The organism is Kitasatospora sp. NPDC101108 (assembly GCF_055584725.1).
On sequence record NZ_JBVJLM010000004.1, the window covers coordinates 504,783 to 552,082 of the forward strand.

The following is a 47,300-nucleotide window of genomic DNA, read 5'->3' on the forward strand; positions in this document are numbered from 1 at the left end:
GGCCTCGGCGACGATTGGGGCGAACCGGCCGATCACGTCTTTGGCCGCTCGCGCGGAGGTCTGAGCACCAAGGTCCACCTGGCGAGTGATGCGTGTGCCCGCCCGCTGGCCCTTGTCAAGCGGCCCTTGTCGTCGGTGAGCGCGGCATGCCGTGGCTTTTGTGCTTACCGGACTGTGCGCCGTGAGGCGCTTGTTGTTCGAGTGGAGGTGGGTCCAGCGGGCCGTCACCTTCCGGCCTGGCGCCCGGACAGCAACGGGGTGGCCGCCGCGGGGTGGCCCTGCCCCTGGCATCACACCCGCGGACGCGGCGGTACCCTGGCTCCCCTTCAGGGGCGGGTGCCGCCCGGCGCCCTCAGTGGCCTCCTTGGCCGCTGGTGTGCCCGGGGACGACCTGCACTGTCCGCACGGGCCGGAGCCACCGTGCGCGGACTCACCAGTGGTCCCGCTTCCTCGTCATGCCCCGCGCCGACGGGGCAGCCGACGTTCATCCTTGAGGGCCTGCTCGGCGGGCATCGCGGCACCATGCCAGGGTCGGCGGGGTCGGACGAAGCGTCCCTGCCGGTGACGGGTGTCTGGTGCGTCACAGGAGACGTGCAAGGGCCGCCTCGGAGGGGCTGCCGGCCGTCGCCTGGTACACGATGACCACCTGGTGCTCGGCGCCGCCGACGGTGAGGGCCTGCCTTCGCAGAGCGAGGCTGCCGACGACCGGGTGCGTGAAGCGCTTGAGTTCGTCCCGGGCGGGCCGTGTCTCGTGCCGCGTCCACAGACGACGGAACTCCTCGTCCGTCTCCAGTTCGCCGACCAGGCGGACCGTCCTGGGGTCGCGCGGGTCGGCTTCGGCGCGCAGGGCCGCTGCGGTCTGCGCCGCCACCTGCGCCCAGTCGGGGAAGAGCCGCCGGGACGCCGGGTCGAGGAACACCGCTCGGACCAGGTTGCTGCCGGGCTCGTACATCGGGGCGAGCGCGCGGGTCTTCTTGTTCGCCGCCAGCACGTCGAAGTACCGGTTCCGCACGTACGCGGGGAGGTCTGTCCACGCGTCGAGGAGCCGGTGCACGTCCGGGGAGACCTCGGTCCGTGACGGCGGCTCAGGGGCCGGACCGGCGAGGGCGTACAGGTGGGCGGAGGCGTCGGCGTCCAGTTGCAGCGCCCGCGCGAGGGAGCGCAGCACCTGGGGAGAGGGATGCCGGTCGACGCCCTGTTCGAGTCGGACCAGGTACGGCTCGCTGATTCTGGCGAGCCGGGCCAGTTCCTCCCGGCGCAGTCCCGCCACCCGGCGGCGTCCGCCGGCGGGCACCGCCACGTCCGCCGGAGCGACCCGTGCGCGCCGGGCCTTGAGGAAGTCTCCCAGAAGATTGTCGGCCACCATGCCGTGAGGGTAACCCTGCGGGGGTGCTGGCTGCCGAGGTGCGATCGGCGCATGCTCGACGTCATGAAGACCTGGTTCATCACCGGCGCGTCCCGCGGCTTCGGCCGCATCTGGGCCGAAGCCGCTCTCGACCGCGGCGACCGAGTCGCCGCCACCGCACGTGACCCCGAAACGCTGCGGCCCCTCCTGGACGCCCACGGGGACGCCGTCCTCCCCCTTGGACTCGACGTGACCGACCGCACCGCCGTCACTGCTGCGGTGCGGCGGGCCGCCGAGACCTTCGGCCGCCTGGACGTGGTCGTCAACAACGCGGGCTACGGCCTGTTCGGCATGGTCGAGGAGACCACCGAGGAACAGGCCCGCGCCCAGCTCGACACCAACCTGTTCGGCCCGTTGTGGGTGACGCAGGCGGCCCTGCCGTACCTGCGGGGCCAGGGCAGCGGTCACATCCTGCAGGTCTCCAGCCTCGGTGGCCTTGCCGCGTTCCCCACGCTCGGGCTGTACAACGCCTCGAAGTGGGCTCTGGAGGGGATGAGCGAGGCCCTGGCCCAGGAGGTCGCCCCCTTCGGGATCCACGTGACCCTGGTCGAACCCGGCCCCTACGACACCGACTGGTCCGGGGCCTCCGCCGTGCACACCGAGCCGCTCCCCGCCTACGAACCCGTCCGCGCCGCGCGCCGGGCCGGGGCCTCCGCCCGTACGCCCCAGGACGCTCGGGACACGGCCGCCGTCGTCCTCGAACTCGTCGACACCGACGCACCTCCCCTGCGGCTCTTCCTCGGCACCTACCCCTATCCGGTAATCGAGGCGGCCTATCGGAAGCGGCTCGACACGTGGAACGACTGGCGGCACCTCGCGTCCCGTGCGTGACCGGTCCGGGCGCTTAGGCACAGGTTGTCTTTACCCCACTGCTGCGGGTCGGTGTCCGGCTGCCGGCTGCCGGCTGCGCCCTGGCGCCCCTGGCGTCCCGCCTGGGGTGTGACCTGTGGTGGGTTGGCTTGGTTGTTTTGGTGTGTTTTAGGTGTTTTGGGTGGTGTTGGTTGGTCCGGTGTTGGCGGGGTCGGGTGTCGGGTTCCACCTCTTTCGCCGTGTGCTGCGGCGCCCGACCTCGCTTGTGTGCGTGGTCACGAGCCCGGTTGTTCATGTCGAGCGCGCCTGCCGGGTTTTGATGTCGCGGTAGCAGTACGCCGCGACAGCCAGGACGATCATCACGAGGACGGGCCACCATGTTGAGAGCCCCGAAAGAAGATCACTCCAGTAGTGGGTCAAAAACGCTGCGAGCTGCACGGCGATGGCCGCCACCGCCGCGTATCCCGTCCCGCGCGTCAGGTTTGTAGAGTGCGGTTTGAGTAGTGCCGTGGCCACTATGGTGATCGCCAGGTCGACCGTAACCCCGATCGGGGAGCTCAGCGAGAAGAGGATGAGCAGCCATAGGCATGCAAGCCGTGTCGCGCGGACACCGCGTGGCGGGGCTTGCGGCGGCACGGTGTCCCGCTGTGGGGGGAGGCTACTTGCTCTGCGGGGAGGTGCCACAGGCGGGCTCGCGGTCGCCGCTGTCCTGGAGGGGGCTGGGGTAGACCCTCCCGCTGGCGGCGCGGGGCCTTGGACGGGCTCGGCCGTGCGGTCGAGGTGTCGCAGCGCCTGAGAGAGGGCAACGGCGCTCGGATACCGCTGATCGGGGTGCTTCTCCAGCAGCCTGAGCACGAGCTCGTCCCACGCGGAGGGCACGCCGGCAGATACCAAACTGGGCGCAGGAGGTTCTTGGGCGAGATGCGCCGAGAGGTAGCCCATGGTGTCAGGGGCCTGGAAAGGAAGCCGGCCGGTGATCAGCTCGAAGAGAAGGCAGCCGAGGGCGTACAGGTCGCTGCGCGGTTGCGGGAAGCCGCGTGCTTGTTCGGGCGCCATGTAGGGGGGTGTACCCACGATGAAGCCGTCCTGGGTGAGGCGGTCCTCTGTCGCGTAGGGGTCGACTGCCCGCGCGATGCCGAAGTCGAGGACCTTCACGGTGCCAGACGATGTGATGAGGATGTTGGACGGCTTGATGTCCCGATGGATGATGCCGGCTGCGTGCGCCTCGGCGAGCGCGTCGCATACCTGCGCTCCCCACCGAGCCGCCTCCGCCAAAGTGACGGCACGCCGGCGCAGCAACATATCCAGGCCCTCACCGCGGACCAACTCCATCACCAGGAACGGGACCCGTTCGTCTTCCGGGCCCATCTCGCCGAGGTCGTGGATGGTCACAATGTTGGGGTGCTGCAGCTGGGCGGTAATCCGTGCCTCCCGCAGGAACCTGGCCCGTGCCTCGCCACCACGACTCCCGGCACCGGCGAGCAGGGAGACCACCTTGACCGCGACGTTCCGGCCCAGCGTCTCGTCCTGCGCCTCCCACACCTGCCCCATACCGCCCTCACCGAGCTGCCGCACCAACCGGTAACGACCCCCGAAAAGCTGATCCCGCACCGCTACACCTCCGCCCGCAGCGGCAGGAACTGCGCACTGGCGCGCCGCTTGAAGCTGTCCCATTCGGTCATTCCGCTCCCCTGGTGTTGCATCCGATCCTCTGGACCAGAGTGCACGGCGGCACGGCCCGCTGGTGGCCGTTTCCCCACTCCTGCCGACAACCGAGCTGACCAAACCGAAACCGAAGGCCGCCACCCACTGGATCCGCTGGGAGCAGTCCGGGCGGTAGCGCGGCGGGGGCACGTCCAGACTGGTACAGGCCGGTCCGCGTCCGAACCCCCGAGCGGGCAGCGGACCGGTGCCCTCATCCACTCGCCGCTTTCCGCCGACGGCTCTGCTCTCCGGCCGTTGGAGCGCTGGCGGGTGGCATGTCCCGCGGCCGAAATTCCGCAGGTCAAGGCCCTGGCCATGGGTGGATCGGCGGGTTTAGCATTCGCGGCACGGCGGCCTCACCACAGCGCCCACCGGGCCGTCGAGCAGAGCAGCCGCGCCTTCTGTCGGCGCTGCTGGCCTCCCGTTGGCCGGGCCCGCGTGGAACGCACCCCCTCGTTCCCGGGCTCGGCCGTCTGCGCTTTCCGTCACGCTCCTTGAACGTATTCGACCGTCGACCCGGTACGCACTCCCGTCATTCGATCGAGGGATCTCATCCATGATTCACGGATTTTTTCCATGAACCACTGATAGGTTGTGCCGCATGGTGTTGAGTACGTTGGAGACGCTGCGGTTGACGGTGGCTGCGATCAGGCAGCGGACGGGGGAGAGTCAGCGTGAACTGGCCGCCGCTGTGGGGCTGACGCAGGACAAGGTGTCCCGCCGTCAGTCCGGGGCGCAGCCGTGGTCGCTGGATGAGGTGGACGCTCTGGCTCGGCACTGGGGGATGGGGCCGCTGGATCTGCTCGCCGGGCCCACGCACGCTGCCCAGTGTCTGGCCTGGCCTCCCGGTACCTCCGCCCAGCCGCAGCCGGGGTGACGGGTGAGTCCCGCTGATCCGAGCCGGCCGAATGAGGCCGCCCGCCTCACCCAGGAGCTGATCGACCAGGGATTCACCAAGCGTCAGGTCGCCAGGGTGTTGGGCCGTGACGCCTCGCTGGTCAGCCAGTTCTTCACCAAGGGCAAGGGCGCGGCGTTCGTGAACGCGCTGCGCCAGGTCGTGCGGGCGGTGCGCGGCGGTGAACGCGACACCGAGGCGTTGTCCGGGATCGCGGCCGAGAACGTGGAACGCCGCCGGACCCGGACGGGGCAGAAGGCGCGGGGGCGGGGCAAGGACGTCGTCGGGGCGCCTGGCGAGTCGATGGCCGGCCGCGCGGGAAGCAGGCGATTCGCCCGGGCGCCTCCCACCTCGCGCCGGTGGTCCACGCGACCGGCCAAGCCGGCGGGCGTCTGGCGTTCACAGTGCGGATGCGGGCCGACCAGTACACGATGTCGGCCGGCTCGATGGAGGACTCCCCGGGCCTGCGGCGCGGGTTCGTCCCCCGCGAGGACGGTACGGAGGAGCGCACCTACGGCTCCGCCTCCACCGGCGGGTTCGACGCCGCCGAGTGGTCCCAGCGGGTCGCCGACCACCACGGCGACGTCACCGAGGCCATGAAGGCGTGGCTGGTGGAGACCGGTCGCGCCGTCGAAGACGCCGACATCCAGTACCTCGAAGTCCGCGGCTGGATTCCCCGGTAACACCCCGGGCCCCGGCACACCTGTGACTGAGCACTTCAGTTGGCGAGTGAGCGCATGAGCTGGCGGGAAGGGCGCTCAGTTTCCCCCTGGCACGAGCAGAGGAGATGGTGAGGGGGGTGGGATCGGGCGTTTACTCCGCTCCCTGAGGCGCACCAGAGGGACCCACTCAGTGATGGTCGTCGCGCTGGCCGCGGTCGGCACGGCTGTTTCTGGCGGGTTGAAGTAGAGCCGGTAAGGCGGCGGTTCCGGGAGCCATCGGTCGGGCGATGAGATTGGGAGCCACCCGGTGTGATGGTGTGTAACATGCCGCTTTCGGCGTAATGGGTGGTTTGGGCTGTTTGGCCGCTCACGCTTTGCTTGTTGATCACGGTCGTGTCAGGAGACCGGTGTGTACAGGTCGCGTGAGTGGATCTTTGAGCGTATTTGCCGGGACAAGCGCCTGGACCCGACAGTGTCGGGACGGGAGCTTGCCCAGCGGTATCGGGTGTCGCGGAACACGGTCGCGAAGGCGCTGGTGTCCCCTGTGCCGGCGAAGCGGAAGAAGCCGCCGCCGCGCAAGAGCGTGCTGGAGCCGGTGAAGGGCTTCATCGACGCGATGCTGCGCGAGGACCTGATGGCGCCGGGCAAGCAGCGGCACACCATCGACCGGGTTCTGGAGCGGCTTGCGGCCGAGCACGACTTCGAGCTCGCGGCGTACTCGACGGTGCGGGACTACCTGCGCAAGCGGCGCCCGGAGCTGGTCCTGGAGGCCCGGGAGGGCCGACGGCACCTCGACGGCACGGTTCCGCAGGCCATACGCCCGGGCGAGGAGGCTGAGGTCGACTTCGCGGATGTATGGCTGGACCTGGCCGGTCAGCGCCGCAAGTGCGTGTTGTTCACGCTGCGGATGTCGTACTCCGGCAAGGCCGTCCACCGGGTGTTCGCGACCGCTTCCCAGGAGGCCTTCTTCGAAGGTCATGTCGAGGCGTTCGAGACCCTGGGCGGGGTCCCGACGGTCCACATCCGCTACGACAACTTGAAGCCGGCGGTCAAGCAGGTCCTGTTCGGCCGTTCCCGCACGGAGTCGGCCAGGTGGGCCGCGTTCCGGTCCTGGTACTCGTTCTCGGCGTTCTACTGCACCCTGGTGAGGAAGGCGCCCACGAGAAGGGCGGGGTCGAACACGAGGGCGGCCGGTTCCGGCGCAAGCACCTGGTCCCACCGCCGCAGGTCGAGTCCCTCGCCGAACTCAACGAGCGCCTGGCGGCGATCGACGCGGCCGAGGACGCCCGGCACGTCCACGGCCGGCCGACCTCGATCGGGTTCGACTTCGAGCAGGGGCGGGCCCTGCTGCGTGCACTGCCCGCCGACGCCTACGACTGCGGGATCGATCTGACGCCGGTGGTCCACCGCAACGGCAGGGTCACCGTCCGCCAGTGCTACTACTCGGTGCCGGCGAAGTTCATCGGCCTCAAGGTGCGGGTGAAGCTGCGGGCGAACGAGCTGTGGATCTACGACGGACGCCAGGTGGTGGCCCGTCACCCGAGGCTGACCCGCCGCTACACCTTCCACGACATCCTGGACCACTACCTGGAGATCCTGCTGGTCAAGCCCGGCGCGTTCGCCGGGGCCTCGGCCCTGGCCCAGGCCAGGGCCGAGGGCAGGTTCACGAAGACGCACGAGGCGTTCTGCCGCGGCGAAGAAGAAGTGCGGGGACCGGGACGGCACCCGGCTGCTGGTCGAGGTCCTGCTGCTGCACCGCCAGCTGCCTGCCCACGCCGTGATCGCCGGCATGGCCACGGTGCTCAGGATCGGGTCCGTCAGCACCGACCTCGTCGCCATCGAGGCCCGCAAGGCGATCGAGGACTCCGACGAGAACGACCACCTGCCCGGACCCGACGACGCTGCGGCGGGCGACGCGGACGAGGCCGGGGACGAGCACGAGACGGCGGACGTCGAGGGGGCGAAGGTCATCTCCCTGCACGCCAGGCGTCTGCCGCCGGACCCCGCACCGCATTGCCGGACATGTCCAAGTACGACCGGCTGCTGGCGCCGGTGAAGAACACCACCAGGAAGGGCACGAGCGCATGACTGCCACCCAGGTCGACGAGGCGACAGCCGAGCAGGTTCCACCGCGGCGGATGCCGCTGCCCGGCGAGCCGGAAGACGCCCTGATCGACGAGGCCTGCCGGGACCTGCGGCTGCCGGCCTTCCGCGAGCGGTTCGTGGAACTGGCCGCGGCCGCCCGGCGCGAGCAGGCCACCTACAAGCAGTTCCTCCTGGACCTGCTCCAGGTCGAGATCGCCGACCGTGACGTCCAGCGCCAGCAGCGGCTGGTCCGCGCGGCCAGGTTTCCTCGCCCCAAGCGGCTCGAAGACTTCGACTACGACAAGAACCCGAACGTCTCGCCTGAGGTCGTCGCCGACCTCAGGTCCCCCTCCTGGGTCCAGCAGGGCCACCCGCTGGTGCTGATCGGGGACTCCGGCACCGGCAAGTCCCACCTGCTGATCGGTATCGGCACGGCCATCGCCGAGGCCGGCCTCACCGTCCGCTACACGACCACCGCGGCGCTGGTGAACGAACTCGCCGAGGCCGAAGCAGCCAAGCGCCTCTCATCCGTGATCGCCCGCTACAGCAAGGTCGACCTTCTCTGCCTGGACCTATGCCGAGACCGCGACTATGCCGAGAAGGCTGTCGGCAAGCCTGATCGTGGGCTGTGCGGCGGCTGTTCTGCTCGGCATAGTCCGATGGCGGGCGGGTCTATCCTGCCCAGGGATTCGGGCCCTGCTTGAGGACGACGAGCCCGCAGGGCTGGTCGGCGGGCCAGAGGTCGATCCGATAGAGGAAGTGATCGCCGGGTCCGCCGTTGGTGTCGACGGCCGGTGGGTCAGACGGGATGTAGGAGACCCGGGCTCGCAATAGCCCAGCGGGAACAGTCATGCTCGGTCCGTCCTCCGGGTGGACCCCCGGGCTGGACAGGGCGAGTCGGCCAGTCGGGGCAGCCAGGTCCACCTCCACGATGTGTTCAGCCGCCGACTCGATCATTGGCGCGGACGTGTGGATGGTGATCAGCGATTCGACCATGTCATCCCGTGCGGTGCCGACGGAGATCGAGTGCGGTTCCACCCCGATGCGGTGAACGTGTACCGCTTCGTCGGTCCAGCCAGCCGGCGGCAGGTCCGGGTCTGTCGCGTGCTCGGCCATCCACGCGTCATAGGGCTCAAGGTCTTGGACATAGAACTGCCCGTGATCGGCATCGATCAGGAACTTCAACGAATCATCAGCCACCGCCGCAGGCTATCGAAGCGGACTGTCACCCCGGCTTCGCTCACGACTCACAGGCGGTCGAGGAACGCGAGGACCTTGTCGGTGGGCTGGTAGCGGCCGGGGCGGGCGGTGACCGGTGCAGTCAGGGAGAGCGCCTTCTCCTTGATGGTCATGTCGGCGTGGACGTAGGCGTCGGTGGAGCGGACGCCGGCGTGTCCGAGCCAGAGCGCGATCACCGTGGTGTCGACACCAGCCTGGAGCAGGGACATCGCGCAACTGTGGCGTAGGACGTGCGGGTGGACGCGCTTGTCGAGGAGGGTCGGGCAGGCTTCGGCAGCGGCTCGGACGTGGATGGCCAGGCGCTGGGCGACGGCGTCACGGGTGAGACGTCGCCCGGTTCGGGTGCAGAACAGCGGCTCTCCGCGCTTTCCGGAGCGTTCACCGAGCCAGGCCCGCAGCAGCCCCTGGATGCTGTGGTCCAGTGGGACGGCGCGGTGTTTGCGGCCCTTGCCCTCGCAGCGGACAGACGCGCCGTCGCCGAGGGTGACGTCGTCGCAGTCCAGGCTCGTGAGTTCGGAGACCCGCAGGCCGGTCTGGACGGCCAGGGCCAGCATCGCTTTGTCCCGCCGGCCCTCCCAGCGCCGCGGATCCGGTGCCGCGAGCAGGGCGTCGATCTCGGCGCCGGTCAGGAAGGTCACATTCCTCTTGTCGAACCGCTTGGGCGGGATGTCCAGGACGCGTTGGATCAGGAGGGCGTGTTCGGGGTGTTGCAGGGCTGCGTAGGAGAAGAGGGAGCGGATCGCGGTCAGCCGGACGTTCCGGGTGCGGGCGCTGTTGCCGCGTTCGTCCTCCAGGTAGTTGAGGAAGGCGGAGACGGCGTCGGCGTCCAGGTCGGTCCAGTCCAGCTTCTCCGGGGTGGTGCCGGTGCGCTGGTGGACGAAGCCGAGGAGGAGTCGGAGCGCGTCGCGGTAGGCGGCGACGGTGCGCGGGCTCACCTGGCGTTGGAGGACCAGCCGGTCGGTGAAGAACGACTGGAGGGTGGGAGCGATCGAGGTCATGGCCGTGCCGCCTTTCCGATGCCCTGACGGCGGGCTGCCGCCAGGGCCAGCAGTTCCGGTGCCGCAGAGAGGTACCAGTAGGTGGAGGACGGTTCCCGGTGTCCGAGGTAGGTGGACAGTGACGGGATCCTCGCCTGGACGTCGGCGCCGGTGCGATACCAGGTCAGCAGGGTGCGGACGGCGAACGTGTGGCGGAGGTCGTGCAGCCGGGGCGGATTGGGGGCGTCGGTCCCAACGCCGGCGCCGGCCACCATCTGCCGGAACGTGGGGGCGACGACGGCGTAGATCAGGCGCCGCCGGGTGCGCGAGATGAAGAACGACGGGTCCGTTGGACGTGGCGCGTCCCGGTCGCGGAGGTTGTCGTAGGCGCGGAGCGCGTCGACGCTGCTGGCATCAAGGGGAACCAGGCGGGACTTGCCGAACTTGGTCTCCCGGATCCGCAGCACGCCCTCGGCCCAGTCGATGTCTTCGTGGTCGAGTTTGATGGCCTCTCCGACCCGCAGGCCGGTGGCGGCGAGCAACCCGACGAGGGTGCGGTAGGTGGCCGCGCGCAACGGCGGGCCGAGCCTGTCGGCCTGCCCCATCACCGCAGTGACGTCGGTGTCGGAGTAGATGAACGGCTGCCGCCAGCGCTGCCGGTGCGGCAGCAGGCCCAGCGGGGGAATCTCGGTGGCCGGGTCGATGCCGCTGAGATAGCGGGCGAAGCCGCGGACCGCGGTGATCCGGCGCGGGCTCACAGTCGTCACCACCTCGCCTTCCCGTGCCCGGACCCAGGCCAGCGCGGCGGTGACGGTCACCGTGGTCTGCCCGCGTTCGTCCAGGAAGGCGACGAAGTCAGGCAGCAGCCAGGCCGCCTCGGCCAACTTGTGCCCAAGCGACCTGCGGAGCCGCAGGTAGTCGTCCAGGGCCTGCCGCAGTCCGGTCATGCCGCCTCCGTCCCGGGCCAGGGGCGGGCGACCGCGCGGAGCGCGGTGAAGTCGACCTTCGCGTAGAGCGCGGTCGTGGCCAGGTCCTGGTGCCGAAGCACCTGGCTGATCGCCGTCAGCCCGGAGCCCTGCCGCAGCATCTCCCCGGCCAGAGCGTGCCGGAGCCGGTGCGGGCCAACTGTCGGCAACCCGGCCCGCTTGCAGGCCCGTTCCACCACGTCGCCCACCAGGTCGGCGCGGATCGGTCCGCGTGGAGCCCGGTCCGTGACGAACAGACGTCGGGTGCTGACCTGGGGACGGGCTTCGGACAGGTAGGCGACCAGGGCCTCGCCGACATCGACCGGCAGCGGGAGCCGGTCCTCCCGCCGCCCCTTGCCGCGGATCGCGATCTCCCCAGACCGCCAGTCCACGTCCTCCAGTCGCAGCCGCGACACCTCGACCGAGCGCAGGCCCAGTCGGGCCAGCAGCGTCAGGATGGCGTAGTCGCGAACCCCGACCCCGCCCGCACGCGGACAGCAGTCCAGGAGCTGCTGGACATCGGCCGCGGACATCGTCGGCGGGACCGCCGCCAAGCGCCAACCGCCGACCGGCGGCACGGATGCGCCGAGCTTCATCGGGATCAGCCCCCGCAGGTGCAGGAACCGCATCAGCGAGCGCAGTTCGGCGACCTTTCCCTTCGCCGAGCCGGCAGAGACCCGGGCGCACTCCCGCAGCAGGAACGCGTTCAGGTCCGCGCCGCTCAAACTGGCCGGGGAGAACACCCCGCCCGGCATGGCCTGCTCGGCCAGGAAGCGCCGGGCGGTGTTCGCGTAACGCAGCACCGTGGTCGGTGACAGCCCGCGCTCACCGGTCATCCATTCGCGGAACTCCTCCAAGACGTCGTCCAGCGGCGACACTTCGACCTTGGGCGGCGGGACGAGCCCGGTCTCGCGCAGATAGGCGAGCAGGGGCCGCATCCCACGCGGTCCCGGGAGTCGGCGGCGGCCTGCCCGCCGCTGGTCGGTCAGGAACCGCTTCACGGTCTCCTCGCCGAGATCGGCGATCCCAAGCCCCAGTCGGGACAACCACATCCCGACCTGACCCAGGTCCTTGAGCATGTTCCGGACCGTCAGCTCGGTGTACCCCCGCGCCGTCAACCAGGACCTGTAGCCCTCGACATGCGGCGCGAGAGTGCCGGCTTTCCTGCGTGTTCCCGCCATCGCGGCCCCCTTCCCGCAAGGCTCTCTGCCTCGCGGTCAGGTGCTGCCCACCCCCGGCACTATGCAGAGACCCGAAGGCCCGGATTCACACGAACGAGGGCGCGGCGCAGCAGTCCTCGGCATAGTCGCGGTCTCGGCATAGGTCGACCTATGCCGATATCCACATAGGGTCGACGAGTTCGGCTACCTGAACCTGGACAAGAAAGGCGCGAAGCTGCTGTTCCAGATTTTCACCGAACGCGAGGAGTTCAGGGCGACCGCGGTGGCTACCAACTCCCCGTTCGCCGAGTGGGACAAGACGTTCGGCGACCCCCGGCTCTGCGCTGCCATCGCCGACCGTATTACATTCCGCTGCACACTGATCCAGACCGGCACCGAGTCCTACAGGTTCCAGGCCACCCAGGACGAGCGTCAGCGCCGCAAGGGCAACTGACGCACATGAACCGGTCGCGGCACGGATCACCGATCGACACCGAGGGGGAAAGATCCATGAGAACGCTGCCCGCCGTCACCGGCCATGACGAGTTCGACGCCCTGGTCATCCGGACCGACTACCGCGACGACGCGAGCTGGCAGGCGGTGGCGGAGGAACTGGCCAAGCCCTGGGGAGACCGGCCCTACGAGCCGCATATCCACTTCGTCGACGACCCCGCCTGGGCGGAGGCGACCGCCGACGAGGTGGTCGCGGCAGCCTGCTCCGACGAGAACCTGAGCGTCGTCTTCCTCGCCGACCACACAACGATGCAGTCCGCCCACCACGCGCTCCTCGCGGTCACCACCATCCAGCGAGAAGACTGCGAGGACGACGAGGACTACGACCTGACAACCAAATGCGGGCGCGAGTTCCGCACCCTCCCAGTGGGAGTCCAGGACATCTACGCGAACCTGAGCATCGCCAACATGGGCTTCGAGGAATACGCCGAGGCTGCACACGACGACCCCGAGGGCATCTACCGGTCCTTCTGACCAACCCGCCCCGGGCGGCGAGCGGCCCTCCCGCCCGGGACCGGCGTCGAACAACAGAGGCCGGGCCCTTCCGATCCACGCCTGTCAGGGACACGGATCAGCGGGCCCGGGACCTACAAGCTATCGGTTCGCACCCGCGTCCCCAGCCAGCCACTCCCCGGCACCTGAAGAAGTCACCCGATAGAGGTGGCTCCCGTTTCCACCGCCGATCATGAACCTGCGCTGCAGGCCATCCCCGTCACGGATGGAGCAGAGCGGCTCCCGAAACCGCCGCCCAACTGGCTCCCACACATCCCGCCGAAAACAGCACGGCTCACCACGCATTCGCCGGTGTCCGATCCAACTGACATCATCGGCGGCGTGAACCTGGATTCCGCCCGCGTGGAAGTCACCGCCGAGCTGCCCCTCTTCGGGCCCGAGGAGGACCAGCTCGGCGTCACTCCTTATACGGCGCGGCTCATCGCTGAAGGCCGGGTGCTGGGGACGGCAAAGCTGTTCAGGCTCGATGGGGAGGAGCGCGTCAACGCGCTCGACTGGTCCGAATGCCAGTCCAGCACGGCGCTGGCCGAGCTGGGCAACGCCCTGTACTTCAACCACGATGACAGCTGCCTGGACTACCACATGCACGTCTGGGATGGCCTGAGGCACGACATCCCGCGCCTCGCCGTTCTCGTCCAGGAGGTGGTCCTGGACGAGCAGCTGGAGCAGCGGGATCCGGGCCTCGCGCCGGCCTTCCTGCGCCGGGCACTGGCGGCCGTGCACCCCGAGCCGTAGGGCCACGACGACGTGTTCGCGGCCGTGCTGGCGGACGACCAGAGGTGGGCGGAGGCCGGATTCACGCCGTGCGGGACGGACGGGCTGTGGCTGAAGGCCGGGCAGATGCCGAAGGACTAGACGCTCGACTCGGATTCGTGGCAGGGCCCTGGCGTAGTTCGTGAACGGCCTCCGAGGATCAGGGAGAGTGTCCACCATCGGCGTTAGATACCCGGCTGACCTGCGAGGAAGCCATGGTCGCTGATCTGGACACTCTCCTGATTGCACTGTACGTCGAGCCAACTAATCCTTCGCCCGCCAACAACAACGCTCAGTTCCGCCAACTGAAGCGCTCAGTCACACCGGCCCCCAGACTTGGCAGAAGGAGAGCACCGCCGTGGACACCACGACCACCACCACCACCACCGCTACCGAGGCTGTCGTGCCGGCCGGGCCGCTGCCCATCCCCGCGCAGCCGACCGCCGGCACCGCCGCGGTGAACCCGTTGCCGCTGCACGGGTTCGAGAAGGACGCGGTGGCGGCCGCCGTACGGCAGGTGAAGAACGGCGGCCGCGCGACGGTGGTCGCCGCCACCGGCCCGGCAAGACCCTGATCGCGGCCGGCTGCGCCCGGCGCCTGGCGGCGCGGGGCGTTGTCCTGGTGCTGGTGCCGACGATCGAACTCCTGGAGCAGACCGCGGAGGCGTGGTCGCTGAAGGGCGGGCGCCGGGGTTTGGCGGTGGCGGGGTGTTCGCCGGAGGAGGCGCTGGAGAGTGCGGAGGCCGGCGGCCGGGTCCGGGCGCAGGTGTCGACGCAGGCCGCGCGGATCGCCGACCTGGTCGCGGCGGCGAAGCCCGGTGAGCCGGTGACCGTGTACGCGACCTACGCGTCGCTGGAGCGGATCGTCCAGGCCCACCAGCTGCACGGCCTGCCTGCCTGGGACCTGGTCGTCGTCGACGAGGCCCACCGCACCGCCGGATCCGACGGCAAGGCCTGCGCCGCCGTCCACGCCGACGACCAGGTCCCCGCCGTCCGGCGGCCGTACTTCACCGCCACCCCCAGGATCGCGGACGACCGACGCGCCAAGGACGGCCTCGCCGACCTCACCACCGGCGCGGACGGCACCGACGGCGCAGACCGCGAGGGCGCGGAGCAGCTGCCCGCGTTGTGCTCCATGGACGACGAAACCATCCACGGCCCGACCGTCTACACCTGGACCCTCGGCCAGGGCATCGAACACGGCTACCTCGCCGACTACCGCGTCCTGGTCCCCGTCGTCACCGACGAAGACCTGCGCGACCTCCTCAACCTGCCCGCCGTCGCCGACCTGCGCACCCAACGCTCCAACGAGGACCTGCTGCGCCTGGCCCTGCAGATCGCGGTGCTGCGCGCGGTCGCGGACCTGGAGCTGCGAAGGGTGATCACGTTCCACTCGCGGGTGGCCGGGGCGCGGGAGTTCGCCGCCGACCTGCCCGCGGCGGCCGCCCTGTTGAAGGACGCGGACCGGCCGGAGCGGATCTGGGCGAAGGCCGTCGCGGGCACCGACCGCCTGCGGGAGAGGCGGGCGGCTTTCGCGGAGTTCAAGGCCCACACCGGCGACGACGGCGAGGAGTGCGGCATCCTCTGCAACTCCCGCCTCCTGACGGAGGGGATCGACGTCGCCGCCGTGGACGCGGTCTGCTTCGCCGACCCCAAGAGCTCGGTGATCGACATCGTCCAGGCCATCGGGCGGGCGCTGCGTCAGTCCTACGGGCAGGGCAAGGTCTCCTGGGTCATCATCCCCGTCTACCTCCCGACACCGCTGATCGGCGACGACACGGCGACCGCCGACCCGGCCGAGGTCCGCGACGCCGGCGAGGCGGTGAAGGCCGAGGCCGACACCGAAATGGAGGCCAGCTCCTTCCGGACGATCTGGCGCGTCCTGCGCGCCCTGGCCGCGCACGACGCCCGGGTCGTGGGCCGCATCACCGAACTGCGCGCCCACCGCGCCCAGTCCGCCCCGCTCACCACCGAGGCCACCGACGGCGTGGCCGCCGAGCCCGGGACGGGCGAGCAGCCGCCGCCGGTGGTGGAGTCGCCGATCGACTGGCTGCGGATCGACGCCCGCCGGCACGCGGCGCGGATCCTCCAGACGGTGAAGCTGCGCGCGTTCAACCCGCGGGCGACCGAGTGGCAGCGCATGCACGCCGTCGCCGCCAGGTTCCACCTCGAACACGGCCACCTCGACCCCACCAACAAGGAGACGCACAGCGAGCTGATCTCCTGGCTCGACCGGCAGCGCTACCTCAACGGCCAAGGCTTGCTCGACGCCGCCCGCGTCAGCGAGCTGGACGCGCTCGGCATGATCTGGTCCAAGCACGCCAACGCCTGGGAACGCGGCTACGCCTACGCCCGTGCCTGGGCCGCCCACCACGGCCACCTCGCGATCCCCGCGACCGAGAAGCTCGACGGCTACGCGGTCGGCGCGTGGATGCGCCGTCAGCGCAAGGCCGAGACCCTCACGGCGGACCAGGCGGCGAAGCTGGACGCGCTGGACGAGTTGTGGCGCCTGGAGCCGGACTGGAACCGCTCCTACCGGCGCCTGCTCGCCTACCTCGCCGCCGGCGGCACCCTGGACGGCCCCGCCAACCGCACCGGCCTGGGCGACGACCCGGCGGTCCGGCCCGGCACCTGGCTGCGCAAGCAGGACAAGGCCCGCATCGAGGGCAAGCTGACCGGGCAGCAGAGCGCCCTCCTGGACGCCCTCCAGGCGGCATGAACCCGGGGCCGGGAGCGGGGGCGGCGATCGCACGTAGGCACCACCGCAGACGCCACCGTGGGTACCACCGCAGATGGCACCGCAGGTACCACCGTAGACACCCCGCCGCTCCCGGCCGCTCCCGCGCGTTTCCGCAGCTCAGAGGCCGTTTTTGGACGGCCGGAAAATGCGACAACCCCTTCTGTCCATCCCTTTCCCCGGCTTGCTGGTAGGTGGAGGGCGGTGGTAGGTGACGGTTCGGCCGGCAGGGGTCTGCACCCTGCGGGGCCGTGGTGATGGTGAGCGCCCGGCGAAGGCCCTGCCGGGCGACGCCAGAACGTCAGTGGGAGACGACATGAGATGTCAGTGGTCGGCGACGCCGTTGTGTCCCTGCTCGCGGAGCAGGCGCACAGGGCCGGCGCCGCGGGGCGGGGGTGCTGACAGACTTCATGTCGCCGATCACGACACTCACGCGTCGTTCGACACCGGACGCCACCCGGGGTCCGTCGGTCGCCCGAGACGCTTCCAGGGCCCGGGCGGGCGCATGCTGGAGTTGTGGTCAGGTGAGCCGCTGGGTGGTGTGTGAGGGCGTTCACGAACCCCGTCTGGCTTTGTACACGAGAACGGACAGCACATGTTCAGCACTTTGGGAGGCACCCCGCCGCGCACAGAAATCGAACTGTCCAGCAGACACGACAGCGGCCGGCACCACCCCACCTTCTCGCGTGTCGTAAGAAGCGTGTCTTCGGCCGCCGGGGGCAGGTCGTCACTGTGTTGCGCTCCCAGTGGTGGGTGGGCGTTGTTGGGTTACTCGCGGATCTGGGCGGTCACTGGGGGATGCGCGTCACCGCTGTCCGCGCCCAGGCCCGCGAGCAGGCGCAGTCCGTCCTCGGCGGGGCTGCCGGGGGCCGCGGACAGCACCAGCAGCTCCATGCCCGATTCGTCCGGCAGGGTGAAGTTCTCGTGGTGCAGTTCCAGCAGTCCCACCAGGGGGTGCCGGTACGTCTTGCTCGCCTGTGTGCGGGCGCGCACGTCCGCGCGGGCCCAGAGGCGGCGGAAGCGTTCGCTGCTCATCGCCAGCTCGCCGATGAGCGAGGCCAGGCGGGGGTCCTCGGGGTATTTGCCGGCGGCCAGGCGCAGGTGCCCGACCACGTCGAGGGTGCAGTTCTCCCAGTCCGCGTAGAGACCGTGCTCGGCCTCGTCGAGGAAGAGGTGCCGGGCGATGTTCAGGCCCGGTATCGGCCGGCCGTAGAGGAGCTCGGCGAGGCGGTTCCCAGCGACCGCGCCCAGGCGGTGATCCATGATCAGCGCGGGTGCGCCGGCGACCAGGTCGAGGACGCGCAGCAGCTCCGGCCGAAGTCGCCCGCCCGGCGCCTTCGCGCGGCGGCGGCGCTGCCGGGCCAGCCGGTAGAGGTGCCCGCGCTCGGTCTCGTCGAGGCCGAGGACGCGGGCGAGCGCGTCGAGGACCTGCTCGGAGGGCTGGGTCGCGCGGCCCTGCTCCAGGCGTACGTAGTAGTCGACGCTGACGCCGGACAGGTGCGCGACCTCTTCGCGGCGCAGCCCTTCGACTCGGCGGCGGCTGTCGGTGGGGATACCGACGATCGCCGGGTCGACCCGGGAACGCCGAGTCCGCAGGAAGCCCGCAAGATCGTCCATGCGCCCAGTATGGCCTCGGCTGTGCTTGTGAGGGTGGTCCTGCCGTTACCAGGAAGTCCCGTCCGACGGAAGAGGAGCCCCTGAACGCCGAGCGCCGCGGCGCCCAGGATCGAAGGCATCCGATCCGAAGGAGTTCCCATGAAGACGCTGATCGTCCACGCCCACCCGGAGCCGAAGTCGCTCAACAGCTCGTTGAAGGACCTCGCGGTGTCCACCTTGGAGCACGCCGGGCACGAGGTGCGGGTGAGCGACCTGTACGCGATGAACTGGAAGGCCGTCGTGGACGCCGCGGACTACGGTCCCCACGCCTCAAGTCCGTTGAAGGTCGCCCTGGACTCGGGCCGGGCCTTCGATGCCGGCACGCTCACCCCGGACGTCCGCGCCGAGCAGGAGAAGCTGCTGTGGGCCGATACGATCATCTTCCAGTTCCCGCTGTGGTGGTACACGATGCCCGCGATCCTCAAGGGCTGGGTCGACCGGGTGTTCACCTACCGCTTCGCGTACGGCGTCGGCGAGCACAGCGACACCAAGTACGGTGAGCGCTTCGGCGAAGGCACCCTCGCGGGCCGCAAGGCCCTGCTGTCGGTGACCGCCGGTGGCCCGCAGTCGCACTATGCCGCCCGCGGGATCAACGGCCCCATCGACGATCTGCTGTTCCCGATCCACCACGGCATCCTCTACTACCCGGGCATCGAGGTGCTGCCGCCGTTCGTGCTGTACGGAACCGACCGGATGACCGCCGAGGACTACCCGAACGTCGCCAAGGCCTGGGAGCAGCGCCTGCTCACCCTGGAGTCGACCGAGCCGATTGCGTTCCGGCGGCAGAACTTCGGTGACTACGAGATCCCCTCGCTGAACCTGAAGCAGGGTCTGGAGCCCGCGGGCCGCACGGGTTTCGGGCTGCACGTACGCGGCTAACCGCCAGCGGCGGAACAGGCCGAGCCGGGGCGCGAACCCGAGAGCAGTACGAGGGCCGTGACGGCAGTGGCGGCCAGTTACTGAGGTTTTCAGGGCGGAGTCGATGGGGTGAGTAACAGCCCGGTGCCGGCCAGGCATCCCTCGATGAGGGATGCCTGGAGCTGGATGTGTCGCAGGCCTCGGCGGAGGGTGCGGGTGAGGTGGTCAGCGTCGGTGAAGGCGGTGTTCGCCATCGGGCCGCGCCGCAGGAGCGACCAGAGGCCTTCGACCGGGTTGAGGTCCGGCGCGTACGAGGGCAACTGGAAGACGGTGAGCCAGTCGTGCTCGGTTGCGTACCGCTTCATTCCGGCGGCCAGGTGTGTGTTCAAGTTGTCCCACACCAGGACGACGGGGTCGCCGAGTTGAATGTGCCAGCGTGCTGCTCATTCTCGTGAACATCGAACAGTCGCCGATCAGGGTGCCTCCGGAAGCGGTGTGCAGGTGCTGTCCGTTCTCGTGGACAAAGCCACCCGTCGGTAGCGCCGGCAGGCCTTCGGTCCAGTGGTGAGGAGGTCGCCATGGGAGCCCGGGACGACGTAGAGCGTCTACGGCAGCAGGCCGCCCTGATCGTCGCGTGCGCGGACGAGTTGGAGCCGGGGTACCCCTGCCCGTGGTGTGGCGAGGGCACGTTGCACTTTCGGGACGACCCGCCCGGGTTGGACTGGTGCACGTTCTGCCACTGGGACCCACCGGAACCACCGGAAGAGGGCTGACCAGCGAGACGGAGCGCCGGCACGCACCGGGGCCTTGGCGCGCTGTCCGGCCCCGGGGAGTGCCGCCCAGAGCCCGCGCGGTCCGGGAACGGCCCTTCCCGGGCCTCCCGATGCAGCTCCTGATGTAGCTCCCGATGTGGCTCCTGATGCCAGCACCCCCGCCTCGGGCGCGGGGTGGCATTTGCGCAGCTCACAGGGCCAACCAAGGTGGCCGGAAAAGCCGACATCCCTCTCTGCGCGCCCCTGTCCTCCTGGTGGTGGGGGTGGGTGGTGGTGCGCCGTCGGGTCCGGGGTGGCCTGCGGCGCTGGCTGGCGGCCCTGCCCGGCGGCCTGGCGGCCTTCGTGGCCGCCCGGCTGCGCCACCGGGGACGGCCCGGTGTTCGGCGGGGTGGTGCGTCGTTGAACCCGGGCATCGCTAGCCCGGCCCGGCCCACCGGACGCCACCGCCGGACGTGAGCCGTCCATCCCGTCGGCTGGTTGCCCGCGCACAAGGACCAGGCTGTTCGGCCAGGGGTTCGGCTCGTGGTTCGGTACGGGATCCGGCTGGGGGTTCGGTTCGCGGTGCGGTTCGGCCACCCGCCGCCCGTCCCGCTTGCTGCCTGTTGGCGCTGCTCATCGGGGGTGATGGGCCGGACTCACCACTTCGACTTACCTTCCTGGGGCCCCTGCCTGGTGGTTGTGGTGGGTGGGTTGGGGGCGTTGGTCGGTGTGGCCGGGCGCTGCGCTGTGCTCTTGTTCTCGCGTCCGGCTGGTGCCGGCCGCTCGTGTGGGTGGGGTGAGGCGGGCGGCGGTGGCGGTCAGGCGGGCTCTGGGGGTGGTGGCCACAGGAGGCGGACTTTGCCGTAGCGGGCGCGGGCGGCGTCTGCGCTGAGTCCGAGCGCCTCGCCGCTCGTGGCCCAGGTGCTGCCCGTTTCGCGGTCGGCGATGCTGGCGTGGCCTGGCCACCCGCTACGAGAAGACCGCCGCCGTCTTCCGGGCCGGACTCCACGTCGCGGGCATCTTCATCTGGTCCGCTCGGTGACCGAAAGAAAGGACCGGCCGCAACGATGCCCGGCTTGGTCACCGGGACCGGTGGTGGTTCCAGGTGCTCATGACACGGTCGTACAGGTAGGCACAGGCCTCCTCCTCGGCGTCGAAGACCGCGACGTCGAACTGCTCACCGCGCTCGAAGTGCTCGATGTACCAGCGGTCGTCGAGCGCCTGGACCAGCACCGGCACACTTTCCGGGATGAACACGAAGGACCTCAGGTCCCGGGTGTTGATGCCGTACCAGGCATCGGGGACCCCCTCTTCACGTAGGGCCGCCAGGAGCTGGTGACGATTCATGTGCACGCCGTCCCGTCCTCGTCGAGGAGACACCTGCCGTGCAGACTCCCTCACAATTTGCTCGTCGCGATGCTACCTGCGCCCGCGTCGTAGCCCACGGCCCACCCGTAGCGGTTGAACAGCCGGGTCCGCCCCCGAAGTCGGCCCCTCCGATGGTCCGCCCGTTGATCCCAAAGAAAGGATCTAGTGCAAGGGTGTGACCTGCGCGGGGTCCGCTCAGTGTTTTTGGTGTGTTGTGGGGTTTTTGCCCGTGTTTGGTTGGACCAATGTGGGCCGGCCCCGGTCTCGGCTTCCACCTCTTTCGTGTCCGCGCTCGTTGATTGTGATCAGACGTGGTGTGTCTGAGCTGGGGTTAATCAGATAGGTGATTGGTGCTTGTCCGTCGGGATTGCCCGGGGAGTGGCTGCTGTGTCGGTGTTCTGACCTGGTGTTGGTCAGTTGTATTGAGTGTTGGGCAGATGGACTGGGCGCGGATATGGCGGCGACAGGGGTACTGCGCGGCGCCGCTTCGTGGCCTGGATGTGCGTGGTCATCCGCTGGGTGGTGCGTCCTTGCTCTCGGGGGCTCGGTGCAGTCCGTCGAGGATGTGGGCACGTGGGAGTCGCGGTTCCAGATGGTCATGGCACGGGGGATGAGTGGGTACCGGACCGCGCTCGGTCTGCTCCGGGAAGCAGGAGTCCAGGGCGGCGGGGCCGACGGTCCGCCCAACGCCACCGTGCTCATCGGCCATGCGACCGCCCAGAAGGGCTGGTCTCGCAAGGGGGCTCCACCCGGGCGGCCGGGCCGCGCAGTGGCTACGACGTGGACCGCGCTGGCACCGAACTCAGCGGCATCCGCGAGGCGCTGGACCGGGCCTGATGAGGTGGGGAATCCGGATGCGACGGGTGGGTCGTCGCGGGTACCGTCCGCGGGGTGACCCGCCGAACCCCGCCGCGTCCCGTGGACGTCGAGGAGTTGTTCCCCGAGCTCGCCTGCTTCCGCCGGGAGACCGTACGGCTGCACCCGCGCGTGGGCCGGCCGACCCCTGGTGACAGCTCGGTCGGTGGCCCGCTGCTGTGGCCGCTGCGGGAGCCGTGGCCGCGGTGCCCCCGGCACCCGGGTTCGCCGATGGCCGCTGTCGTCCAGCTGCACCGCGCGGACCTGCCGGACCAGGTGCCGGTGTCCTTCCCGGTGGGCCGGGACCTGCTCCAGGTGCTCTGGTGCCCGCGGCCGCACGAGGGCGGGTGGGTGGTTCCACTGGTCCGCTGGCGGACCGCGGGGGAGGTGGGCGAGGTGTGCCAGGCCCCGCCCGCGCCCGCCGACGCCGTACCCGGGCAGGTGCCGCGCCCGTGTTCCGTGCACCCGGAGACGGTCACGGAGTACCCGAGCTGGGACCTGCCGGACCGGCTCTGGGACGCACTGGAGGACCGCTTCGAGCGGTTGGAGCAGCGGACCGGCTGGAACTACCAGGACCACCTCTCCACCGCGCCGGGCACCAAGCTGGGCGGATACCCCGGCTGGTGTCAGGAACCCCAGTGGCCCGGCTGCCGGGGCTGTGGGGCCCCGATGGACCACCTGCTCACGGTGGAGAGCATCGAGGAGTACGGCCCCCGGCAGGCCTGGACCCCGGTCGAGGACCGCGACCGTCACCCGGCAGGCGCGGGCTTGCGCCTCGGGGACCTGAGCGGGGTCTACCTGTTCGAGTGCCGTACCTGCCCGGACCGTCCATTCACCCTTCGCTACGACAGCTGAGCCCGGGGGATTCAGCGTGTTCTTGCCGAGGCGGGCCTGCGGCGTCTGCGCAGGGGCTCGGCGTGGCGGCCGGGTGGCGTGCCTCGCCGTCCTGGGCCCCTTGTCTGGTGGTGGTTGTGGTGGGTGGGTTGGGGCGTTGGTCGGTGTGTCGGGTCGCTGCGCTGGTTTCCGGGGGCCGGGATCGGCGGCCTTTCCGGGCCTTCGGTGTGGTCGAGACGGTCAGCCGCTTCCGGGGTCGGACGGCGTCGGTTGTGGTCTGTCCGTACCCCTGGTTCCTCTGTTCAGCTGTGTGACCTGGTGCGGCGGGTCGGGCGGTGCGGGGCCGGGGTGGTCGGGTTGGTCGAGGGTGTCGGGAGTTGCTGGGGTCGGGCCGGCCGTTGCGCGCGGGATCGGCGGGGGCGGGTCTGCCGGGGTTGTGCGGATGCTTGTGTCCCGCTTGCTGCCTGTTTGTGCTGCTCATCGGGGGTGATGGGCCGAACTCCCCGCCTCGACTTACCTTCCTGGGCCCCTGTCCGGTGGTGGTTAACGATTCCTCTTGTGCGCCTGTGTTGCGTCCCTGGGTTTGCTTCTTCCTCCCCCTTTCGGGTCGTTCGTTCACGGACAGCGGAGGGAATGATCATCTTGGCGCGCCGGGCGTTTTGTTCGGGCGGTGCCGTACCCCGTACGCGCATCGAGAGGAGCAGTGCTGTGCCCTTGACCGAGGAGACTGTGGAAGCCGAGCTGGAGGCCGCGAACCTGGAGGGCGATCCGGCTGCGGACGCGCTGGTGTCCGACCTCATCGACAACAGGGAGGTCGACGGCGTCAACGGGCTTTTCCGGACCATCGGAACGCTCAAGCCGCACATGCCCATGGAGGAGCTGTCCAGCCTGCCCGAGCGGCTCGCGCAGTTCCTGCACGACGCCTCCGAGGAGCCGCCGGGCTGGAGCGGGGCCGACGTCAAGGCGGCGGAGGGCTTCTTCGCCCACCACCACGGCGTGGCCTCCATGCTGCAGGGCACTGTGGGGCTGATCGGCACCTACCTGTCCCCGACCGGGGCCTACACGCTGCGCTCGACCGGGAAACTGGGCGGGGTGGACGGTCCGGGCCGCCGTCTGTCGCAGTCCTCGCGGTTGTTCATCGGCATGGGTGACAAGGACGCCCTGCGCAACGGCACCCTGGCGGCCACCGTGACCAAGGTGCGCCTGGTCCACGCCTCCGTCCGTCAGCTGCACAAGAAGAGCGGGCAGTGGGACTACGCCAAGTGGGGCGAGCCGGTCCCGCAGAAGTACACGACCGGCGCCATCTGCGTCTTCAGTGTGCAGGTCCTGGAGGCGATGAAGAACCTCGGCGTCCATGTGACGCCGGACGACGCGCAGGGCTTCGTGGGTGCCTGGTACTACATCAACCACTACCTCGGCACCCCGGAGAAGTGGCTGATCCCCAAGGACGCCGAGATGACGGACCGCGTATGGAAGCGGGTGCGTGACAAGGAATGGAAGCAGACCGAGGACTGCACCTTCATGACCGCGCAGGCCCTGAAGTTCTACAAGGAGCAGATTCTCCCGCCCGGCTTCTACGAGCCGTTCGTCGCCATGGTCCGGGCCGCGTTCACCGACAAGTACGCCGACATGGCCGGCATCCCCAAGAGCCTCGTCGACATCGCGGCCAAGCCCACCGCGGCCCTGCACGGCATCTTCAGCAGCACCGTCGGCGGACTCGGCGGCGACAGCGCCAAGCAGGTGGTCGGGGTCAACCCCTACGACGAGATCCTCGGCGTGGCATCGAAGGCGTTCAACAAGGTCGAGCTCTACGCCCTGACCCACGACAAGGACGACCAGCCCCAGATGCACCAGGAACTCCACGACAACCGCTGAGGCCCCAGCCCGTTCCGGAGTAGCCCCCCAGCGGCTGAGCGCCGTGCCGATCGGTGTCCAGCACGGGCCGCTCAGCGAGGGACCCGAATCCGGGCGCCAGCGCGTGCTGCCGCGAAGCACCGACCGGCACGGTACCCGTCCGCGACGCCGCAGCCCTCACCGCGGGCTGACCGGCAGCTACCACCGCGGCCCGCCCCCGCAGGGGCGGGCCGCCGGCATCTCGGGCGGCCACGGATCGAATGCCCGAACGAGTGGTGTTCACAGGGCTGGGTGACGTCATGGCCGCAGAGCCCTCAGCGTCCGGGGAAACAATCGCTCAGACGGTCCGGCATGCCCGCCGGGCGACACAGGAAGAAGGAAGAGCACATGCCCACGTACGACACCGAGATCTCCACCGGCGGGGGCGACTGGCAGGCGGATCAGCCCCTCACTCTCCATATCGCCCACCGCGACAACGCCGTCGCCCCCGACGCAGCACCCGAAACGGGAACCACCGTGACGTGGAGCAGCCCCAACTCGGGCAACGGCAGCGTCACCTTCTTCGACAACGGCACAAGGTTCGAGGGCACCGCACAGTTCTCGAACGAGGACCCGGTCGCCTACCGGGGCACACTGGCCGACTGACCGGCGCTCTCCACGGGGAACCCCGCGGCCGCCGGCGCCAGGGCTGGCTGGTGCCGGCGCCCGCCTGGGAGGTCGGGCCGACGAGTCCATGCTGTCCATGGCCCTCCACCTATGCGACCAGGAGATGAGCCTGTGCGACATCGCCAAACGGCTCGTCATCACCACCGGAGCGAAGAAGGGCCAGCACCCGTCACCCGCCACCGTCATGCGGATGCTGCGCGAAATACGACGAACAGGCCGCGACAGCAGCAAGCACGTGATCACCCCGCCGTTCTGCGGCTGGTGTGGAGGAAGGGGCGGCCCGGATCTGGCTGGGCACGGGCATCGGCAAGACCCACCACCGCTGACTGCGTGGTCCTCGATGCCGAGGGGAGGAATCTGTGTCGGCTATGGGTTCATCAGGAGGTGGGCTCGTTCCAGGTGAGAAGAATGTAGCCGTTACCGCCTGGTTGGCCGTTGGTTCCGGTCAGCCCGCTGTGGCCGTTCTGTCCGATGTTCTCGGGCAGGTACTCGCTGTGGGCGCCGCGCGCTCCGGTACCTCCATCGCCGCCTCGGCCTCCGGATCCTCCGGCGCCGCCTTGGCCGACGTCTCCGGGGAGTGTGATGGTGCCGGGGACGGGGGTACCTTCCTTCCCGCCAGTACCCCCGATGCCGCCGGTGCCTGCCTGCCCGCCCTTGGCGGGCACGCCGGGGTCGAACTGGTCACCGTTGCCGCCTTGCCCGCCGGCCGTACCCTGGCTTCCCGCGGTGCCCTGTCCGGCCGGGACCGGCGGATCCCAGTCCTTGTCCTGGACGGAGCGGCCGAACTCCGCGCTGCCGTTCGGACCGGGCCGGCTGGCCGTGCCGCCCTGGCCGGGCTGTCCTCCGTCTCCACCTCGGAGCAGGAATGCCGGTGGCAGCTGGCCGATCGGGTCTACGCCGGAGTCGCACTTGGGCCCGGTGTCTCCGGGGCAGCCTCCCTGACCTCCCTTGCCGCCGCCGCTGGCCTTGGCGCCCGATCCTCCGCTGACGTAGACGAGCCGGCCCGCGTAGTCGTCGCTGACTCCGGAGCTGCTGCCGTGCCCGCCGTCCGCGGGGTTGTAGGCGTCCTGGCCCGCCATACCGGCGCTGTTCCTGCCGCCGACGCCGCCTGCGGCGTCCGCGGTGTTGGCAGCGCCGCCCTTGCCGCCCGTCCCGACGAAGATTCTCAGTTTCTGGCCGGGCTTGACCGTGATGCGGCCGGTGCCGTACGTGCCGCCTCCGCCACCGGTCCCACCGGCTCCGCCACCACCGCCGGCTCCGCCACCGCCACCACCGTGCCGGATACCCTTGACGATCCCGGGCGAGGTGAACGTGCCGCCGCCACCACCGCCTCCGCCCCCGGTCGCCCCGCCCGCTCCGCCGCCGCCTGCGCCCCACACACGTGCGGTGATACTGGTGACTCCCTCGGGCACTGTGAAGTCGGTATCTCCCGTGGTCGTGAACGCCGCCTGGCACACGCCCTGGTCACACGACACTCCGGCAGGCTTGGCGGCCGCTGCGGAGGACGGCAGTGCAGCTGTGGTCGCCGCCAGCAGTGGCACGGTGAGCAGAGCACCAAACACGGTCTTCAAGGACAACTCCATCGCGGTAAGGGCGGAGTGGGCATCAGCAGCCGGTCCAGACGTCGGTCCAGGGTCGAAGGGTCCGGGCGGCTGTGCTTGCGGCACCGGAGAAGGCCTCGCAGGGGTGGGCGGCAGCCGGCCAGTCGTTCGCCAGGGTCCTTCGGTAGCTGCTGCCCGACCCCCTGCCTGGGCTGGTCCACGTGACGGTGCAAGTTCACACCATGTTCGTGTGCACTCGTTCATCCGCGCCTGAGATCAGGTCGCAGAGCGGAGAATCACTCGGTCGGCCGCGCCTTGTTCGCCCAGTGCGCCGAGACCATCGCGGCCGCACCCGAAATTCAGCGAGGTACGCCAGACGTGGCCGCCGTTGGGTCCGATGCAGATCACGCTGCCTCGGTCACGGGCTGGCCGTTCGCCCGCACCCAAGGCAGCGTGATCTCGGGGATCTTCGCCATGATGGCCTTCGCCGGGAACTTATCCGCGGGTGTGATGACTTGGTGGGTGCTGGAGACCGCCATGACGTAGCCGGTGCGGCGGTTTTCGAGTGCGGCCCGCAGGTGGGGGTTGTCGCCGTAGACCTCGTCGCCCGCGACCCATCGGGCGGGTGTGCCCGCGTCGAGTGCCCGGGCGATCATCTGAGCCGCTAGCGCGGGCTTGGTCGCGAAGGCTGTGACCTGCGGCCACCGCATGATCTTCGTTTGTCGACACAACTCACGGTGATCAACGGTGGCCGTCCCCGTCTACGCACCGGAATCCTCGACAGGCCGCTGACCAGAGCTCCTTGCCCGCCTACTCCCCGGTGGTCCCGTCGATGCGCTCGCGGAGCAGATCAGCGTGACCGTTGTGGCGCGAGTACTCCTCGATCATGTGCGTGATGATGTAGCGAAGCGTGAAGACCTCGTCGCGCCAGTGCACGGTGGTGTCGAGCGACTCTGCGGCGTCAACCGTGGCACGTGACCGCGCGCACTCCTCCTCCCAGACCCTGAATGCCTCCTCCGGATCGGCGGAGTCCACGTCGAACTCGGCGAAGTGGTCGGGAGCCTGGCAGGGCCAATGTGCCGGGGTGGTCTCGCCGTTCACCACGTTCCGGAACCAGCTCCGCTCGACCTCGGCCATGTGCCGGACCAGTCCGAGCAGAGACAGTGCCGAGGGGGGAACAGCTCGTTGCCTGAGCTGTTCGGCCGTCAGCCCCGCGCACTTCCACGACAGGGTCTCGCGCTGGTATTGGAGAAAGCCGGTCAGCGACGCCCGGTCGTCGGCCACCCGCGAGGGCTCGGTCCGCTTGTGATCATCCATCGGCCCATCATGCCAAGCACGGTCCGAACCAGACGATTCGATTTCGGCTCGGGACGCTCTCTCCGCACCACCTCTGACCAACCACATCACGATCTACGGCTGGAGTATTTTCCGTCCAGCCCGTCCGCCGCGGGCATGCCGCGCCGTCGGGGTGGTGCGCGTCACGGGCAATGGGGATGCGACGCGCACCGGATGGTGATCCTGTCAGGCCGGGTGTCGGCGGCCCTGTCCGGGGGCGGCTGGTCGGTGCCCGGGGCCGCCGTCCTGGTCGCGGGCCGCCCGCTGGGTCGGGTCCGTCCTGCTCCGTGCCGTGCTGCTCGCCGCCGTCCGCGCCGCTGCCCTGGCCGCCGTCCCGACTCTTGCTCGCCGCAGGCCGTCGGACGGGAGATCTTCCCGTGCGGGGGCGTGAGCTCCGCCCTGTGGGCCGGAAATTCGACGGCCGACACGTCTCCCTGATGTGGCAACAACGGCCGGCTTGGCGTGGCATCGTGTGCTCCAACGTCAGGTGAGAGGGAAGCATGTGACCGCCGAGCAGCAGCCGATGGCCGACGAGGGCCTGAGCGGCACCCCGATCCCGCAGATCCCGACCGTGATCCGGCTGCGGGAGGTGCCGTCAGCGGCCGAGGCCCGTGAGAAACTCCTGCAGGCCATTGCTGCGGAAGCCCAGGCCATCACCGAAAAGGGTCTTGGGCAGGCGTCTGGCGCACTTGCCGAACTGGCCCGCGCGTACGCCTTGGTGGTCTCTGGCACCGCGGCATCGCCGATGCCCTCTGGCGTCGCCGGGGACGCAGGTCTGCAGATGCGCGCGGGCGGGCACCAAGTCGGCCTGTGCCTCGAGCTGGAGCCGTAGGGGCATCGTCCACCATCGCGCACCAACGGTGTGACGGGCGCCCCACCCCGACTGTATGCGGACCCCGATCGACTTCCAACGGGCTGCGCTTCCACCGGCACGAGTCCGGCAACGTGTCGGTGCGCGCGATCGCCGAAATCGCCGCGCAGGCGGGCTTCACCGTGCCCGGGAGCACCGTTCGGCGAATCCTCCCCGAGTAGAAGGTCGCTCCCCGCCTGGGACCAGGCCGAGGCGATCAAGCCGGTGGAGCAGCCGGTGAAACGCAGTCTCGGGAGTGCCGGGTCCTTGAAGGAGTGCTTCGAGCGCCGGTCCTTTGCGCCCCCTTCTGGTGTCGCGGACACCTCATTCTGAAGTCGGATGTGCCCCTTGCCGTGTCACGAAGTGGAGCCTGCGTGGCTGACATACCGCGTGACTGCACGACGATCCTCGCCCAGACCGCTGCGGTCCTCGGACCGCTGATCCGCTCACGCGTCGGTAGCCTTCCCTCGGAGATACGCCATCTCGCCGGTCTCCATTTCGACTGGGGGAGCGACGGCACCATCGCCGTCCAGCCGACGGCTGCGCCCAAGTCACTGCGTCCGGCCCTGGTCCTGCTGGCCTGCCGGGCCGCGGGCGGCGACGAGGAGGCCGCCTGGCCGGCCGCGGTGGCGGTGGAACTGGTCCACAACGCCAGTCTTCTGCACGACGACGTCATCGACCAGGACCCGCTGCGCCGTGGCCGGCCCGCCCTGTGGGCGGCCAAGGGCGTGCCCGCGGCGATACTGGCCGGCGATGCCCTGTTCTTCGCCGCCGTGCAGACCGTGACCGAGGCACCGGGGGCAGGCCGTACCGTCCCGGTCCTGCTCGCCGCCGTTCAGGCCCTGATCGAAGGCGAATACCTGGACACCCTCCTGGAGTCGGGCACCGACGTGAGCGTGGAGCGGGTGCTGGCCGTAGCGGCAGGTAAGACCGGCGAACTCCTTGCCTGCGCGTGCGAGCTCGGTGCCATCGCCGGCGGCGCGGACGCGGTTCGTGCCGGCCATCTGCGGGCGTTCGGCCGCCACCTGGGCATCGCATTCCAGTGCGTGGACGACGTCCTCGGCATCTGGGGCGAGGAGAAAGTCACGGGCAAGCCCACCCGGTCCGACCTGCGCTCACGCAAGGTCACCTTCCCGGTGGCCGCCGCGATGGCCGGCCATACCGCGCAGACCGAGGAGCTGCGTTGCCTCTACCGCCGCGACGCCCCGCTCGACGACGAGGAGTGCCTGCGCGCGGCCGACCTGATCGAGCAGACCGGCGCCAGGAGCGGGACTCTGGCCCGGGCCCGGCGTCATACCGCTGACGGCCTGCACCGCCTCGCCCTGGCCACCCCGGACCCGGTCGCCGAGGCCGAGCTCACCGCCCTTGCGGACTTGCTGATCCGACGCGACCACTGACACCCCACCCCGGCTCCAAGCCGCACGATCCGAAGGTATGCCGATGACCGCTTCCCGCCTGTCCGACGGGTTTTTGACGTTCTGGCTTCCCATCGAGCACGAGGTGGGACCGAACCTGGAACAGCTGACCGCCGACTGCATCGCCTGGTGCAGGAAGTACGACCTCGGCGGCGATGCCGAGCTCGCCCTCATGTACGGGATGACAGGGGTTACCGTGACCGCCCACCTGTTCCCCCACACTCCCCGGGGCCTCCAGCAGTCCCTGTCGGACTACAACGCCTGGGCCTTCGCCATCAACGACCTCGTCGTCCCCGAGGTCGGATCGGTGCGGACCTGCGATATCGTGCGCGACATCAACCGCCTGGCCCACCTGGCCCGCTTGCCCCACTCGTGGCGTGGCGACGCCACCGCGATGGAGTCCGCCCTCAGCGACTGCCTTCTGCGGATTCGCGCTCACATGTCGGACAGCCAGTACGAACGCTTCATCCTGGCCCAGGAAAGCTGGTTGCAGTCCATGCTGTGGGAAACCGCCCTGCGTGAGCGCGGTACCGCACCCAGCGTCAACGAGTACCTCGCCATGCGCCTGGGCGCCGGCGGCGTGTGCGCCACCCGCGGCTACCTCTACGCGGTGGAGGACATCGAACCCACCGCCCAGGAAATGGCCGCCCCCGCCGTCACCGCAGCGGCCCAGGCAGCCCTCCTGGCCGCCACCATCGACAACGACCGCTACTCCCACTTCAAGGAAGCCGCGCTCGGCCAGGACAAGTACACCCTCTTCACCGTCCTACACGCCGAGAACCCGGGCATGAACTCCCACGAGTGCATGCAGGCGGCCGTCGCCATCCGAGACCGGATCCTTGCCCTCTACCTGCGCCTGCGCGACCAGATCCTGCCCGACGCCAGCCCCCAGTTGCGTCGGTACTTCACCGGTGTCGACCGCGTCGTCAGCGGCAACATCGGCCTGGCCGGCGCCGCGATACGCTACATCGACCCGGCAGCAGCCGACGCGCTTCACCGTACCGACACCGCGCCCCCCGGCATCGTCACCGAGGAGCCCCTGCCCTACCCCACCATCGCCTCCTGGTGGGACCACCTGAGGTGATCCGGCGCCGGCCGACGGACCCCGCCCCCCGAGCCGGGGAACCGAGTCGGCGCACGGGTCGCCGGCACGACCCGCGGGCAGACCTCGGAACTCCTCAGCGGAACTCCGTGCCCGGGCTGGCGGCTGACAGCCCGGGGGCCGTCACCAGGGCCAGTATCGCCGCAGTCCGCACCCGGGCAGCTCCTGCACCTGGACGTGCTCCGACCGCCTTCTGGGCCTCCCACCGCCGCATGGCCACGGCCAACTGGTTGGGCACCTCGGCCAGAGGCCCCGACACCGCCTGATCGAGCGACCCCGCCGCGTGCATCGACCGCCGCGGCCGGCGGTTCGCTGATTTCAGGCCACTTTCTCCCGTTGTGCTCACACGCTGAGTTGGAGTCGATACGTTGCGTGAGGGCTCTGTTTGGGGTCGAACCGTTGACGGAAGGATTTCCGCTCATGGCCAGTGGTGTGATGACGACTCCGGAGCAGCGTCTGGAGCGACTGCGGGGTCTGCTGACGGGTACCCGGCGTGATTCGCGGGCGTCGAGGATGCTGGGTCAGGCGGGAAACAGCAACGTGCTGTTCGGTGTGGCGTTGCATGCCGCCGACCGGCTGCGGGCGGGGCATCAGCCGACAGATCTGGAGCAGCAGGTCCTGACGGTGATGCGCGCGGCGCTGTCGGGGGATCAGGAGATCAAGGAATGGGGGCGGGTGTACCGGGAGTCGGTCGACAAGTTGGGCCGGCTGAACGTGGTGCCGGAGGTCATCACACGTCGAGCGGTGACCTCCGGCTACACGGCGGCCGACTTCAAGGCGGGCATCGGGCCGGTGGCGCAGGAGTGGATGGCGCGGCCGAACACGGCGATCGTGGACCGGGAGACCATCGCGGCCGGCGCAAGCATCGACAGTCCGGAGATGGTCGAGGCCCTGCGGGAGTGGGGCTTCGGGGTCACGGTGCTCGGCCACACGCCCTCGGCCGCCGGGACGAGCGCGCAGGAGAGCGGGGACGCCGGCACCGCGGGGGAGGCGCTGGGGGAAGCTGGGGTCGGTGTGCGGGCGGCGCCGAAGCCGTTCCGGGCGAAGCTGGAGCTGGAGAGTTTCTACGTCGAGCGCGCGGTCGGCGACCAGGGCGGAGGCAAGGACGAGATCTACTGGTGTTCCTCCGCCGCCAGCGACAAGCAGGCCGGGCCGGCCTACAAGTCCGAGGAGTTCGGGGCGGTCAAGAAGGGCCAGACCCGCGGCTTCGACTCCAACCGGGTGGTGTTCGAGGGGCAGGCCAGCACGGGGCTGATGCTGAACATCCTGTGCTGGGAGGCCGACCAGAGTTCCAGCGCCTGGTACGGCGAGCTCCGCAAGGCCCTGGGATGGCTCTCGCAGAACATGTTCGACACCTGGCACTGGACCCTCATCAGTGGCGTCCTCGACCTCGGCCTCGTCGGCTACATGGGCGACCTGGTGGCGTTGGGCATCCTGTTGATGGACCACCTGCGCAACGAGGACGACCTGTCCTGCGAGCGGGCGATCTACCTGGATCAGTTCGACCTGGCCCTGCTCTGCGAACGCAAGACGGCCGACTGGAACTTCAACGGCGACGGCCACCACGTCCTGAAGGTCAAGTACACCGGCGAGAAGGTCCCCTTCCCGGTCGGCACCCTGGAGTACGCGGTGCGGACCCGGGACGGCGGCTGGGGCGCGCCGGTCACCCTGCCCTGGGAGAGCCAGTCCGCCCCCGCCGTAGTCGAGCACGCGGGCAAGCTTCACGCCATGTTCGTACGCCCCGGCGACAAGGCGGTCATGTGGACCCGCCTGGAGGGCAAGACCTGGAGCACCCCCCAGCAGATCCACAACTGGAGATCCAACGTCGCGCCCGCCCTGTGCGTCCAGCAGAACCGGATCCACTGCCTCATCGTCAGAACGGACGACACCGTGCACGCCGCCACCGGCGACGGCACCACCTGGTCCCAGACCACGGCACTGCCCAGCGGCACCCTGAGGGCTCCATCCCTGGCAACGTACTCCGGCACGTTGGCCGCCAGCCACGTGGGCCCCGACGGAGTGTGCTGGGACGCCAAGAACACCGGCTCGGGATGGCGCGCCTGGGAGGAAGGCCCCTTCGAGTGGCTCACTCCCAGCCGCGTGGCGCTGGCCGGCATCGGCAGCGCCCTCTACCGCGCCGTCCGCGGCAACGACAACGCGGTGTACACAGCCCAAACCTCCGGCACCAACCCCTGGTCGCGAGTCGACACGCCCTCAAGCTGGCGCGTCAGCTGCGGCCCGACCATCACCGACTACGGCTTTACGACCTGGTTCTTCCTGCGCGCCATGGACGGCACCCTGCAGGCCTCGACCAAGGAGGGAATCGGCCAGGGCTGGAGCGCCACGCACCACGTCGGCTACCGGGCCGCCGAATCCCCCCTCGTCACGATGGACGAGGTCTGCGCCGCGCAGCACAACGACAAGCTATACGTGATGTACCGCCGCTGAACAGCCTGGACAGCACCGGGCCGGGCGGCACAACGAGTGCCGCCCGACCCGGGCCTTTGCACCCGTTAGCGGACGTCGACCGTGATCGTCTGGCTGAGTTCCGGGCCGTAGGACCGGTTCGCCCCGTCGGTGAACTGCAGGGTGAGGGTGTGCCGACCCGCAGGAAGGCTCACATCGGTCTCCGTCTGAGCCTTGCCGAAGGAGAGCGACCGATCGCCGACGGGCACGACCTCCCCCTTCGGGACGGGCCTGCCGTCGATGAGCAGGCAGTGGTGGCCGGTGCCCGGTGTCATGTCGCCAGCCGGTCGCAGCTCCATGCCTCCGAGGCCGAACTTGACATGCGCGGGGCTGCCGACGATGGCACCGTCCGCCGGATCAACGAAATACACGGCGCCCGGGCCGCGGGCGCGGGCCCCTCGGGGGCCCAGCATGCGATGGCGGTGAACGAGACGATCGCCGCGTTCGTGCGGGCGGTAGCGCGCCCTGGGCCGCGGGCGGGGCGGGCACGGTACGGTCCTGGTCGACCGAGACCGAGTTCCTGCTGCCGGGTGGGCGGCGCAAGCAGGACAAGGCCCGCATCGACGGCAAGCTGACCGACCAGCAGACCGCCCTTTTGGACGCGCTCCACCGGTGTGCTGAGACCGTCACCGTCTGACCCCGTCCCGCACCCCGGCCGTCCCGGCCCACCTCGGGCCGGGGCGGCCGTCCGCGCCTGCGTGCCCTTCATCCTGGTGCGATTGGCTCTCCCCGTGGGCAAGCTCCCGTAAAGCCTGCAGTGGGAAGGAGCTTTGTGGACGAGAACGAACTGCGCATCTCAACTGGTGACTGGTACCTGCCCGACTACCCTGAACTGGACGAGTTGGACGCCGACATGTTGCGGCGGGAGGAGTTGTGCGCGGCGTACAACGCGGCCATGGGCGTGGACGAACGGCAGGCGATTCTTGAACAGTTGCTGGGCTCGGTCGGCGAACTCGTCAGGATCCGAGCGCCGTTCCACTGCGACTACGGGTACAACATCCGTATCGGACCGGGTACGTTCGTCAACTTCGCGGCCGTGTTCCTGGACGTCGCCCCCATCAGCATCGGCGCGCATGTTCGCATCGGGCCGAATGTGCAGTTGCTGACCCCGACTCATGAGCTGGATGCGCAGCGGCGGCGGGCCGGGTGGTCGAAGGCGTTGCCGATCACGATCGGCGACAACGTGTGGCTGGCCGGCGGGGTGATTGTCTGCCCTGGCGTGACCATCGGTGACAACACGGTGGTCGGCGCGGGATCGGTGGTCACCAGGGACCTGCCGCCCGGCGTGCTGGCTTTGGGCAATCCGGCCCGGGTGATTCGTAATCTGAACCAGGACGTGTCCGGGTAAGGCGCCCTTTTCATCGCATGCCGGGGGAGGTGATGAGGCCGGCGCGACGCTGCACGCCGCCCTCGCCCAGCACCCCGACCACCCTGGAGCTGCTGGCCGCCCGCGGGCTCGCTTGGGCCGGTGTGGTGGCGCTTCGGCCGCTCGGGCCGGCACTCCCTCATCGAGGCGCTGGAGAACCCGAACAACCGGGCCGCCTACGACCTGCGCCAGGCCGCCCGCGAGGACGAGGAGCACAAGGCTCACCAGGAGCTGATGGACTCCCTGGTCTGCATCGACTGCGGCGACGTTCCCGAGGAGGAGAGCACCTGGGAGTACGGCAGCCAGGGACAGGTCGAGTGGACCCGCCAACCCGGCAGCCGCTGCTGGACCTGCCACCAGGACCGCGAGGACCGCCTGGAACGGGAGGCCGAAGAACAGCTGGAGGCTGCCCGCCCGGCCAACGCCGCGCTGCGCCCGTGCTGGACGTGCCGGGGCTCGATCGGGGGGAAGGAGGACTCGAAGCTGGAGCTGCGGGAGAAGGCCACCATGGACCGGCTGGAGTGCCAGCAGTGTGAATAGGACCGCGCTACAAAGGACTTGGGCCCGCTAATGCTGCCCGTCCCGACCAAGCGCGAGCAGATGGCCGCGCTGGTCTCCACCCCCGGATGACCCGTGGTGGGAGGACCGGCTGCTGCACGCCAAGCTCTACCCGGCGAAGGGCCGTCGGGTGTGAGCTTGGAGCGGGCGGCGTCAGTCTGTTGGGTCAGCCGGGGATGAGGCCGTCGTCGCTGAGCATGTCTTTGACCTCGTCCATGGTCGCGTCCGGGCTGGGCAGGATGAGTTCGGAGGGCTCCAGGGCGTCGTCGGGCAGGGGTTCCCCGAGGCGGCGCACGGCGTCCAGGAGGGCGCCCAGGCACCTCCTGAACCCTTCTTCGTCACCACTCTCCATCTCCGCCAGCAGCTCGTCATCAAGAGCGTTCAGCTCGGCGAAGTGCGAGTCGGCCAGCTTCACTTGACCCTCGCCCATGATGCGAACGATCAGTTTGGTCTCCCGTCTGTAGGGGGCTCTTGCCGGGATTGTTGGAGCGCTGCTCCATCCCATCGCTCCTCCAGCGGGGGCGACGGCATGCCCTGGGCGTGGCGGCCGCCCTTCACCCGAACGAGAAGGTGGGCGTGACCTGTGGTGGGTTCACTTGGTGTGTTTGGTGCGTTTTGGGGGTTTTGCCTGGCTTTGGTTGGACCATTGTCGGGTGGGTCGGGTGTTGGGTTCCGCCTGTTTCGCCGTGTGGGGCGGTGCCTGGTTTGGTTGCTGTGTGTGTTCGTCGTGGGCATGCCATGCGGCTGGGGGTGGGGTGTGGGGGGTGGGGTTTTGACGGGTTGTTTGGGCGGGTTTCCGGGATTGCTTTCCGGTGGTTTCCCGGGTGTTTTCGGCGGGGGTTTTCGGGGGTTTCCGGCCGGTGTTTTCCGTGCCCCGGGGTGGTGCGCGTCACGGGCAATGGGGTGTGACGCGCACCGGGTGGTGATCTTGTCAGGGCCGAGATCGGCGGCTTCTTCGGGGGCCCGCTGGCTCGGTGTCCGGGGCTTGCCGTCGTCCGGGAGTGGCCACGGCTACGGGCGGGTCAGCCGCGTGCGGCCCGGGCTGGGGTTGGGGCGTGTTCCGCTGACTGCTGCGCGTGGTCTTGGCGTGCTGGGAGGCTGTGGTGGTGAAGAGTGTGCGTGGGGTGGGCCCGGATCGTGTCTGTGTGCTTCCCGGGGATCCGGGCTGGGTCCGGGATGTTGCCTACCTCGGTGATGAGGTGCTGCAGATGCTCGCGGTGGCCGCGGCGGCGAACCCGTACCGGGACGACAACCGCTACCTGCTGACCGCCGACACCTACCGGACCGCGGGCCTGGTCGTCGAGACCCTGGCCGAGTCCGTTCCCGAGGACGGCCGTGCCGGTCAGGTGGTGCTGCACACGTTGCCGGCCTGGAAGCTGGAGGCCCTGTGGGACGTGCAGCTGGTGCTGCGCCGCACGGTGGCTGGTGAGCCGGGCACGGACGTGGTGCGCGAGTTCCTGGAGCTCCTGTGCACCGACCTGGTCACGCCGGCCCGCACGGTGGAGCAGGTCGCCGCCGACCTGGAGAAGGTGGTGGCGGTGCTGATGCTCGACCTGCCGGCGGTCAAGGTGGTGGCCACAGCCGTGGTCCTGGGCGAAGAACAGGGCAAAGCCGTCATCGACGCCTACCACCAGCTCACGGCCGCGTGGACGGAGGCCGGAGTCCGACACTGACCTACCGAGCAGCGTCGGGGCCAGCCTGCTGCTCGCGGCTGTGCCGGCGCCGCCCCGGGGGATGGCTCGCGCGAGTCATCAAGCGGCGTGTGGCCGCCGTGCGGGCCGCCGTCCGGGCGGCCGCCGGTCCTGGCCGGCTGTGCGGGTCGCTTGGGTCGCTGCTCCTGGTCGTGGGAGTCAGTTGGAAGCCGGCTGGCTCCCGCACACCGACACCCGGTTCCGCGACCGTGCTCACGCTGGCGTGAAAAGCAACGCCCACGAACGAGTTACTTCCGGGGCGGGACGTATGCCGTGCGCTGGGATCTGGACAGACCCATCCCCCTCACCCAGGAGCTCGATGATGCGTCTGCTTTTGAGCGCTGTGGCCGCTGCGACAAGTCTGGTCGTCCTAACACCGACCAGCGCCCAGGCTGCCACCGGAACCGTCCAGACCGGCGCCGGCCACTGCTTCCCTCCGAACCGAGGGGGTGACATCCAGAAGGGCTGCGCTTACTGGGATCCGGACCGCACCTACACCAATCCGACCGCAGGCTGCTACAAGGCCGTCTCAACCCCCCACGCCCTCGACAACGCGGTGTACATCGACAACCGGCTGAACACCACGATCAGGGTCCACGCCGGTCCTGACTGCAAGGGAGGAGCCATCGACTCCCTGTCGAACGGCGACAGGTCGTACTACCTCAAGCGCGCCTTTCCCGATGGAGTCAGTTTCTACATCCCTCAGTAGGTAGCTTCCCTTCCGGCAGGCCATCGGTGACCGACCGGCGCCGTCCGAGTGCGGTCGGGGTGCGGTCGTCGTGGGCCTGGTCGGTGTCCTGCTCGGTGTCGTGCTGCTCGCCGCCGTCCGGGCGCCGCTGTCCGTCGGCCTGGTGGGGGTGGCTCGCGCGAGTCATCAAGGGACGTCCGGTGGCGTGGCCGCTGTCCTGGCCGCCCGTCCTCGGCGCGGTCCCGGCCGCTGTCGTGCTGCGCCTCGCTGCGCCCGGCGAGCTGGTGGCCGGGGCTGTCTTGGCGCCGTCCTGGTGGACGTCGTCGGGGATGCCTCGCGGGTGGCATGGAGCCGGGGTCGGCTGCGCCCCCGCGGCCGGCCCAGCAGGCTGCCTCGCCGCCGCCTTGGCGGCCGTCAGGCCGCCGTCCTCGCCGCCGTCCGGGCGCCGGCCTGGGCGACCGCTGTCCCGGGGCTGTCGCGCCCGGCTGTCGCGTGCCCTGTCGCGGGGGGTGCTGTCGCGGCCTGTGACGTGGGTGGATAGGCGTGATCCCCCGTGGTCCGGTTGGGGTCCGGGCGAGGCCTCGGTGGTGGTCCTGGCCGTGCTGCGTCGGGCCCGTTCTGCTCGTCGGCGTGCTGCTCGCCGTCGTCCTGCCCGGTGCCGCTGCTGTCCTGGTCAGTGCCGGGGATGCCTCGCGCGTGTCATCAAGGAACGGCTGGTCGCGGCTGCCGTCCTCGGCACCGTCCTGGTCGACCTGCTGCGCCCTGCCGGCCTTTTCGGTGAACTCGGACTGACGTCGACTGTGACATTTGTCCCGGCCCCAGTAGTGACAGCTATGACTGGTTCGCTCTCTGGCGTGCGCGGCATGATCTGTGGTGCCGGAAGGCGTCAAGAACAGGCAGAAGGGGAGGCGGCCCAGCCGTCATGCCGGGCACCTTCGCGGTGCAGGCCGCGCGGACGGAAGTGGGTATTCCTTCAAGGCAGCTGACCGACACTGATGCAAGGTCATGTCAAGCGGTAGTGGCTGTCAAGCCCTGATTCTTTTGTTCTATTCGCGCATCATGAATAACAGAAGGAAAGTGATCATTATGAGTAAGTCGAAATTCCTTCGTCTCGTCGTGGCAGCTGCCGTCGTACCTGCCATCGGCTTAGCCGTGGCCAGTCCGGCGTCAGCCGATGGTGGTGCTATCAACTGGCGGAACAAGATGACTGGTAAGTGCCTTGATTCCGACGAGCACACCTCCTACGCCACGACGACGCCCTGTGGGAGCGACAAGCTGTGGTACGACCTACAGCTGAGCGACACCAATTGGATTGAGTACTCCAACGGAAGCCAGGCAACTTTCTGCCTGGACAGCAATGCACGAGGCAGTGTCTACGTCGGCAAGTGTGATGACCCCACGGAGAACAACCTGTACCAAAGGTGGTCTGAAGAGAAGTGGGATGGTGGGTGGGTGCTCAAGAATGTTGCCACGGGGAGGTGCCTTTCCGTTCTCCCGGGAAGTGGAACCGCCGTCCGTACCCTCCCATGCAGCGCGAGCAACAGGTGGCAGTTCTGGGAGTAAACAACGAACGCCCCCACTAGCCTGAACCTGTGAGTGGGCGGGGTGGTGTCAGCGGGTTGGGCGGCAACGGGCTTGCCAAGGGCAGGGGACTGCTGGGCTGGGCTTCTGCTTGATGGTCTCGCTGGTTGTTGCTGTCATGAAGTGACCAATCTGCTGCCATGATCCGCGAGTTGCGCCTATCACACGTGGTGGTTGGCTGACATGGGGTTGCTCATTCCTGTGCACGTGGCCGTGGTGGGGGAGTGGGCTGGTGTTCATGACCGCCGATGCCCTGCCTCCACCGCCCGATTCCCTGCCGGAGACTTCTCCGGTATCCGCGGCCGATGTGGTGCCGTCGGCGTCCCGGTCGCGGGAGCGGGCGCTGACGCGGCAGGTGGTGGTACGGCGCTTGCTCGACGTGGACGCGACGGGGAAGTTGTCGTCGGTGCACGCGCGGATCGCTGCCGAGTCGGCCGGGGTGTCGGTGCGGACGGTGTGGAACTGGCTGGCTATTGCCCGGCGGTCGGGTCGTCTGGAGCCGGTTGCGCGCCGTGGCGCCTTCGCGGTCACGGACGAGTTCTGGTTCCGGCTTTCCGAGTTGGGCGGGAACGTGGCGGCGCTGCACCGGGAGCTGAGCGAACAGGCCGTGCGTGACCCTGGACAGAAGTCCGCGGGGCTGGTGCCGTCGTTGGGGACGTTGCACCGGGCGGTGCGCCGGGAACAGCAAGCCGGCCGTGTTCTGCAGGGAGTTCGGCCTGGGCGTGGCCGGGTGGAGTCGGCGGTGTATGACCGGGCGCTGGCCGAGTTGGCGCTGCCGGGCATGGTCGACGAGGCCGGCCAGGCCGCCGAACCCGCTCCTGCCATCACAGCCGACGGTTCTGCTGGGGTCGTGCCGCTGGGGGTGCGGTTGTATGTGCCGGGCGCTCACGTCGTCGCGACAAGCCAGCTGGGCGAGGTGACGGAGGCCATCGGGCACACGGTCGCCGCGCGGGGGATAGCTTGCGTGTACGGGGACGCGGGGCAGGGCAAGACGGTCGCGGTCCACCGGGCCCTTGGCGCGCTGCCGCGCCGTGTGCCTGTCCGCCTGGCGCAGGTGGCGGTGAAGCCGGCCCTGCCGCAGCTGCGTGCCGCGCTGCTGACCGCGTTCGGTCTGCCGGCGACCGCGCTGACGAACCGCACGGATGCGGCCGACCGTGCGCTCATCGACGCCTTCAAGCCCCCGGGGGTGCTTCTGGTCGACGATGTCCAGCGCATCGCCGCTCCCGAGCTCGACTATCTGCGCCTGCTGGCTGACGCCCCGACCACGCAGACGTCGCTGGTGTTGTGCGGGGCCGGGGCCGAGCGCACGCTGGCCCGGGCCCCTGCTCTGGCTTCTCGGGTGCTGACCTGGCAGCACGTCCCGCGCCTGGACGCATCCCAGGTCCCTACTGTGCTGCGTCTGTTCCATCCGTTGTGGCACACCGCGGTCGACGCGGATCTGCTGCATGCGGACGAGACCTGTGCGCGGGGGAACTTCCGGACCTGGGCGAAGATCACCTCCCACGCCTACGCGGCGCTGGACCAGCGCCTCGGCACCGGTGCCGATCGCGCCCTGCTGGACAGGGCGTGCTCCCGTCTCGGCCCCAACCCCTGACCCCGCCACCCTGGCCGCTGCGCTACTGCTCCTGCGTCGCCGTGCTGACGTCACCGCGTCCCCCGTCAACCGTCGCTGCGCCGCCTGTCGACGCACGCGAAGGGATCCTGGTGAACACCCCCACCCCCGCCAGCACCGCAGCCGTCCCGGCGCCTGCGCCGGAGAAGGCCGAACCCGCCCTGGACACGGTGTCGTTGAAGGCCCTGCGCGCTCCCGCGGTGCGCCGTCTGCTCGCCTTGCGTGCCGAGGGCCGGCTCACCCGTGCGCACGTCCACACCACGGCGCAGTGCCTGGAGGTCTCGGATCGGACGGTGTGGCGGTGCTGGCTGACGCCGCCACCGCACCCGCCGCGGCCGACGCCCCCGGGGCACGCCGTGCCGACCGGTTCGAGGTCACCCCTGAGGTCCGGGTGCTGCTGGCCTACTGGCGCGGCAACGCCTCCGCGGTCCACCGCGAGCTTGTCGCCCGCGCCCGCGCGGCCGCCGTCGATACCGCGCCCGGCGAGGCCGTCCCACCGGCATCCGCGTCCCGGCCGGCCGGCCCGGCGGTTCCGGGCGGCGCGCCACCGACGGCTGTCCCCGTACTGGAGCGGGTGCCGTCGCTGGCGACGTTCCTGCGCGCGGTGCGCCGGGACCTGACGGCGGGGGAGCGGGCCGGGTACCGCAAGGGCCCCGAGGCGGCCCGCGCGTTCGACGTGTTCGGCAAACGCCCCCCAACGTGGCGCAACCACGTCTGGGAGGGCGACCACGTCCAGGCCCCGTTGCGCGTCGTCGCAGACGGGCAGCTGGTACGGCCGTACGTCACCTGGTTCATCGACTGCGCAACCAAAGCGATCACCGGTGTCGCGGTCACCCCAGGCACCCCCTCACGCGCCTCGATCCTGGCGGCACTGCGCTCCGCGGTGCTGCGCGCTGGCCCCTACGGCCCTATCGGGGGCCGGCCGGAGAGCGTGCGGATCGACCGCGGCAAGGACTTCCTCTCCCGCACCGTCACCGCGGCCTTCGACGCGTTCGGAACGACCGTGGACGACCTGCCCGCCTACAGCCCCCACCTGAAGGGCAGCATCGAGAACCTGAACCGCAACGCCACGCGGATGCTGTTCGCCGCCCTGCCCGGCCATCGCACCAAGCAGCCCCGCCGCCGCCCCGACCGCCTCCCCACCGCCCCCGCCCTGCCCTTCGAGGACTTCACCGCCGAAGTCCTGACCTTCGTCACCTGGTGGAACACCGAACACCACCCCAAGGGCCTGAACGGCCACACCCCGCTCCAGGCCTGGCAGCAGGACCCGACACCGCTCACCGACATCCCGCCCACCGACCTGTGGTCCTTCACCCTCGAAGACGACGGCCGCACCCGCGTCATCACCAGCCACGGCGTCCGCTTCAAGAGGCGCGACTACCTCGCCGACTGGATGACCGGACAGGCCGGCCGCGAGGTCAGGGTCCGGTTCATGCCCCACCACACCCACGAGATCGAAATCTGCGACCCCGCCGGCCGCCGCCTGGGCACCGCCCACCTCGCCGACCAGGCCACCAGCGAACAACTCGGCGCGCTGCGCCGCGCCCGCGCCCAGCGCGCACAGCGACTGCGGGCCGAGGCCAAGGCCGCCGAGCACCTGCGCCACCAGCGCTTCGCCCCCGCCACCACCCCGACCGCACCACACCGCCTGGACACCGCCACCGCCGCCGAGGCGACCCGGGAACTGTCCCGCCACCACGAGAGCGACCTCGCCGCGCTGGCCCTGCCGGACCTGATCCCGCCCGCCCCGCCGCCCGCCGACTGGCCCACCCCAGCCACCGTGAGAACCGCCCCCCGGCCCCGCCGACCGACCCATCAGGACAGGACGCCCTGTGACCCGCCGCCTGCCACCCGCACCCACCGACCAGTACGTCACCCTGCCCCAGGCCCGCCTCGTGGCCACCCGCGCGCTGCTCACCGTGCGAGAGAACCTCGCCGACACCATCGCCGCCCGCGCCATGATGTGCATCCACGGCGGCGCAGGCTTCGGCAAGACCGTCGCCGTGACCAGCTGCCTGCGCGAACTCGAACCCGGCGAAGAGATCCACCGCATCACCTTCCACGCCCGCCCCACCACCCGCGCCGTGCGCCACGAACTGTTCACCAGCCTCAGCCTGCCGGGCCAGCCCCCGCGCTACGCCAGCGAGTTCGACCACCTCCTCAAGACCGCACTCGCCGCCCACCCCCGCACCCTCGTCCTGGACGAGGCCCAATGGCTCTCCAGCGACCAACTGGAATACATCCGCTACCTCTGGGACGACCCCTACACCCAGCTCGCCGTCGTCTTCGTGGGCGGAGAAGGCTGCTACCAGACCCTGCGCAAGGAGCCGATGCTCTCCTCCCGGATCTTCATCTGGCAGCGCCTCGCCCGCCTCACCCCCGAAGAGGTCCTGGACGTCATCCCGCTCTACCACCCGATCTGGGCCGAAGCGGACCCCGACGACATCGCCTTCGCCGACCAGCACGCGGCCCATGGCAACTTCCGCAACTGGGCCCGCCTGACCGCCCACACCCACACAGCCCTCCAGCGCACTGGCCGCACCCGCGTCGACCAGGAAGTGCTCCGATGGGCCTTCAGCCGCCTCGGCCCGACCGGCTGACAGCTGGAGGCCGCCCGGGCGGCGAACGCGTCGCTGCGTCCGTGCTGGACGTGTCGGGGCTCTACCGGCAGGAAGAGGAGGTCGCGGTGCTGGAGCTGACCGAGAAGGCCGCCCTCGACCCGGCTGGAAGTGCCCGCAGTGCGAACAGGGCCGCGCCGCCAAGGACTTGGGCCTGCTGCTCGCCCCGACCAAGCGGGAGCTGGTGGCTGCCCTGCTCTCCGCGCCGGGCGATCCGTGGTGGCACGACCGTGTGCTCCACGCGAAGCTCTATCCGGCGAAGGGCCGCTGAGTGTGACCTGTTGGTGGTTGAGGCCGTGTTTTGGCCTTGACCACCGCATTGTCTGGACCTTTGGTTGGACCTGTTGAGGGTGCTGCGCCGGTCGGAGCCTAGCTGATTTTGGTGACTGTTTGTGATGGCCGGGCAATGGTGGGGATGTGTCGACTGCCCGTTCGTAGGTTGGTGTATTTCCGGTCTGTATTGGGGCATGAATTCTGGCTGGTGTTTTTGGCTGGCGGTTCTCTGCGGCGGCCTGAAATTCTGGTATGGATTCCGGGTTGCGCGGTGGTTGGCGGGGGTGATGTTCGGTTTGGTGGGGCCGGGCTCTGCCCTTGTCGCTGCGCCCCGCCGTTGTCTGGCGGGGTCCGCTCGCTTCCCTTGGTTTCGGCCGGGCTGGGAGGTCTGGTGGGGGTGGTGGGTCAGCGGTCGGCGAGGTGGCGGGAGGTGAGTTCGATGTCCTGGACCTGGGTGGTGGTCAGGCGTCGGGCTTCCCAGATGACCGTGGCCAGGTCCGCGGCTCGGGAGTGGAGGGGCGGTAGGTCGTCGGGTAGGTGGATGCCGCCGAGCGCCGCGAGGTCGGGGGCGGGGATACCGAGGACGCCGGCGAAGCCTGCGACCAGCTCGGGGGTTGCTTCGACGGTGCCGCGGCCGATCCCGCCGATGGTGGACGCAGACAGGTAGATCCGCCCGCCGGTGACCGCGTACAGGGCCTTGGCCGTGCCCGTCCAGGTGAGGTTCCGGCTGTGGGCGAGCTGCAGGAGCACCGCGCCGAGGCCCGGCTCGTACCGGTGGTACGGCCGGTCGACCCCGCCACGCCCCTCGCGCGCTACCGGGGGCTGCGCCCGGATCGCGTCCAGCAGCCGTCGCCGGTTCTCGGCGGGCATGACCATCGTGTGGTAGACGACGGTGTCGATCGACCAGTTCGGGTTGCGGGTGATCGGCGTCAGGTCGTCGGGCACCGGCTGTCCGGCGAGAACGAACAGGTCGGCGGCGTGCAGGCCGAGGACCGGTGCGAGGTCCCTGAGCAGCCGTCCGGTCGGCGGTTGCCCGCCGAGCACGGCTGGCAGCTCTGCTGGGTCGGTGCAGGCCACCGCCGCAAGCGTGGCAGGGACGAGCGCCCGCTGGCCCGACAGATGCGCCAGCAGCGCGCCGAACCGCAGTAGACCTGTCACCCCGTCAGCCTAACGACGGCCGATGGCCGTCCTGGTCGGCCGCCAGGCCGTCCCGCTGCGCCCGGCTCGGCCGCCCTGCCCGCACCCGCCCTGGCGCCCTTCCTGGCCGCCCGAGGCTGGCTGGTCAGGGCGTGGGTGGGTTGAGGACGGCGCGGAGGTGGTCGGGTAGGTCGGGGTGGTCTCGCCATGGGGTGGCGAGGGCCTGGAGGGCAGCCCAACAGGCGCGGGAGGTTTGGTCTGGCTGCTCCTGGCCGAGGTGGTGCCACAACGCCTGGTAGAGGTGTTGGGAGGCTGCAAAGACCGCCTGGACGGCGTTGCTGACGACGGCGCGCTGTTCGTCCCGGAGAGGGTGCGTGGTGCCCGGGATACGGATGACGGGGCCGAGAGCGGCGTAGGCCTGACCGTCGATGAAGTCGTGCAGGTCTCTCAGCTGCTGGCGTGTCGGCAATGGCGGCTCGGGTATGGCGGGAGAGGTCACGACGGCACGCTACCGGCCGTCACACGGCCCGCCGACCTCGTACTGCCCGCTGCCGCGCCTTGGCCGTCGTCCTGGTCGGCCGCCAGGCCGTCCCGCTGCGCCCGGCTTGGCCGCCCGTCCAGGATGCCCTTGGAGGCCCTGGTGGCCGATCCTGGCCGTCGTCCTGGCCGTCCCGGTCCCTTGGGGCTGTCCCGGCCGCCTCCGGGCGTGTCCTGTCCGCCGCCCGCGCGGCTGCGCCCCGCACTGGTCTGTCCTGGCCGCGGTCCTGGTCCGGCGTTCGGTTCAGTGTCGAGGCCCCCGGAATTGCTTGGTTGACGCCGTGCGGGATTTTCTGGGCGGCCTGGAAGGGCGGTCGCCGCGTCGGCATGGAGGGCCGTAGGCCCCTTCCGGCGTGCCTGAATTGCATTTCTGCCCGCTGCGCCGAGCAGGGCTTTCGGATTGCCACCCAAAAGAGGGCGGAAGGGAATTCACGTTTCCGCCGTGAGTGTCGCCGGATAGGGCTGGGACGGGCGGTTGCCGCGAGGTTGTGTGTTTGCGTCCCGCACCCGTTGGCGGTCCGGTAGAGGATAGAGCTGTACGACGCTCCGGGAAGCGCCGCCGAAAACGGTTCGGATGCCCGGCCAGGATTCTTGGTTGAGGGCCCGTCAGGGGCCGCCGTCCGGGCCGCTCGTGAGGGGCCGCCACAGGGGGCCGGGGAGGCCCGAGCAGGGCGAGTGGCCGGGAGGTGCCTCCCGAGGGCCGCGGCCCCGCTCGGGCGACGGCGGATGTGCCGACAGCCCAGCAACCGCAAGGCGGGACCGGCCATCCGGCAGGAACCGGGGAGGGGCCCCGGGGGTGGGGTTGTGGCTACTACCGGAAGTCCGCGACACATCGTCAACGCCGAGGGCCGCAGGCCCCGGCCGGCACCCCGCCCGATCGGGGCAAGGGGCCGCTACCCGAATTCCGCGTCACATCGTCAACGCTCACCCCCTGGCCCAGCCCTGGAACGGCTGTCAGCAAACCGGCCCGTAGGGCCGTGAAAACACCGGCCCAATAAGACCGAAAGCCGACTGATTGACGGGCCGTAGGCCCGGGATAATGCCCCGGGAATGGCGGAGCGCAGCGACGCCCGAGCCCCACCCCAACGGCGCGTGTCGCGCCCACGAATTCGCCGCAGGCGAATTCCCCCAACCACCCACCGCCCGCCGAGGCGCAGCCGAGGCCACACCACGCACGGTGACGCCGTAGGCGGCACCCCCCGGCTGACGCCGCGTCAGCGGCGCCCCGGCCGCCAGGCCGGGGGTAAGGCCCTTTAGGGCCTTCCGCCCC

The 47,300-nt window shown here is 70.0% G+C and carries 37 protein-coding genes and 5 pseudogenes; 27 read left to right on the forward strand and 15 right to left on the reverse strand.

What is annotated here, in order from left to right:
- Window positions 1–580: 580 nt before the first annotated feature.
- The gene (locus ACZ6Z8_RS13245) at window positions 581–1,366 is read right to left on the reverse strand and encodes a helix-turn-helix domain-containing protein (protein WP_465609091.1); all 786 of its coding nucleotides are present in this window, start codon (window positions 1,364–1,366) and stop codon (window positions 581–583) included.
- A gap of 63 nt (window positions 1,367–1,429) precedes the next feature.
- On the opposite strand from ACZ6Z8_RS13245, the gene ACZ6Z8_RS13250 reads away from it, so the two are divergent.
- A complete protein-coding gene (locus ACZ6Z8_RS13250) occupies window positions 1,430–2,236 on the forward strand; it encodes an SDR family oxidoreductase (RefSeq protein ID WP_465609162.1) in 807 nt (268 codons plus the stop codon).
- 270 nt (window positions 2,237–2,506) lie between these two features.
- On the opposite strand, the gene ACZ6Z8_RS13255 is transcribed toward ACZ6Z8_RS13250, so the two are convergent.
- Window positions 2,507–3,826, reverse strand: a complete 1,320-nt coding sequence (locus tag ACZ6Z8_RS13255; protein WP_465609093.1) for a protein kinase domain-containing protein — start codon at window positions 3,824–3,826, stop codon at window positions 2,507–2,509.
- A 694-nt stretch (window positions 3,827–4,520) separates the two neighbouring features.
- Here ACZ6Z8_RS13255 and ACZ6Z8_RS13260 point away from each other — a divergent pair.
- The 4 genes and pseudogenes from ACZ6Z8_RS13260 to ACZ6Z8_RS13275 all read left to right on the forward strand — a co-directional run bounded on the left by ACZ6Z8_RS13260 (window position 4,521) and on the right by ACZ6Z8_RS13275 (window position 8,265).
- Window positions 4,521–4,796 (forward strand): helix-turn-helix domain-containing protein, encoded by a 276-nt coding sequence (locus tag ACZ6Z8_RS13260; RefSeq protein WP_465609095.1) that lies wholly within the window; start codon window positions 4,521–4,523, stop codon window positions 4,794–4,796.
- Between the two features lie 428 nt (window positions 4,797–5,224).
- On the forward strand, window positions 5,225–5,497 hold the full coding sequence (locus ACZ6Z8_RS13265) for a hypothetical protein (protein ID WP_465609097.1): 273 nt from the start codon (window positions 5,225–5,227) through the stop codon (window positions 5,495–5,497).
- A 388-nt stretch (window positions 5,498–5,885) separates the two neighbouring features.
- Window positions 5,886–7,564: pseudogene (gene istA / locus ACZ6Z8_RS13270) on the forward strand (IS21 family transposase).
- A complete protein-coding gene (locus ACZ6Z8_RS13275) occupies window positions 7,561–8,265 on the forward strand; it encodes an ATP-binding protein (protein ID WP_465609099.1) in 705 nt (234 codons plus the stop codon). Before istA ends, ACZ6Z8_RS13275 begins: the two are co-directional and overlap by 4 nt.
- Here ACZ6Z8_RS13275 and ACZ6Z8_RS13280 read toward each other — a convergent pair.
- The 4 genes from ACZ6Z8_RS13280 to ACZ6Z8_RS13295 are packed head-to-tail and all read right to left on the reverse strand — an operon-like array spanning window position 8,234 to window position 11,821.
- On the reverse strand, window positions 8,234–8,761 hold the full coding sequence (locus ACZ6Z8_RS13280; protein ID WP_465609101.1) for a hypothetical protein: 528 nt from the start codon (window positions 8,759–8,761) through the stop codon (window positions 8,234–8,236). The genes ACZ6Z8_RS13275 and ACZ6Z8_RS13280 overlap by 32 nt on opposite strands.
- 47 nt (window positions 8,762–8,808) lie before the next feature.
- Window positions 8,809–9,798 carry a tyrosine-type recombinase/integrase gene (locus ACZ6Z8_RS13285; RefSeq protein WP_465609103.1) on the reverse strand — a complete coding sequence of 330 codons (990 nt, stop codon included), beginning with the start codon at window positions 9,796–9,798 and terminating at the stop codon, window positions 8,809–8,811.
- Window positions 9,795–10,724 carry a tyrosine-type recombinase/integrase gene (locus ACZ6Z8_RS13290; RefSeq protein WP_465609104.1) on the reverse strand — a complete coding sequence of 310 codons (930 nt, stop codon included), beginning with the start codon at window positions 10,722–10,724 and terminating at the stop codon, window positions 9,795–9,797. Before ACZ6Z8_RS13290 ends, ACZ6Z8_RS13285 begins: the two co-directional genes overlap by 4 nt.
- Window positions 10,721–11,821, reverse strand: coding sequence for a tyrosine-type recombinase/integrase (locus ACZ6Z8_RS13295; protein WP_465609106.1), 1,101 nt, complete (start codon window positions 11,819–11,821; stop codon window positions 10,721–10,723). Before ACZ6Z8_RS13295 ends, ACZ6Z8_RS13290 begins: the two co-directional genes overlap by 4 nt.
- 283 nt (window positions 11,822–12,104) lie before the next feature.
- Between ACZ6Z8_RS13295 and ACZ6Z8_RS13300 the strand changes: the two are divergent.
- The 5 genes and pseudogenes from ACZ6Z8_RS13300 to ACZ6Z8_RS13320 form a co-directional block, all read left to right on the forward strand.
- Window positions 12,105–12,356: pseudogene (locus tag ACZ6Z8_RS13300) on the forward strand (ATP-binding protein); the annotation flags it as partial.
- A gap of 56 nt (window positions 12,357–12,412) precedes the next feature.
- On the forward strand, window positions 12,413–12,889 hold the full coding sequence (locus tag ACZ6Z8_RS13305; protein ID WP_465609107.1) for a DUF6924 domain-containing protein: 477 nt from the start codon (window positions 12,413–12,415) through the stop codon (window positions 12,887–12,889).
- Between the two features lie 330 nt (window positions 12,890–13,219).
- Window positions 13,220–13,663, forward strand: a complete 444-nt coding sequence (locus ACZ6Z8_RS13310) for a hypothetical protein (RefSeq protein ID WP_465609109.1) — start codon at window positions 13,220–13,222, stop codon at window positions 13,661–13,663.
- A gap of 376 nt (window positions 13,664–14,039) precedes the next feature.
- Window positions 14,040–14,255, forward strand: a complete 216-nt coding sequence (locus ACZ6Z8_RS13315) for a hypothetical protein (protein WP_465609110.1) — start codon at window positions 14,040–14,042, stop codon at window positions 14,253–14,255.
- A gap of 47 nt (window positions 14,256–14,302) precedes the next feature.
- Window positions 14,303–16,399 carry a helicase associated domain-containing protein gene (locus ACZ6Z8_RS13320; RefSeq protein WP_465609112.1) on the forward strand — a complete coding sequence of 699 codons (2,097 nt, stop codon included), beginning with the start codon at window positions 14,303–14,305 and terminating at the stop codon, window positions 16,397–16,399.
- A 786-nt stretch (window positions 16,400–17,185) separates the two neighbouring features.
- Here ACZ6Z8_RS13320 and ACZ6Z8_RS13325 read toward each other — a convergent pair.
- Window positions 17,186–18,034, reverse strand: a complete 849-nt coding sequence (locus ACZ6Z8_RS13325) for a helix-turn-helix transcriptional regulator (protein WP_465609113.1) — start codon at window positions 18,032–18,034, stop codon at window positions 17,186–17,188.
- A 138-nt stretch (window positions 18,035–18,172) separates the two neighbouring features.
- Between ACZ6Z8_RS13325 and ACZ6Z8_RS13330 the strand changes: the two genes are divergently transcribed.
- Window positions 18,173–18,952 carry an NAD(P)H-dependent oxidoreductase gene (locus ACZ6Z8_RS13330; protein ID WP_465609114.1) on the forward strand — a complete coding sequence of 260 codons (780 nt, stop codon included), beginning with the start codon at window positions 18,173–18,175 and terminating at the stop codon, window positions 18,950–18,952.
- Window positions 18,953–19,041: 89 nt separating this feature from the next.
- Here ACZ6Z8_RS13330 and ACZ6Z8_RS13335 read toward each other — a convergent pair.
- Window positions 19,042–19,368: pseudogene (locus tag ACZ6Z8_RS13335) on the reverse strand (transposase); the annotation flags it as partial.
- A gap of 1,395 nt (window positions 19,369–20,763) precedes the next feature.
- Window positions 20,764–21,036: a hypothetical protein gene (locus ACZ6Z8_RS13340; RefSeq protein WP_465609116.1), complete on the reverse strand. Its 273-nt coding sequence runs from the start codon at window positions 21,034–21,036 to the stop codon at window positions 20,764–20,766.
- A 906-nt stretch (window positions 21,037–21,942) separates the two neighbouring features.
- Here ACZ6Z8_RS13340 and ACZ6Z8_RS13345 point away from each other — a divergent pair.
- From ACZ6Z8_RS13345 to ACZ6Z8_RS13355, 3 genes are all read left to right on the forward strand, one after another.
- Window positions 21,943–22,761 (forward strand): DUF1963 domain-containing protein, encoded by an 819-nt coding sequence (locus ACZ6Z8_RS13345; protein ID WP_465609117.1) that lies wholly within the window; start codon window positions 21,943–21,945, stop codon window positions 22,759–22,761.
- 687 nt (window positions 22,762–23,448) lie between these two features.
- Window positions 23,449–24,615: an oxygenase MpaB family protein gene (locus tag ACZ6Z8_RS13350; RefSeq protein ID WP_465609119.1), complete on the forward strand. Its 1,167-nt coding sequence runs from the start codon at window positions 23,449–23,451 to the stop codon at window positions 24,613–24,615.
- A 366-nt stretch (window positions 24,616–24,981) separates the two neighbouring features.
- Complete coding sequence (locus ACZ6Z8_RS13355) at window positions 24,982–25,239, forward strand: hypothetical protein (protein WP_465609121.1); 258 nt, start codon at window positions 24,982–24,984, stop codon at window positions 25,237–25,239.
- 398 nt (window positions 25,240–25,637) lie between these two features.
- Here ACZ6Z8_RS13355 and ACZ6Z8_RS13360 read toward each other — a convergent pair whose 3' ends face one another.
- The 3 genes and pseudogenes from ACZ6Z8_RS13360 to ACZ6Z8_RS13370 all read right to left on the reverse strand — a co-directional run bounded on the left by ACZ6Z8_RS13360 (window position 25,638) and on the right by ACZ6Z8_RS13370 (window position 28,118).
- Complete coding sequence (locus ACZ6Z8_RS13360) at window positions 25,638–26,837, reverse strand: hypothetical protein (RefSeq protein WP_465609123.1); 1,200 nt, start codon at window positions 26,835–26,837, stop codon at window positions 25,638–25,640.
- Between the two features lie 422 nt (window positions 26,838–27,259).
- A pseudogene (locus ACZ6Z8_RS13365) lies at window positions 27,260–27,493 on the reverse strand (transposase); the annotation flags it as partial.
- Window positions 27,494–27,611: 118 nt separating this feature from the next.
- Complete coding sequence (locus ACZ6Z8_RS13370) at window positions 27,612–28,118, reverse strand: DinB family protein (protein ID WP_465609124.1); 507 nt, start codon at window positions 28,116–28,118, stop codon at window positions 27,612–27,614.
- Window positions 28,119–28,638: 520 nt separating this feature from the next.
- On the opposite strand from ACZ6Z8_RS13370, the gene ACZ6Z8_RS13375 reads away from it, so the two are divergent.
- The 4 genes from ACZ6Z8_RS13375 to ACZ6Z8_RS13390 all read left to right on the forward strand — a co-directional run bounded on the left by ACZ6Z8_RS13375 (window position 28,639) and on the right by ACZ6Z8_RS13390 (window position 33,951).
- On the forward strand, window positions 28,639–28,968 hold the full coding sequence (locus tag ACZ6Z8_RS13375; protein WP_465609125.1) for a hypothetical protein: 330 nt from the start codon (window positions 28,639–28,641) through the stop codon (window positions 28,966–28,968).
- A 392-nt stretch (window positions 28,969–29,360) separates the two neighbouring features.
- Window positions 29,361–30,383, forward strand: coding sequence for a polyprenyl synthetase family protein (locus tag ACZ6Z8_RS13380; RefSeq protein ID WP_465609127.1), 1,023 nt, complete (start codon window positions 29,361–29,363; stop codon window positions 30,381–30,383).
- A 43-nt stretch (window positions 30,384–30,426) separates the two neighbouring features.
- Window positions 30,427–31,485, forward strand: coding sequence for a terpene synthase family protein (locus tag ACZ6Z8_RS13385; RefSeq protein WP_465609129.1), 1,059 nt, complete (start codon window positions 30,427–30,429; stop codon window positions 31,483–31,485).
- 438 nt (window positions 31,486–31,923) lie between these two features.
- Complete coding sequence (locus ACZ6Z8_RS13390; RefSeq protein WP_465609130.1) at window positions 31,924–33,951, forward strand: PLL family lectin; 2,028 nt, start codon at window positions 31,924–31,926, stop codon at window positions 33,949–33,951.
- A gap of 65 nt (window positions 33,952–34,016) precedes the next feature.
- Here the strand turns inward: ACZ6Z8_RS13390 and ACZ6Z8_RS13395 are convergent, their stop codons facing one another.
- Complete coding sequence (locus tag ACZ6Z8_RS13395) at window positions 34,017–34,382, reverse strand: DUF4399 domain-containing protein (protein WP_465609132.1); 366 nt, start codon at window positions 34,380–34,382, stop codon at window positions 34,017–34,019.
- Between the two features lie 359 nt (window positions 34,383–34,741).
- Between ACZ6Z8_RS13395 and ACZ6Z8_RS13400 the strand changes: the two genes are divergently transcribed.
- Window positions 34,742–35,317: a sugar O-acetyltransferase gene (locus ACZ6Z8_RS13400; protein WP_465609134.1), complete on the forward strand. Its 576-nt coding sequence runs from the start codon at window positions 34,742–34,744 to the stop codon at window positions 35,315–35,317.
- Between the two features lie 120 nt (window positions 35,318–35,437).
- Window positions 35,438–35,875 (forward strand): hypothetical protein, encoded by a 438-nt coding sequence (locus ACZ6Z8_RS13405; protein WP_465609135.1) that lies wholly within the window; start codon window positions 35,438–35,440, stop codon window positions 35,873–35,875.
- 184 nt (window positions 35,876–36,059) lie between these two features.
- Here ACZ6Z8_RS13405 and pspAA read toward each other — a convergent pair whose 3' ends face one another.
- Complete coding sequence (pspAA, locus tag ACZ6Z8_RS13410) at window positions 36,060–36,338, reverse strand: PspA-associated protein PspAA (RefSeq protein ID WP_465609164.1); 279 nt, start codon at window positions 36,336–36,338, stop codon at window positions 36,060–36,062.
- A 754-nt stretch (window positions 36,339–37,092) separates the two neighbouring features.
- Between pspAA and ACZ6Z8_RS13415 the strand changes: the two genes are divergently transcribed.
- The 7 genes and pseudogenes from ACZ6Z8_RS13415 (at window position 37,093) to ACZ6Z8_RS13445 (ending at window position 44,354) form a co-directional block, all read left to right on the forward strand.
- Entirely contained in the window at window positions 37,093–37,566 is a 474-nt protein-coding gene (locus tag ACZ6Z8_RS13415; protein ID WP_465609137.1) for a hypothetical protein, read from the forward strand.
- Window positions 37,567–37,903: 337 nt separating this feature from the next.
- Window positions 37,904–38,293 (forward strand): hypothetical protein, encoded by a 390-nt coding sequence (locus tag ACZ6Z8_RS13420; RefSeq protein ID WP_465609138.1) that lies wholly within the window; start codon window positions 37,904–37,906, stop codon window positions 38,291–38,293.
- 1,182 nt (window positions 38,294–39,475) lie between these two features.
- The gene (locus ACZ6Z8_RS13425) at window positions 39,476–39,835 is read left to right on the forward strand and encodes a ricin-type beta-trefoil lectin domain protein (RefSeq protein ID WP_465609166.1); all 360 of its coding nucleotides are present in this window, start codon (window positions 39,476–39,478) and stop codon (window positions 39,833–39,835) included.
- A 256-nt stretch (window positions 39,836–40,091) separates the two neighbouring features.
- A complete protein-coding gene (locus ACZ6Z8_RS13430) occupies window positions 40,092–41,447 on the forward strand; it encodes an AAA family ATPase (RefSeq protein ID WP_465609168.1) in 1,356 nt (451 codons plus the stop codon).
- A gap of 1,093 nt (window positions 41,448–42,540) precedes the next feature.
- A pseudogene (locus ACZ6Z8_RS13435) lies at window positions 42,541–42,891 on the forward strand (Mu transposase C-terminal domain-containing protein); the annotation flags it as partial.
- Window positions 42,892–43,297: 406 nt separating this feature from the next.
- Entirely contained in the window at window positions 43,298–44,065 is a 768-nt protein-coding gene (locus ACZ6Z8_RS13440; protein WP_465609140.1) for an AAA family ATPase, read from the forward strand.
- Between the two features lie 166 nt (window positions 44,066–44,231).
- Entirely contained in the window at window positions 44,232–44,354 is a 123-nt protein-coding gene (locus ACZ6Z8_RS13445; protein WP_465609142.1) for a hypothetical protein, read from the forward strand.
- Window positions 44,355–44,761: 407 nt separating this feature from the next.
- On the opposite strand, the gene ACZ6Z8_RS13450 is transcribed toward ACZ6Z8_RS13445, so the two are convergent.
- Window positions 44,762–45,514, reverse strand: a complete 753-nt coding sequence (locus tag ACZ6Z8_RS13450) for a hypothetical protein (protein WP_465609144.1) — start codon at window positions 45,512–45,514, stop codon at window positions 44,762–44,764.
- Window positions 45,515–47,300 lie beyond the last annotated feature (1,786 nt).

Bases quoted from the DNA above. Each gene is read 5' to 3' on its own strand.
- ACZ6Z8_RS13290 (WP_465609104.1), bottom strand. From the start codon at position 10,724: ATGACCGGACTGCGGCAGGCCCTGGACGACTACCTGCGGCTCCGCAGG.
- ACZ6Z8_RS13305 (WP_465609107.1), top strand. From the start codon at position 12,413: ATGAGAACGCTGCCCGCCGTCACCGGCCATGACGAGTTCGACGCCCTG.
- ACZ6Z8_RS13385 (WP_465609129.1), top strand. From the start codon at position 30,427: ATGACCGCTTCCCGCCTGTCCGACGGGTTTTTGACGTTCTGGCTTCCC.
- ACZ6Z8_RS13430 (WP_465609168.1), top strand. From the start codon at position 40,092: ATGACCGCCGATGCCCTGCCTCCACCGCCCGATTCCCTGCCGGAGACT.
- ACZ6Z8_RS13425 (WP_465609166.1), top strand. From the start codon at position 39,476: ATGACTGGTAAGTGCCTTGATTCCGACGAGCACACCTCCTACGCCACG.
- ACZ6Z8_RS13295 (WP_465609106.1), bottom strand. From the start codon at position 11,821: ATGCTCAAGGACCTGGGTCAGGTCGGGATGTGGTTGTCCCGACTGGGG.
- ACZ6Z8_RS13250 (WP_465609162.1), top strand. From the start codon at position 1,430: ATGAAGACCTGGTTCATCACCGGCGCGTCCCGCGGCTTCGGCCGCATC.
- ACZ6Z8_RS13325 (WP_465609113.1), bottom strand. From the start codon at position 18,034: ATGGACGATCTTGCGGGCTTCCTGCGGACTCGGCGTTCCCGGGTCGAC.
- ACZ6Z8_RS13260 (WP_465609095.1), top strand. From the start codon at position 4,521: ATGGTGTTGAGTACGTTGGAGACGCTGCGGTTGACGGTGGCTGCGATC.
- ACZ6Z8_RS13395 (WP_465609132.1), bottom strand. From the start codon at position 34,382: ATGCTGGGCCCCCGAGGGGCCCGCGCCCGCGGCCCGGGCGCCGTGTAT.
- ACZ6Z8_RS13245 (WP_465609091.1), bottom strand. From the start codon at position 1,366: ATGGTGGCCGACAATCTTCTGGGAGACTTCCTCAAGGCCCGGCGCGCA.
- ACZ6Z8_RS13285 (WP_465609103.1), bottom strand. From the start codon at position 9,798: ATGACCTCGATCGCTCCCACCCTCCAGTCGTTCTTCACCGACCGGCTG.
- ACZ6Z8_RS13265 (WP_465609097.1), top strand. From the start codon at position 5,225: ATGCGGGCCGACCAGTACACGATGTCGGCCGGCTCGATGGAGGACTCC.
- ACZ6Z8_RS13275 (WP_465609099.1), top strand. From the start codon at position 7,561: ATGACTGCCACCCAGGTCGACGAGGCGACAGCCGAGCAGGTTCCACCG.
- ACZ6Z8_RS13420 (WP_465609138.1), top strand. From the start codon at position 37,904: ATGATGCGTCTGCTTTTGAGCGCTGTGGCCGCTGCGACAAGTCTGGTC.
- ACZ6Z8_RS13355 (WP_465609121.1), top strand. From the start codon at position 24,982: ATGCCCACGTACGACACCGAGATCTCCACCGGCGGGGGCGACTGGCAG.
- ACZ6Z8_RS13330 (WP_465609114.1), top strand. From the start codon at position 18,173: ATGAAGACGCTGATCGTCCACGCCCACCCGGAGCCGAAGTCGCTCAAC.
- ACZ6Z8_RS13390 (WP_465609130.1), top strand. From the start codon at position 31,924: ATGGCCAGTGGTGTGATGACGACTCCGGAGCAGCGTCTGGAGCGACTG.
- ACZ6Z8_RS13370 (WP_465609124.1), bottom strand. From the start codon at position 28,118: ATGGATGATCACAAGCGGACCGAGCCCTCGCGGGTGGCCGACGACCGG.